The sequence below is a fragment of the Pseudomonas sp. FSL W7-0098 genome, assembly GCF_005930585.1.
GTDB classification, from domain to species: Bacteria; Pseudomonadota; Gammaproteobacteria; order Pseudomonadales; family Pseudomonadaceae; genus Aquipseudomonas; species Aquipseudomonas bubulae.
In genome coordinates, this window is the sequence record NZ_RXHW01000001.1 from 1 (window position 1) to 57,015 (window position 57,015).

Sequence of the window (57,015 nt, forward strand, 5' to 3'; positions counted from 1 at the left end):
CTGCGCAAGGTGGTTCGGCAGCGGTTGAAGCGGTTGCAGCGGTTCACGATGCAGGCACTTCGTCGTTTGTTGGCGAAGCGCTGGCCAAATCGGACCGCCCGGAACTGACCGCTGCCAAAATCGTCGTCTCGGGCGGGCGTGGCATGCAGAGCGGTGACAATTTCAAGTACCTGTATGCGCTGGCCGACAAGCTGGGCGCTGGTGTGGGTGCATCCCGTGCTGCAGTTGACGCGGGTTTTGTACCCAACGACATGCAGGTCGGCCAGACCGGCAAAATCGTTGCGCCACAGCTGTACATTGCGGTCGGTATTTCTGGCGCGATCCAGCATCTGGCCGGGATGAAAGATTCCAAGGTGATCGTTGCGATCAACAAGGACGAAGAAGCGCCGATCTTCCAGGTGGCCGATTACGGCCTGGTAGCGGACTTGTTCGAAGCTGTGCCTGAGCTGGAGCAGGCGATCTAACTTCTGTAGGGGGCGGGTTCGCCCGCTCCCGCAGGAATAAAGCCATCTGCTTGCAGCACAACTTTTGCCACAATCCGTTTTGTAGTTCTATAGATGCAAGTACAAGTTCGAGTGTAGATTCCCGACGGTAATATCCCATCCTTAATTACGTTGTATCGAGGGTAAGACTATGTCGGGTAACTTCTCCAGGAATGTAATGAATACTCTTGTGGTTGCGCTTAGTTTGGCGTTTACCGGTTCTGCACTGGCCGATACGGCAGTCAATGATCCGCTGTATATAACCGGCAACTATAAATGCACAGGGTTTGACAGTCATGACGGGGCCTTCAAGGGCGACCTGAGTGTCAAAGTGAATGAGAAATCCAGCAACTTCAGCCAGAACTTCGGCGCTTATACCTTCACGCTTGAAGTGGATCTTGGAGGCGACAAGGCCACTTATTCAGGCTACGCCGCCGCCCAGGGTCAGCAATTGGCAATGTATTTTGCCAATGACAGCCAGGAGGCCGCCACGGATCGAGGCATCGGGCTTGCGACCATTACCCGTGACCAGAACAGCAAGGGGCAATACACTACCACGCTGCACAAGTCATACTATGCGCCCGACTACAATGGCGGTGGCCATGGTACGGAAACATGCATTAAAACCCCGCAAGTTTGAAATTGAAAAAGCCCCGGAGATTATCCGGGGCTTTTTTGTACGGCCCGGGTTATCAGCTGTAGCTGTTAACTTTTACCAGGGCAGGCTCGGTTTGAGCCTTTTGCCAGGTCAGGGTCAGGGTTTGCAGCACGCGCGCCATATAGTCGCTATCGGCCGCAGCCTTCTTGCCCACGTAGCCTTGGCCACGGCGGTACATTTTGAGGTGGGCGCGCATTTGTGGACGTTCCTCCTCGAATCTGGTTTCTTCCTTGCACGACGTCACAGGATCGATACGTACATCACCGGCTTCGCTGATCCACAGGATATGGTCGTTCAGCGTGTCTTTCTGGGCGGCGAAGAGTCGAGCCAGCTCGTTAACAGTCGGTTGGTTATTCAGGTTCATGGCTAACTCCTTGACTACTCGTTGATCTGTCTAATTGATTCGCGCAACTGCACATGCAGCGCTACGTAGTGTCCATCCAAAGCAGATCTGTCTTGAGTTCGTCATATGTAGTAGTAAAACCCGGCACTACATACAGAGCGTAAAGCGAAGGAGAGCAGCGTGAACCAGGATGCCTGAGTGACATGACGCATCAGCCACAAGCTTCTTGAGGACGTTTCGCTAGCCCCTGTCGTCTTTGACGCGGACGATCAAGCCAGGTCAGCTTCATCAATTCTGCCTTGTGGGCAGTACCTATCCCGGAACAGCCCGACAGCTCGTCGAGCATGCTTGCAACAACCCTTTCCAGCGCTTCCGGTGGGGAAGACGTCTGCATAATGCTGGGGGAAAATCGAGCCGTCAATACTTATGTAGTGATTATTTTCATGCACTACATATGTGACTGGCGGGTCGATTTTCAGCATGCCGGTCATCCCCGATAAATGCCCCAACCGTAGCCGATACCCCCGTTATTTCGGCAGTTCAAGGTAGGCGAGCCCCACTCAGTTGCTGTTGCGCACCCGCCCCGGGTAATTCATCACAAATTGCACATGAGCCTTTACGCCCGTGGCCAGGGTGGCATCGTCGGCGGTGAAGTAGGGGCTGTGGTTGTTCGCGACCTTGCTCATGTCCTGCCCTTCAGGCGTAGCGCCCAAAAATACGAACAAGCCCGGGACTTTTTCGGCGTAGTAGGAGAAGTCTTCGCTGGGCGACAGGGACGCCGGCAGCAACTGCACCTTGCCTGGCGCAGCCAGTTCCAGTGCCGGGACCATCGCGGCGGTAAGCTGCGGGTCGTTGCTGGTGACCGGCGCATGATTGACCAGCAGCAGGCTGGCTTCGGTCTCGTAGGCACTGGCAATGCCTTGCACCAGGGGTGGCATTTTTTTCAGCAGGGTGTCGCGCACTGCCGCGCTGTTGCTGCGGATGGTGCCGGTCATTTCCACGCTTTCGGGAATGATATTGGCTGCAGAACCGGCATTGACGGTGCCAACACTGATCACGCCCATCCCCTGGGTCAGATCAGCCCGGCGGCTGACCAGGGTTTGCAGGCCGTTGATAATGCCTGCGCTGGCTACTACCGGGTCGACGCCGCTCCAGGGTGCCGAGCCATGGGTTTGCTGGCCTTTGACGATGATGCGAAAACCGTCGCTGCTATTGAGCACGGTACCGGCCTTGTAATACAGATGACCGGTGGGGTAACCCGCCATCACATGCACGCCGAATATGGCTTCGACCTTGGGGGAGTCCAGGGCGCCGTCGCGGATCATCGCCTGGGCACCCACCAGGGTTTCGGTTTCGAATTCGTCCAGGTCTGCCGCGCCTTCTTCAGCGGGCTGGAACAGGAATACCACGGTGCCGGCGACCTGATCGCGATGCTCGGCCAGCACTCTGGCTGCACCCAGCAGCATGGCGGTGTGGGTGTCATGGCCGCAGGCGTGCATCACCGGTACGGTCTTGCCCAGGCGCACTCCCGTGGCCGTGCTGGCCCAGGGCAGGCCGGTCATTTCCTTGACCGGCAGGGCGTCCATATCGGCGCGCAGGGCCATCACCGGGCCAGGCAGGCCACCCTTGAGCACGGCCACTACACCGGTCTTGCCCACTTGGGTGCGCACCTGCAAGCCCAGGCTTTTGAGTTGCTCGGCGACCAGGGCGGCGGTCTTGAATTCCTGATTGCCCATCTCCGGGTTCTGGTGGAGGGTGTGGCGCAGGGAGATTACCTGCTCATTGACCGTCGCGACGGCGGGGTCGACCCAGCTCAGGTCAGCCGCATGGCCGGTGCTGGTCAGCGTGCTCAACAGTGCGAGGTACAAAGGGGCATGGCGAAGGCGGGGCAGCATTGAAGGTCTCTTGTTTGTTGTTTTTAGGGCGCTCAGGGTAAGCCAGTTTTTCGCACAGGCGGCGCAACCGCCGGGCTAAAAGCGTTCGATTACCGCCCATTAGCCGAGTGTCCAATTGCCCTGCCATTGCCGTCGTGCTTACTCTGGCGCAGACAACACCCATAATAATGACAACACCGAGTACCTTGCCGATGGATAGCCGCCTGCTGAGTGAACGCAGTAGCGTGTTCCGACACGCCGACCCACATGCCGTGTCCGACTATGTAAACCAGCATGTTGGCCAGCACTGCATCGGCCTTTCCAGAACCACCCGGCCGCTGGCCAGCCTCAATCACCGTAAATTCGCCGAGCTTGATCTGTGCCGGATCAGTTATGGCGGCAGTGTGCGCGTGACCTCGCCCGCACTGGAAACCATCTTTCACTTGCAGGTGCTGCTCAGCGGCAATTGCCTGTGGCGCGGCCCGAACCGCGAGCAGCACCTGGTGCCGGGGGAGTTGCTGGTGATCAATCCGGATGATCCGGTCGATTTGACTTACTCTCAGGATTGCGAAAAGTTCATCCTCAAAATACCGGCCAAATTGCTCGAATCGGTGTGCGACGATCAGCGTTGGCGGCGGCCGTCAGGCGGTGTGCGCTTTATGCGCAATCACTACCGGCTCGATGAGCTGGAGGGCTTTATCGGTTTGCTGGGCATGGTGTGCCAGGAGTCCGAGGCCAGCGATCCGCTGCTGCGGGTGCAGGAGCACTACACGCAGATTGTCGGCAGCAAGCTGTTGACCCTGATGCAGACCAATATCAGCCGTGAAAACCTGGCATCAGCCAGTGCCGGGCTTGAGCGCATACTCGATTACATCGAACGCAATCTCAAACAGGAACTCAACGGTGAAGACCTGGCAGCACAGGCCTGTATCAGCCAGCGCTCGTTGTACAGCCTGTTTGAGCGCCAGTTGGGCGTGACGCCCTTGCAGTACATTCGCCAGCGCAAACTTGCGCGGATTCATGCCTGCCTGAACGACCCGAGCTGCACGGTACGCAGCCTCACAGAGCTGGCGCTCGATTACGGTTTTATGCACTTGGGCCGTTTTTCCGAAAGCTACCGTTTGCAGTACGGCGAGCTGCCTTCAAGCACCTTCAAGCGCCGGCACTGAGCAACGGCTTTTGTGGGAGCGGGCTTGCCCGCGATGGGATCGCTGCGGTGTCAGCGGAACACCGCGCTGCCTGGATCGCGAGCAAGCCCGCTCCCACTGAAATACCCGTCTTGCCTGCACTAACCGGATAACGATCCGCAGTAAACGGATAGTGCCCCGGACATCGACTCCCTAACCTGACCCGGCCTGGATAATAACAACGGAGGCCCTGGCCATGTCCCTGGGTATCGATTACTTGAATGCCATGCTGGAAGACGACAAAGACAAGGGTATCTACCGCTGCAAGCGTGAGATGTTCACCGACCCCGACCTCTTTGAACTCGAAATGACCCATATCTTCGAGGGCAACTGGATCTACCTCGCCCACGAGAGCCAGATCCCCAACGTCAACGACTTCCTGACCACCACCATGGGCCGCCAGCCGATTTTTATCGCGCGTAACAAGGCCGGTGAACTCAACGCCTTTCTCAACGCCTGCAGCCATCGCGGCGCCATGCTGTGCCGGCACAAAACCGGCAACCGCGCCAGCTATACCTGTCCGTTTCACGGCTGGACCTTCAACAACAGCGGCAAGCTGCTCAAGGTCAAGGATCCGGGTGCCGCCGGTTACCCCGAAGGCTTCAACTGCGAAGGCTCCCATGATTTGACCAAAGTGGCCCGCTTCGAGTCCTATCGCGGCTTTCTGTTTGGCAGCCTCAACCCCGATGTGAAATCCCTGGCCGAGCATCTGGGTGAATCCGCCAAGATCATCGACATGATCGTCGACCAGTCCGCCGATGGCCTGGAGGTGCTGCGCGGTGCCAGTTCCTATATCTACGAAGGCAACTGGAAACTGACCGCCGAAAACGGCGCCGATGGCTATCACGTCAGCTCCGTGCACTGGAACTACGCGGCCACGCAAAACCAGCGCACCCTGCGTGAAGCGGGTGAAGAAATCAAAACCATGAGCGCCGGCAGCTGGGCCAAGGGCGGCGGCGGTTTCTACTCCTTCGACCATGGCCATCTGCTGCTCTGGACTCGCTGGGCCAACCCCGAAGATCGTCCGGCCTACGAGCGCCGCGACGAACTGGCCCGTGATTTCGGCCAGGCCCGTGCCGACTGGATGATCGAGAACTCGCGCAACCTGTGCCTGTACCCCAATGTGTACCTGATGGACCAGTTCAGCTCGCAAATCCGCATTGCCCGGCCCATCTCCGTGAATCAGACCGAGATCACCATCTACTGCATCGCGCCCAAAGGCGAAAGCAGTGAGGCGCGCACCAAGCGCATCCGTCAGTACGAAGATTTCTTCAACGTCAGCGGCATGGCCACTCCGGACGATCTGGAAGAGTTCCGCTCCTGCCAGACCGGTTACGGTGCAGGTCGCGGCTGGAATGACATGTCCCGCGGGGCCGAACACTGGGTCGAAGGCGCCGATGCCGCCGCCGCAGAAATCGACCTCAAGCCGCTGTTGTCCGGGGTGCGTACCGAAGACGAAGGCCTGTTTGTGCTGCAACATAAATACTGGCAGCAAACCATGCTCAAGGCGGCTGGCGGCGAGCCCGCGCTGATCCCCGTGGAGGCTGTGCAATGAACAGCCTTTACCCCATTGTGCGGGATTTTCTGTACCGCGAAGCGCGTTACCTGGACGACGGCCAGTGGGATCAGTGGCTTGAGCTGTACGCCGCCGATGCCAGTTTCTGGATGCCGTGCTGGGATGACAACGACCGCCTTACCGAAGACCCGCAAAGCGAAATCTCGCTGATCTGGTACGGCAGCCGCGGTGGCCTGGAAGATCGCGTGTTCCGCATCAAGACCGAGCGCTCCAGCGCGACCGTGCCCGACACCCGCACTTCGCACAACCTGAGCAATATCGAGATCGTCGACCAGGCCGACGGCCTGTGCCAAGTGCGTTTTAACTGGCACACCCTCAGCTTTCGCTACAAGACCACCGACAGCTACTTCGGCACCAGCTTTTACACCCTCGACATGCGCGGCCCACAGCCGCTGATCAAGGCCAAGAAAGTCGTGCTCAAGAATGACTACGTGCGTCAGGTCATCGACATCTACCACATCTGATCAAGGCTGTGATGCGTGCCTGAGAGTGCCTGTGGGTGCCCGGGCCGGGCATTGCCTGCGAGGTACATTATGAGTTTTCAAATTGCCCTCAACTTCGAAGACGGAGTTACCCGTTTTATCGAGACCAATGGCCAGGAAACCGTCGCTGACGCCGCTTACCGCCAGGGCATCAATATCCCGCTGGACTGCCGCGACGGTGCCTGCGGTACCTGCAAGTGCTTTGCCGAAGCTGGCCGCTACGAGCTGGGCGAGGACTATATCGAAGACGCCCTCAGCGCAGAGGAGGCCGGGCAGGGCTATGTGCTGACCTGCCAGATGCGCGCCGCCAGCGACTGCGTATTGCGGGTGCCTGCTTCTTCGACCTTGTGCAAGACCCAACAGGCCAGTTTTGATGCCGTTATCAGCAATGTGCAGCAGTTGTCCGAGAGCACCATCGCTCTGTCGATAAAGGGCGAGTCCCTGGGCAGCCTGGCGTTTTTGCCGGGCCAGTATGTCAACCTGCAGGTACCCGGCAGCGGGCAGAGCCGGGCCTATTCCTTCAGCACCCTGCAAAAGGATGGCGAGGTCAGCTTCCTGATCCGTAATGTCCCGGGCGGGCTGATGAGCAGCTTTTTGACAGGCATCGCCAAGGCTGGCGACAGCATGACCCTGGCGGGCCCTTTGGGCAGCTTTTACCTGCGTCAGATCCAGCGGCCCTTGTTGTTGCTGGCAGGTGGTACCGGGCTGGCGCCGTTCACCGCCATGCTGGAAAAAATCGCCGAGCAGGGCAGTGCCCACCCGGTTCATCTGATCTACGGCGTGAGCAACGACTTCGATCTGGTGGAGCTGGATCGCCTGCATGCCCTGAGCGAGCGCATCGCCAATTTCAGCTTCAGCGCCTGCGTGGCCAACCCGCAGAGCCAGCACCCGCTCAAGGGCTATGTGACCCAGCATATCGAACCGGGCCACCTCAACCAGGGCGACGTCGATGTGTACCTGTGCGGCCCGCCGCCGATGGTGGAAGCGGTCAACCTGTATATCCGCGAGCAGGGCATTACCCCGGCCAATTTCTACTACGAGAAGTTTGCCGCTGCGGCCTGACACTTTGATTGGAGCTAGCCATGAACAACCGATTCCACAACAAGGTCGCGCTGGTTACCGGCGCCGCCCAGGGCATTGGCCGTCGCGTGTGCGAGCGTCTGCTGGGCGAGGGCGCGCAAGTGATTGCGGTGGACCGTTCCGAGCTGGTCTTTGAGCTGCAGGGCGAAGGCGTGCTGGCCCTGACTGCCGATCTGGAGCAATACACCGATTGTGTGCGGGTGATGGCTGCAGCGGTGAATACCTTTGGCCGCCTCGATGTGCTGGTCAACAACGTGGGCGGCACCATCTGGGCCAAACCGTTCGAGCATTACCGGGCCGAGGAAATCGAGGCCGAAGTTCGTCGCTCGCTGTTCCCCACTCTGTGGTGCTGCCATGCGGCGCTGCCCTACATGCTCGAACAGGGCAGCGGGGCGATTGTGAATGTTTCTTCAATCGCCACCCGCAGCGTCAACCGCGTTCCTTACGGCGCGGCCAAGGGCGGCGTGAATGCATTGACTGCCTGCCTGGCGTTCGAGAATGCCCAGCGCGGGATTCGCGTCAACGCCACTGCCCCCGGGGGCACTGAGGCACCACTGCGGCGGATTGCGCGCAATGAGAACGAGCAAAGCCCCGAGGAGCAAGTCTGGTACCGGCAAATCGTTGACCAGACCCTCGACAGCAGCCTGATGAAACGTTACGCCAGCCTCGATGAGCAGGTCGGCGCGATCCTGTTTCTGGCCAGCGACGAGGCCTCCTATATCACCGGCGTGACCCTGCCGGTGGGTGGCGGCGACCTCGGCTGACTTCTCTGATAAAAAAGGACAACTGCCATGAGCCAAATTCTGATTGAAAGCCTGACGACCCTGATCGTCGACCTGCCCACCATCCGCCCGCATACGCTGGCCATGCACACCATGCGCAAACAGACCCTGGTGATTGTGCGCCTGCGTTGCAGCGACGGTATCGAAGGTGTCGGTGAAGCCACTACCATCGGCGGCCTGGCCTACGGTTACGAAAGCCCGGAAAGCATCAAGGCCAATATCGATGCGCATCTGGCACCGATGCTGGTGGGCAAGCCCGCGGCCAATATCAACGCCGCCATGCACAGCCTGGACAAGATTGCCAAGGGTAATACCTTTGCCAAATCGGGTATCGAAAGCGCGTTGCTCGACGCCCAGGGCAAGCGCCTGGGGCTGGCGGTCAGCGAGTTGCTGGGCGGGCGCGTGCGCGACAGTCTGGAAGTGGCCTGGACCCTGGCCAGCGGTGACACTGCCCGTGACATTGCCGAAGCCGAGCAGATGCTCGACCTGCGACGCCACCGCATCTTCAAATTGAAGATCGGTGCCAACCCGCTGGAGCAGGACCTCAAACATGTGCTGGCGATCAAAAAGGCCCTGGGTGAGCGCGCCAGTGTGCGGGTTGACGTCAACCAGTATTGGGACGAGTCCCAGGCCATTCGTGGTTGCCAGGTGCTGGGTGACCACGGTATCGACCTGATCGAACAGCCGATTTCCCGGGCTAATCGTTCAGGGCAGGTGCGTCTGAATCTGCGCAGCCCGGCGCCGATCATGGCCGACGAATCCATCGAAAGTGTCGAGGACGCCTTCAGTCTGGCGGCGGACGGTGCGGCCAGTGTATTTGCCCTCAAGATCGCGAAAAACGGCGGGCCCCGTGCAGTGCTGCGCACTGCTCATATCGCCGAGGCCGCCGGTATCGCCCTGTATGGCGGCACCATGCTTGAAGGCTCGGTGGGCACCCTGGCCTCGGCCCATGTTTTCCTCACCCTCAAGCAACTGACCTGGGGCACCGAGCTGTTCGGGCCACTGCTGCTGACCGAAGACATCGTCACCGAGGCGCCGCAGTACCGTGATTTTGAGCTGCATATCCCGCGCACTCCAGGCCTGGGCCTGACGCTGGACGAAGAGCGCCTGGCCCGTTTTAGCCGCTGACACTCTGAAAAACCCCTGTGGCAGCGGGCTTGCTCGCGATGCAGACGACTCGGTGCATCCGCGCTGATGCTATCGCGAGCAAGCCCGCTCCCACAGCCACTTCCCCTATTTCTTCAAGGAGAGCCCCATGCTTTTCCACGTAAAAATGACCGTAAATCTGCCCCTGGACATGGACCCGACCAAGGCCGCAAAACTCAAAGCCGACGAAAAGCAACTGGCTCAACGGCTGCAGCAGGAAGGCACCTGGCGCCATCTGTGGCGCATCGCCGGGCACTACGCCAACTACAGCGTGTTCGACGTGGTCAGTGTCGAAGAACTGCATGACACCCTGCTGCAATTGCCGCTCTTTCCCTACATGGATATCGAGATTGAAGGGCTGTGCCGCCACCCGTCCTCGATCCACAGCGACGACCGCTAACGCTTTCTATCCCTTGCACAAGAACAAGATGAGGTGAGCCCCATGACCGTGAAAATTTCCCACACCGAAGTCATCCAGCGCTTCTTCAAGGAAGCCGCAGGTTTTTCCAGCGATAACGGCAACCCGCGCCTGAAAAGCATCATCCTGCGCATCTTGCAGGACAGCGCCAGAATCATCGAAGACCTGGACATCACTGAAGATGAATTCTGGAAGTCCGTGGACTATCTCAACCGCCTGGGCGGCCGCTCGGAAGCCGGGCTGCTGGTGGCCGGGCTGGGCATCGAGCATTTTATCGACCTGTTGCAGGACGCCAAGGACGAGCAGGCCGGTCAGACTGGCGGCACCCCGCGTACCATCGAAGGCCCGCTGTATGTGGCCGGTGCCCCGGTGTACGAAGGGTTGGCACGGATGGACGACGGCAGCGAGGAGGGTGTTGCCACCGTGATGTTCCTCGAAGGGCAGGTGTTCGATCTTTCGGGCCAACCGCTGGCCGGTGCCACGGTTGATCTATGGCACGCCAACACCAAGGGTACCTACTCGTTCTTTGACCAGAGCCAGTCCGAGTACAATCTGCGCCGACGTATCATCACCGATGCCCAGGGCCGCTACCGTGCCCGCAGCATCGTGCCCTCGGGCTATGGCTGCGACCCGCAGGGGCCGACCCAGGAATGCCTTGACCAACTGGGCCGTCACGGCCAGCGTCCGGCCCATGTGCACTTCTTTATCTCGGCTCCCGGTCACCGTCACCTGACCACCCAGATCAACCTGTCCGGGGACAAGTACCTGTGGGACGACTTTGCCTATGCCACCCGCGACGGCCTGGTGGGTGAAGTGCAGTTTCGCGACGACGGTGCCCGTGGTGTTGCCGGGCGTTATGCCGAGTTGAGGTTCGACTTCCAGTTGCAACAGGCCGTTGCGCCTGCTGCCGAACAGCGCAGCCATCGCCCGCGGGCCTTGCAGCAGGTTTGACAGCAGGCTGCAGCGAGGCCTGAGAACCCGTGCCGGTCTGCAAGTGTTTGCCCGGCAACAGTGGTCCGACAGACTGTTGGCAAACAGGCAGCTCTGGGAACCGTGCCACAGCGCTGCCCGCCGGCGCCACTGGCTCAAAGGGCTGCGGCATGGTCTGTGCAAAGCTCCTGGAAATACCCTTCAGGAACACTGTCATGCCTGCAGCCACCTCGCGCAAACCGCACTTTTTCCCTACACGCTTCTGGCAGGCCATGGCGCTGGCGGTGGTCAGCGTCGGGCTGGGCACACTGGCCCATGCCGACGACAACGATGTGCCTTCCCTGGCCGGCAAACGCATTGCCATCAGCATGACCGGCACCAGTCACTACTTTGATGTCAAAGCCTTCGACGCCCAGGTTGCCGAAGTCAGGCGCCTGGGCGGCACACCGATCACCCTGGATGCTGGGCGCAACGATAAAAACCTGGTGACCCAACTGCAAACCGTGGTCACCCAGAAACCCGATGCGGTGATCCAGACCCTGGGCACCCTGAGCGTGATCGATCCCTGGCTCAAGCGTATCAGCAAGGCCGGCATTCCTCTGTTTACGATTGATGCGCCGTCGCAATACAGCCTCAATAACACCACATCGGACAACGTCGCCACCGGCAAGCATCTGGCCGACCAGTTGGTAGCCGACAGTGGCGCCAAGGGCAATATTCTGGTGTTCAACGGCTTTTACGGGGTGCCGGTGTGTGCGATCCGCTATGACCAGCTCAAACTGGCGCTCAAGGATCATCCCGAGCTGAAAATCATTGATCCCGAACTGCGTGATGTGATCCCCAATACCGTGCAAGACGCCTACAGTCAGGTCAGTGCACTGCTCAACAAATACCCCAAGGGCAGCGTAACCGCGATCTGGTCTGCCTGGGATATTCCGCAATTGGGCGCGAGCAAGGCGTTGGTGGATGCCGGGCGTACGGAGATCAAGACCTATGGCGTCGATGGCACGCCCGAAGTGCTGGAGTTGCTCAAACGCAGCGACTCGCCGGTCGGTGCGGTGATAGCCCAGCAACCGGCTTTGATCGGCAAAACCGCTGTGCAAAACGTGGCGCGCTATCTGGCCGGGCAACATGACCTGCCCAGGGAAACCCAGGTGCCGACCCTGCTGACTACTGCTGCGAACCTTGAGCAGGTGCAAAAGCTGCGAGGCGATCAGTGACGTCTCCCGCCCTGCATTTGCAGGGCATCACCAAGTCTTTCGGGGCCACCCGGGCGCTGGATGGCGTTGATCTGCGCGTCGAGCAAGGCTCCATTCACGGGCTGGTCGGTGAAAACGGTGCCGGTAAATCAACCCTGATCAAAGTGCTGGCAGGTATCCATCGGGCCGACAGTGGCACCCTGGCAGTGGACGGGCAGTCTTTTGCGGCGTTGAGCCCGCGGCAGATTGAGGCGCTGGGCGTGCATTTCATTCACCAGGAGCGCTTGTTGCCCGCCAGTTTTACCGTAGGTGAAGCGCTGTTCTTCGGCCGCGAACTCAGGCGCGGGCCTTTTATCCGCCGGCGTGCCCAGGACCGCGAGGCCGCACGGTTGTTGCGTGAGTATTTCGACCTGGAGTTCCCCGCCGGGGCGCTGGTCAGCGAGCTGGACAGCGCCCGGCGACAGATTCTGCAAATTACCCGGGCCTTGCTGGCCAAGCCGAAAGTCCTGGTGTTCGACGAGCCCAGCGTGTCACTGGTCAAGCGCGAGGTTGACCAGTTGCTGGCCATTATCCGCCGTCTGCGCGATCAGGGTCTGACGATTGTGTACATCTCCCATTATCTGCAAGAAATCCAAAGCCTGTGCGACCGGGTCACCGTGTTGCGCAATGGTCGTGCCGTGGCGGTGGTGGATCCGCGCAGTACTTCGACGGCACAGATTGCCCGGTTGATGGTCAATCGCGAGGTCGGCGAGATGTACCCCAAGGCCGTGGTAACGCCGGGTGAGGTGGTGCTCGAACTGAAGGGGCTCAGTGCTGGTCTGGCGTATCGCGATATCCACTTGAGCCTGCGCAAAGGTGAAGTGTTGGGGCTGACCGGGCTGGTGGGTTCTGGTGCCAAGGAACTGCTCAAGACTTTGTTTGGCCTGGTGCAGCCCGAGCAGGGCAGCGTGCATTTGCAGGGACGCCTTACGCGCCTCAAGTCGCCCCGCGATGCGGTGCGCAAAGGTATCGCGCTGGTGCCCGAAGAGCGTCGCAGCCACGGGGTTGCACCACTGCTTTCGGTCATGGAAAACCTGACTCTGGCCGGCTTGTCGCGCTTTAGTCGCTGGGGGCTGTTGAGTTCTGCGGCACAGGTTCGGGAGAGCGATCGGCTGATTGCCGAGCTGGGGATCAAGACCGCCGGACATGACGCCAGGGTCTCGCAGTTGAGTGGCGGCAATCAGCAAAAAGTCGCGCTGGGTAAATGGCTAGGGAAGGGCTGTGCGGTGTATCTGCTCGACGAACCCAGTGTCGGTATCGATATCGGCGCCAAGGTCGAGATCTATCGCCTGATCGGCCGCTTGGCCAAGCAAGGTGCGGCGGTGCTGGTGCTGTCTTCTGATTTACCGGAGCTGATTGGCATTAGTGACCGGATTCTGGTCATGCACCGTGGTGCGCTGGCCGGTGAATTCGATGCCCGCGAGGTCGACAGCGATCGTTTGCTGGCCTGTGCCACGGGGGCGCGGGAATTAGCCACTGTGGCCCTTGAATGCGAGCAGGAGCCTGCACATGCCTTCGTCTGAAATCCTCGTCCAACCGCTGGCCCGACGGCTTGGCTTGCTGCTTCTGAGGCGCGGCTCACTGCTGGCGCTTTTGCTGATTCTGGCGGTGTTCGCCGTGAGTGCGCCAAACTTCCTCAGCCCGGGCAATATCGCCAACGTGTTTGCCCAGTCGGCGATCCTCGGCATTCTCGCCTTCGGCCTTACCTGTGTGGTGATTGGTGGTGGTTCCAATGTGGTTTCGGGTGGCCTTGACCTGTCGCTGGCGGCCAATCTGGGCCTCTGTGCAGCGGTCTACAGCAGCCTGAACAATGCGGGGCTGAACGCCGCGCAAGCAATTGGCCTGACCTTGCTCTGCGGGCTGGCGGTGGGTGCCCTGAACGGTTTTACCGTAGTGGTGCTGCGTCTGCCGCCGCTGCTCGCCACCCTGGCGAGCATGAACCTGATTGCCGGGCTGGAGCTGGTGCTGACCCAAAACAGCGTACTGCCCACCGACTCGGCCTTGCTCGACATCCTGGCCACTGGTGAATGGCTGCGGGTACCCGTACTGGCCTGGGTGTTGCTGGGGGTTGCCTTGCTGCTGGGCTTGTTGATTCAGCACAGCCCTTATGGCTTGCGCCTGTATGCGGTGGGCGAATACCCCCAGGCGGCGCGGGCGGCCGGGCTGGGCGTAGGCCGCTATGTGTTTTCCAGCTACCTGATTGCCGGGCTGTGTGCAGCGGTTGCAGCATTTTGTTCGGCGGCATTTTTCAGCGGCAGCACCACCGGTTCCGGGGACATGCTGCTGTCGGTTGTGGCCATTGCTTTTCTCGGTGTGGTGTTCTCCCGGCGGCTGGTGGCGAATATCCCCGGCACCTTGTTGGCAACGTTGCTGCTGGGTTTCTTGATTAACGGTTTCCAACTGCTGAACATCGCCAGCTTCTGGGTCAACGGTGTGCAGGGGGTGCTGATTCTATTGGTGGTGGCCATGTCCAGTGCCTTGCGCAAAGAGGAGGGTGGACAATGACTACGCTCGCTGCAACGCCGGTATCCGCGGTGCTTATATCCCGCCTGCTGCGCGGTATTCTGCCGCTCTTGATCGTTGTGATCGTGGTTTTTTTCGCTGTGGCTGCGCCGGGATTTTTGACCCTGGGCAATTTGAGCAGCCTGCTGCTGAACAACTTCGTGCTGTTGGCGATTGTCGCCATTGGCATGACCTGGGCTGTGGCGGCAGGGGGGATCGACCTGTCGGTGGGCACCGCGGTGGATTTCGCCAGCCTGGCCTTTGTCGTGCTGTTAAATGGCGGTCATGGCCTGCCCGTTGCCATCTCCGGCGCCCTGCTGGCCGGGGCGCTGGTGGGTGGTTTTAATGCGGGGCTGATCGCGGGTCTTGGCATCACGCCATTTCTGGCGACACTGGGCACCTTGTTTATCGGCACCAGTATTCAGCAGTTGCTGTCCGAGGGTGGGCAGCCGATCTATATCGCGCAGAACCTGTTGCCGGGGCTTAGCGCGATGTCATGGTTGGGTGTGCCCTTGCCTTTGTGGCTGGTGCTGGGTGTGGCGACGGTATACGGGGTGATTCTGGCCCGAGGGCGGTTGGGGCGAGAAATTCTCGCGGTTGGCACTCAGGTGCAACTGGCGCGATATTCGGGCCTGTCGATCCGCCAGATCAGCCTCAAGGTGTTTATTGCCAGCGCGCTGGCCTGTGCCGTGGCCGGGGTTGTGCTCAGTTCCACGGTCAATGCTTATGTACCGATGTCGGGCAATGCGTTTTTGATCAATGCCATCGGTGCAGTGTTTATGGGCACTACCTTGAGTCGCAACGGACGCGCCAACATCCCCGGCACGTTGCTGGGGGTGTTGTTTATCAATGTGATTGCCAATGGGTTGCTGTTGATCGGCTGGAATTTCTATTGGCAACAGGTGGCGACCGGGGCGCTGATTTTGCTGGTGCTGGCGTTCAGTTTTGGCAGTCGGCGATTGCAGGCGCAGCAGTAAGCCTGAAGGGGCTGGTTTGCCTGCGGTGGCAGCCCTGTGCTGGTGCGAATGCCCCGCGCTGTCTGCATCGCGAGGCCCGCGGCCACACCGCTGTCTAGCCTGCTTTGAGGCTATTGCCGATCTGCCAAACATACAGCGGCGCAGTACCGTTAACCGCCCAGTCCCCGACAATCCGCGCCTTGTAGATCCACGGGTTGTGGGAGGCCGCAGTGCGAGCATTGCGCCAATGGCGATCCAGCGCCTTGCTGACGCTGACCCCGGAGGCTCCCAGCGCATTGAACAGATCGCTGGTGGCCCGCAGAATCAATTCCGACACCACTACCTGGGCTTTGGAAGTCTCGATTTCGGCGTCGATATTGGCCAGGCGCTCGGCCTCAATATCCTCGGCCAGGCGTGCGACATAGGCCCTCTGCAGCGGTTCGGCCGAGCGTAGGGTCAGCGCCTCGGCTGCGTAGACCTGAGCCGATATCTGCCCGACCACTTGCAGGATTTGCGCATCGCCACTGGCGGTCTCGGCATTGCCGTGGCTGAACACCCGCTTGCGTTCACGCACTTCTTGCGCAATATCGCGCTCCACCGCACGACCAATACCCGCGAGTACGGCCAGCAGCACCAGTTGGTAAAAAGCGGTCTGGTATTTGAAACGTGTTTCGAAGGGGATTACGTGTTCGGCGCTCAGCGGCACGTCGACATACACCGAGGTGCCGCTGCCCGTGGTGCGCTGGCCAAAGCCGTCCCAGTCATCGCTCTGGGTGACGCCGGGGTGATGGGCATGCACCAGGGCAATCACATCGGCGCCGTTGTCCGAACGCTGGGCATAGACATCTATCCAGTCGGCAAAGAGGCTGCCGGTACTGTAGTACTTGGCGCCGTTGAGGAGGTACTTGTCGCCGTGGGGGGTGATCCTGGTGAGGATTTCCCCCAGTTTTACCGCGCCCACTTCAGTCCAGCCATTGCCCACCAGCTCGCCCGCCACAAAACGTGCGAACCATGCCCCGCGTTCCGGGCTTGGCGAAGCGTTGAGACGGTCTTCGACAAAGGCAAAATGGCCGCGCAGGGCTTGCGGGATATTGGAGTCGGCCTCGGCCAGCTCGATCAGCAACTGGAACAATTGGCCGATGGACGCTCCGGAGCCGCCGTATTCAACCGGCACCCGCACTGCGCCAAAACCTGCCTGCTTGAGCCAGCGGATAGGTTCATGGGGCAACTCGCGGGCCTGTTCGCGTTCAAGCGTGCCGGCGGCGATTTTGCGAAACAGCGGGCGAAAACGATTGGCCAGGGTCTCGTAGTCGGTGCCCACGGACAGAGGTGATGCGGTCATGGCAGTTCTCCTGAAATGGAAGGTTCCTGTCGTGGGGGGTTGCAGGGTTTGTGCCGCAGGCGACGAGCCCGCAAAACCGGGAGTCAGGCCTTGGCAACTGACTGCTGAGCAACAGTTAACAATCAGGTTGTACGCAAATCGCACAGCAATGAGCACCAAGAATCCTTGCGCGGGCAAGCAGGCTCGTACTCGCAAGGCAGGGGCCTGTCCGGCACGGCCTGTGCAATAGCGCTTTCAAAAGCCTTGCCGTGGAGTAATTGGATGTCCCGTGAAATCCGTCTCAATGCCTTCGATATGAACTGTGTCGGTCATCAATCCCCGGGCTTGTGGGCCCACCCCCGTGATCGCTCGTGGCAGTACAAGGACCTTGAATACTGGACAGACCTGGCCAGGATCCTTGAGCGTGGCAAGTTCGACGGACTGTTTATCGCCGATGTGCTGGGAATCTATGACGTGTATCGCGGCAATGGCGATGCGGCGATCCGCCAGGGCGTGCAGGTGCCGGTCAATGACCCGCTGCAACTGATCCCGCCGATGGCGCTGGTGACCGAGCACCTGGGGTTTGGCCTGACCGCCTCATTGTCGTTTGAGCATCCGTATCCGTTCGCTCGTCGGCTGTCGACCCTTGACCATCTGACCAAAGGCCGTGCAGGGTGGAATATTGTCACTTCGTATCTGGAAAGCGGCGCCAGGAACATCGGGCAGCAAGCGCTGACCGAGCACGATGCGCGCTATGACTATGCCCAGGAATATCTGGAAGTTTGCTACAAACTCTGGGAAGGCAGCTGGGAAGAGGGCGCCATCCTGCGCGACCGCGAGCGACGGGTGTTCAGCGACCCGGGCAAAATTCATGAAATCCACCACTACGGCAAACATTTCCAGGTGCCGGGCATTCACCTCTGTGAACCCTCGCCGCAGCGCACTCCGGTGCTCTATCAGGCAGGGGCGTCCGGCCGGGGCAAGCAGTTTGCCGCTGAACAGGCCGAGTGCGTGTTTGTCGCGGCGCCGTCCAAGGTGCTGTTGAAAAAAACCGTCGCCGATATCCGCCGCCGTGCGGCCGAAGCCGGGCGAGACCCTGCCAAAATCCTGATTTTCAATCTGCAGACAGTGATCCTCGGCGAGACCGATGCCCTGGCCAAGGCCAAGTTCGAAGAATACAAAAGCTACGTCAGCTACGAAGGCGCAATGGCCCTGATCAGCGGCTGGACCGGCATTGATTTCAGTCAGTTCAAGCCTGACGAGCCGCTCAAACATGTGCACACCAATGCCATTCAGTCGGCGGTCGAGACCTTTTCCACGGCGGACCCCAACACTGTCTGGACCCCCAATGCCCTGGCCGACTGGGTGGGCATCGGCGGCTTTGGCCCGCTGTTTGTCGGCAGCCCCGAAACCGTGGCTGACCTGCTCGAAGAATGGGTGGCCGAGACCGATGTGGACGGTTTCAACCTGGCTTACGCCATCACCCACGAGACCTTTATCGATGCCGTCGAGCTGTTGGTGCCGGAACTGCAAAAGCGCGGCGTGTACAAGAAGGACTACGCGCCGGGCACCCTGCGCGAGAAGCTGTTTGGCGAAGGTCCGCGTCTGGTACACGGGCATCCGGGGGCGGGCTACCGCAACCTGGGCGAACTCAATCGCAGCCGCGCAACAGAGCCTGCTTGAAACCAGGGGCTGGACACAGGCAGGGTCAGTGACTGACTCTGCGTTCAGCGCTCAATAAATCCAGGAACGAGTGAATGACCTCAAGTGATGTGCCAAGCGGACAGGCAACCCCTGCCATCCGCACGGCCGATATTCTGATTGTTGGCGGTGGCCTGAGCGGTACCTTGCTGGCCATGCAACTGCTGCGCTTGCCGGGTGCCCGGCATATCGTGGTGCTGGAACCCCGGGCCGAACTGGGCCGGGGCGAGGCCTACAGCGCCACCGAGCTGGGCCATACCCTTAACGGCAATGCCGCGCGCATGAGCGTCGAACCGGATGATGCCGACGACCTGACCCGCTGGCTGCAGGCTCATATCGCCGGGGGTGGCTGGCCCGAGTCCGGGGTGCAGCAGGTGCCGGTTGCCGAGCTGTTCCCGCCGCGAGGGCTGTTTGGTGTGTATGCCCGCCAGCGTCTGGCCGAAGCACAGGCCATCGGCGCAGCGCAGGGCTCAAGCCTGAGCCATGTGCGTGATGAAGTGATCGATCTGCAAACCCCGGGGCAGGGTGTTATCGCCACACTCAAGGACGGTAGCCAGTGGCAGGCCGGTGTTGCGGTCCTGGCCACCGGCATGTTCCCGGCGGCCCGCACGGCGCAGCGCCAGTCCAGTGGCCTCAACGCGGCAGCGCTGGACCCTTGGGATGTCCAGGCTTTGCGTGCGCTGCCGGTGGATGCCCGGGTACTGATTATCGGCTCGGGGCTGACCATGGTGGATGCCCTTGAGTCCCTGAACCAGGCGGGACACCGAGGGCCGATCGAGGTTTTTTCCCGGCATGGCCTGTTGCCCCATGTGCGACGCCAGCCGCCGGTATGGGAAGATTTTCTCAGCCTGGCCCCGGACCTTCGCAGTCCTTTGCAGCTGCTGCGTGAACTGCGCCGCCAATGTGCCCTGGCCCAGTCCCTCGGGATCGACTGGCAGGCACCGCTGGACACCGTGCGGGTGCATATCGCCAGGCTCTGGAGTCAGGCCGATGATACCCAGCGCCGTCAGTTTGTACGCCATGTGCGGCCCTGGTGGGAGAGCCATCATCACCGTTCGCCGCCTCAGGGTGATGCCTTGTTGCAGCGTCTGCTCGAGGAAGGGCGGCTGACCATCCATGCGGCGTCGCTGCAAGGGGTTGATAGCTCAGGGCCACGGATCCGGCTGCGTTATCGCGGGCAATCCGAAGCGGTATGGATTGAGGGTGATGGCCTGATCAACTCCACCGGCATCGAGTACGACTGGCGCCGGGTGGATAAACCCTTGCCACGCCAGCTGTTGCAGCGCGGGTTGATACGGCCCGGCAATCTGGGGCTGGGCATTGCCGCCGATGCGGGCGGGGCGGTTTTGAATGCGCAGGCCAAGCCCTCACAGCGGTTGTTTGCGATGGGCCCGCCATTGCGCGGGATGTGGTGGGAAAGTACCGCGGTAACCGATGTTGCCTTGCAGGCCAAGGCATTGGCTGAGCGATTGGCGTCGCTGTAATACCCCCCCCCGACCCTCTCCCGCAGTCAGGGGGTTGGGGGGGCTTTTGTTTGAAATGACTTAATTGCCCTCAAAGCGAGCCGCCCGTTTTTCGATAAACGCCTGCATGCCTTCTTTTTGATCCCTGGAGGCAAACAGCAGTGCATTGGCTTTGCGCTCCAGCGCCAGGCCCGTTTCCAGTGGCCCGTCAACCCCGGCCAAAATCACTTCTTTGATCTGTTCTGCTGCCAGCGGCGGCATGGCGGCGATCAGCTGCGCCATCTCCAGGGCATAGGCCTGGACCTCGGCATCGTCCACAACGTTGCTCACCAGCCCCGAAATCCAGGCCTCTTCAGCGGTAATCGGCTGCCCGGTCAGGGCCATGCGCATCGCCTTGGCCTTGCCGACCGCCCGCACCAGCCGTTGAGTGCCGCCGATACCCGGCATGATGCCGATGCGAATTTCCGGCTGGCAAAATTTGGCGCTGCGCCCGGCCACGATGATGTCCGCCAGCATCGCCAGTTCGCAGCCACCGCCATAGGCATAGCCGCACACCGCTGCAATCACCGGCTTGGGGCAATGCTGGATGGGTGCCCACAGCCGTTCGGTATGACGCTGGTAAATATCGATCGGGCCGACCCCGGCCATGCTGTTGATATCGCCACCGGCGGCAAACACGTTGTCGCCACCGGTCAACAGGATGCAGCGCACGTTCGGGTTCTCGGCCAGCTCGGTGAAGTGACGCGACAGCAGCGCTTGCAGCTCAAGGCTCAGGGCGTTGGTGGCCTGGGGGCGGTTAAGACGCAGCAGGGCCACGCCCGGGCTCGGGAATTCAAGTAGTACCGGCGCGGCAGATGGTTCTGTCATGGGGTTCCTCATTGACGGGGGCTGTCACCACAGCATGCGCTGGATTGTTGCGTTCACCCGGTCGTGATTCATCGTCCGTTCAGACGACGAGCAGCCCCCGGATTGCCCCTAGAGTGGCTCCATCAGTAGAAAAGGAGCATGTCATGGGTCAACTCTCAGGGCTGGATTACAGCGCCAAGGTGGTGCTGGTCACCGGCGGCACCAAAGGCATCGGCGCCGGAATCGCCCGCAGCTTTCTGCAAGCCGGGGCACGGGTGATCGTGTGTGGCAGGACAACCCCCGAGGTGTTGCCCCGGGCGGGGTCGGCACAGGCGGTATTCATGGCCTGCGATGTGCGCGACCCGGACTCGCTCCAGGCACTGTTCGAAGGCATTCGCGCCGATTTCGGCCGCCTCGATGTGCTCATCAACAATGCCGGCGGCAGCCCGCCGGCCGATGCGGCCAGCGTCTCGCCGCGTTTTCACGAAAGCATTATCCGTCTCAACCTGATCGCCCCGCTGAACGTTGCCCAGCAGGCCAATGCCCTGATGCAGCAACAGGACGAGGGTGGTTGCATCGTGTTTATCGGCAGTATCAGTGCCTTGCGCGCATCGCCGGGCACCGCCGCGTATGGCGCGGCGAAGGCCGGGGTGCTGGCCCTGGTGCAGTCGTTGGCCGTGGAGTGGGCACCCAAGGTGCGGGTAGTGGCGGTCAGTCCGGGGCTGGTACGCACCGAGCAGGCTCACCTGCATTTTGGCGACGAACAAGGCATCGCGGCGGTCAGCGCCGGGATCCCGGCCGGGCGCATGGCGCTGCCCGAAGACATCGGCAACGCCTGCCTGTTTATCGCATCACCCCTGGCCGGCTATGCCAGCGGCTGCAACCTGTTGTTGCACGGCGGCGGCGAACGCCCGGCTTTTTTGAGCGCTGCGCACTGACGACCTTCAGCGGCGACCACCCGGTTGCTGCACTTGATACGCAGGAGACGAACTTGGCTGATTCTCAATTGCTAACCGACGTGCGCGCCCTGGTGGGGCGTGAATATGGTCGCGTCTACGCCTGGGACGAAGTCAACGCCCCGATGATCCGCCAGTGGTGCGAGATCATGGGCGTCGACAACCCGCTTTACACCGACCCGGCCTTTGCCGCCAACAGCGCCCAGGACGGGCTGGTGGCGCCGCCTGCGATGTTGCAGGTGTGGTGCATGGAAGGTTTTCACATAAACAACTATGCGCCCGGCTCGACCACCGAAAACCCCTATGAAGTGCTCAAGCTGATTGAGTCCTACGGTTATCCGTCGGTGGTCGCGGTCAACTCCGAACTGACCTTCGAGCGCAACCTGCGTCCGGGTGAAAAGCTCTACTACACCACGCGGCTTGACTCGGTGGGCGACGAAAAAACCACCGGTCTGGGCACCGGCTTCTTTGTCACCCTGGTGATGGACTACTTCGTTGAACACAAAAGTGGCGACGAGGCCGTTGGCCAGTTGCTGTTTCGCGTATTCAAGTTTCGCCCGGCCAACAACCATGCGGTCGAGGCCGCTCCGGCCAAGGCCGAAGCGGCTGCGGTGGTCAAACGGCCGAAGCCGGGCATGAGCGATGACACGCGGTTTTTCTGGGAAGGCTGTGACGCCGGCAAGCTGCTGATCCAGCGCTGCACCCAGTGCCAGACCTTGCGACATCCGCCGGCGCCGGTGTGCATCGAATGCCACTCGTTTGATTGGGACAGTGTGCAGGCCAGCGGCCGCGCCAGGCTGTATTCGTTTGTGATCATGCATTACCCCGAAGTTGCCCCGTTCGACCATCCCAACCCGATCGGCCTGATCGAGCTGGAGGAGGGCGTGCGTCTGGTGGCGGGGCTTGCAGGCGCCAAGCGCGAGGACCTGCGTATTGGCCAGCCCTTGCAGCTTGAGTTCCAGACCTTCGATGGCGAGTTGACCTTGCCGCTATTCCGACCTGTGGTCGAGTAAGGGAGCCAGCATGGATTTCGACATTAGCGAAGACCAGGGCGCCATTGCCGAAATGGCCGGCAGCGTGTTTGCCGACTATTGCACCGATGACCGCCTGCGCCAGTTCGATACCAGTGAGCAGGCCTATATGCAGCCGCTGTGGGAACTGTGCGTGGAAACCGGCCTGCAAGCCCTGGCCATCCCTGAAGCACAGGGTGGCAGCGGCCTGGGCATGACCGAATTGATGCTGGTGTTACAGGCTCAGGGCCGTGCGTTGGGGCAGGTGCCGTTGTGGCGCCATCAACTGGCGGCTGCCACTGTCGCGCAGTTTGCCGATCCGTCATTGCAGGCGTGGGCTGAGGAGGCCGCCGCGGGCAGGGCATTGCTGACCCTGGATTTGAGCGGCCTGTTCAACGCCCATGGCATTCAATTGCACGGGGTAGAGACTGACGGTGGCTGGCGTGTCAAAGGCCGTGTTGGCGCTCTGGCGCTGGCCGAGCAATCGCAGGCGGCGTTGCTGCTGGTCAGTGTTGACGGGCAGCCGCGGTTGGCGCTGGTCGAGCTGGGCGACAAGGCGATCACTCTCGTGCCCGGGCGCATGACCCATGGTGAGGCCATTGCCGATGTACATATCGACGGGCTGCTGATCCGCGCCGAGTGCCTGCTCCCGCCAGCCGCGCTGGACTGGCTGGAGCCGCGCAGCATCGCCGCACTGGCGGCGCTGCAGCTGGGCGTCAGTGCCGAGCAGATCCGCCGCACCGTGGAATACGTCACCGAGCGGCGCCAGTTCGAACGCAGCATTGGCAGTTTTCAGGCGGTGCAAATGAGCATGGCCAACGCCCATATCGCCCTCGAAGCGCTGCGCAGCACCCTGTGGCAGTTGTGCTACCGCCTGGACGCCGGTTTGCCGGCGCCCAGCGAAGCACTGGCCACGGCCTGGCAGGCCTGTGAAGCGGGGCATCTGATTGGGCACAACGCCCAGCACGTACATGGCGGCATAGGTGTCGACCTGACCTACCCGATACACCGCTTCCTCTACTGGAGCCGCGCCCTGGGTTGTGCCCTGGGTGGATCGGCAGCATGCCTTGAACGCCTCGGCGACTGGCTGAGCCATAACGACAAGCTGGGATGGAAATATGACCTTGCAGAACACCAAGCGCTTTGACGACGTGCGCCCCGGCGAAACCCTGCCGGAACTGGCGATCCCGATCACCGTGGGCCTGATCGCCGGTGGTGCCATCGCCACCCGCGACTACTTCCCCGGCCACCATGATGTAGAGGCGGCGCGGGAGTTGGGCTCGCCACATATCTTCATGAATATCCTCACCACCAACGGCCTGGTGCAACGCTATATCGAAGACTGGGCCGGCCCCGAGGCGCGTTTTGCCTCGCTGAAGATCAAGCTTGGCGCGCCGAATTATCCCGGCGACAGCATGACCTTCAATGGCGCGGTCACCCGTCAGGATGCCACTACCCGCACGGTGGAAATCACCCTCAGCGGCAAAAATTCCATGGGTAACCACGTGACCGGTACGGTCGCGCTGGTTCTGCCCTGATCGCGGAGACAGTACTCATGACGCAATCGTCACTTTCCGGCAGCGCGGCCATTGTTGGCCTGGGCGCGACCGAATTTTCGAAAAACTCCGGGCGCACCGAACTGCGTCTGGCGCTGGAGGCCACTCTGGCTGCGTTGAAAGACGCCGGTATTGACCCTTCCGAGGTCGAGGGCTTCAGCTCGTACTCGGTGGATAAAGTGCCGGAATATGAAATCGCCCGGTTGCTGGGGTGCAAGGACGTCAAGTTCTTCTCCCAGGTACCCCACGGCGGCGGTGCTGCCTGCGGGCCGATCATGCACGCAGCCATGGCCGTGGCCACCGGTGTGGCCAAAGTGGTGGTGGTGTACCGTGCCATGAACGAGCGCTCATGGTATCGCTTCGGCAGCGGCAGCTACGGCTTTGCCTCGACCCCGACGTTCGAGAACGTCAACTACGGCTGGTATATGCCCCACGGTCTGCACACGCCGGCATCCTGGGTCGGGATGTTTGCCCAGCGCTACATGCATACCTACGGGGCCACCTCCGAAGACTTTGGCCGCGTAGCGGTAGCCGTACGGGATTTTGCCGCCACCAACCCCCAGGCGTTTTTCTACGGCAAGCCGATCACCCTGGAAGAACACCAGGCTTCGCGCTGGATCTGCGAGCCGCTGCACCTGCTCGATTGCTGCCAGGAATCCGACGGTGCCGTGGCGATGGTGATCACCTCGGCCGAACGTGCCAGGGACTTGCGCCAGAAGCCGGTGATGATCAAGGCCGGTTCCCAGGGCATTACCTCGGGCCAGCAGATCATGACCTCGTTCTACCGCGACGACATCACCGGACTGCCGGAAATGGGCGTTGTCGCCAAAGAGCTGTATCGCCAGTCGGGACTTGGCCCCGAGGCGCTGCAAACGGCGATAATTTATGACCACTTCACCCCGTTTGTACTGCCGCAACTGGAAGAATTCGGCCTGTGCGAACGCGGCGAGGCCAAGGAGTTTATTCGCGCCGGGCACCATGCCCGTGGCGGCAAATTCCCGATCAATACCCATGGTGGGCAACTGGGCGAGGCTTATATCCACGGCATGAACGGCGTGGCCGAAGCGGTGCGGCAGGTGCGCGGCAGCTCGGTCAACCAGGTCGACAATGTCGAGAACGTACTGGTGACGGCCGGCACCGGTGTGCCAACCAGCGGCCTGATTCTGGGAGCAGCCTGAATGTTCGTCGACCTGACGCCAGAACAACATGCCCTGCGTTTGAAGGTGCGGGACTACTTCCAGAACCTGATGACCCCGCAGTTGCGTGAGCAATTGCGCGGCAAAGAGGGCGGCCAGCTGTACCGCGACACCATCCGCCAGATGGGCCGTGACGGCTGGCTGGCGGTGGGTTGGCCCAAGGAACACGGCGGCCAGGGCTATGGCCCTACCGAGCAGTTTATTTTCTTTGAAGAGGCCAATATCGCCGGTGCGCCGTTGCCGTTCGTAACCATCAGCACCGTGGGGCCGGCGTTGATGGCCCACGGCACCGAGCAGCAAAAGGCGCGGTTTTTGCCGGGTATCGCGGCAGGGGAAATCATCTTCGCCATCGGCTACTCCGAGCCGGATGCAGGCAGCGATCTGGCTGCGCTGAAAACCACGGCGCGCCTCGAAGGCGACGCGTTCGTGGTCAACGGCAACAAGCTCTGGACCTCGGGTGCGGAGTCGGCTGACTACATCTGGCTGGCGGCGCGCACCGACGCCGAGCGGCCGCGGCACAAAGGCGTGTCGATCCTGATTCTCGACACCCGCGCGCCAGGTTTTGCCAGCACAGTGATCCCGACCACCAGCATCCCGACGGCGGCCACCTACTACGACAACGTGCGGGTGCCCACCGACATGCTGGTGGGCGAGTTGAATGGCGGCTGGAAACTCATCACGGCACAACTTAACCACGAGCGTCTGGGCCTGGGCGCCTGGTCGGACAAGGTCGTGGGGCTGTTTGGCCGGGTCTTGAAGTGGGCCAATGCAGCCGATGAACGAGGCGTGCGTGCCACCGACAAGGCCTGGGTGCGTGCGGGACTGGCGCAGTGCTACGCGCGGCTGGAAGCCATGCGCCTGATCAACCTGCGCATTGCCGCCGACCTCGAGCGCGACCGCATGGACGTGGCGCTGGCGTCGACCACCAAGGTCTACGGCTCGGAGTCGGGGATCGAGATATTGCGAGTCCTGAGCAACATGGTCGGTGCCGCGGGCTTGATACGCAGCGGTTCACCGGCGGCGCTGCTGCACGGCGAACTGGAGTACGAAGTGCGTGCTTCAGTGACCCTGACCTTTGGCGGTGGCACCAATGAAATCCAGCGCGAGCTGATCGCCCAGTTCGGTTTGGGCATGCCGCGTACCCAGCGTTAAACATTGCCGAAAACCTGTAGCCGCTGGCGAGGTACGAGGCTGCGACAAGGGGCGCAGGCCCTGCAGATCACCGGGGCTGCTGCTCATCCCGTCGCAGCCTCGTACCTCGCCAGCGGCTACAAGAACCGAAAGGTGAAACAACATGAACGCGATTGACCAGTTCAGAGAACAGACCCGCAGCTGGCTTGAGGCCAATTGCCCGCCATCGCAACGCAAGGCCATCCCTGAAGGCGAAATGGTGTGGGGGGCCCGCAAGATGGAGTTCCCCAGTGAAGATGCGCAATTGTGGTTCGAGCGCATGCGCGACAAAGGCTGGTTCTGCCCCGAGTGGCCCGTTGAATACGGTGGCGCCGGGCTGAGTGCGGAGTACAACGCCGTGCTCGAAAGCGAGCTGCGCCGCCTCAAATGCCGCCCGCCGCAAATCAACCTGGGCATCTGGATGCTGGGCCCGGTGCTGCTGGAGTTCGGTACCGAAGAGCAGAAAAAACAGCTGCTGGCACCCATGACCCGTGGAGAGGTGCGCTGGTGCCAGGGCTTCTCCGAGCCCAATGCCGGTTCTGATCTGGCCAGCCTGAAAACATCGGCCCGGGATGCCGGCGATCACTTTGTGGTCGATGGCAGCAAAATCTGGACCTCCTACGGCGACAAGTCGGACTGGATGTACGCTCTGGTGCGCACCGATGCCAAGGCCAGCAAGCACACGGGCATCAGCCTGATCGTACTGGACATGAAGAGCCCCGGAGTCAGCGTTGCGCCGATTGATTTGATCAGCGGCAAGTCGGCGTTCTGTCAGGTGTTTTTCGACGCCGTCAAAGTTCCGAAAAGCCAGTTGATCGGCCCGCTGCACGGTGGCTGGAACCTGGCCAAGCGTCTGTTGCAACACGAACGCAAGGCCATGTCCAAGTTCGGCGAGTTCAGCTTGCCGACCCATTTTCATTTGTTGCCCCTGGTCAAACAGTACTTGCCCGAGGCCACCGGCCAGAGCGAGTCGGCACTGGTTGCACGAGCGGTGGCCACGGCCATGAACGAGCACAGCTACAACCTGACCGTGCAGCGCATGGGCGAAGCCGCCCGCGTCGGGCAGGACGTCAGCGGGCTGATGTCGATCATGAAGCTGGTGCACACCGAACAGGAGCGCGACAAGTTCGAAGTGCTGCTCGATGTCATGGGCTATCAGGGACTGGGCTGGGACCCGGATGCTTTCAGCCCCCAGCAACAGGCAATCACCCGCGGCTGGTTGAACAGCTTCGCCCTGACCATCTCTGGCGGCTCGTCGGAAGTGCAGCTCAACGTTATTGCCAAGCGGGTCCTTGGCCTGCCTGACGTGAAGTAAGGAAACTCACCATGAACCTGCTTTACAACGAAGATCAACGACTGCTGGCCGACAGCGCCGGCGAGTTTCTCGCCGCGCGCAGCCCGGTGTCCCGTCAGCGCGCCTTGCGGGATGAAGCGCAGGTGGACGGCTTTGACCCGCTACTGTGGCAAGACGCGGTGGCGTTGGGCTGGAGTGCAATTCCTTTCCCGGAAAACCTCGGCGGGCTGGATTTTGGCTGCATGGGCCTGGGGCCGATTTTTGAAGCCATCGGTTGTAATCTCAGTGCCACGCCGTTGCTTTCGAGTGTGGTGCTCAGCGGATCGCTGCTGCACCTGCAAGGCAATGCACAGCAGCAGGACCGCTGGCTGTCGGCGACCATCAGCGGGGGGCAGCGGGTGGCGCTGGCGCTGGACGAACAGCCACGGCACAACCCGGCGAAAGTGGCGTTGCAAGCTGTGGCCAATGGCGACGGCTACAGCCTGAGCGGAGATAAATATTTCGTTATCGACGGGGTGGGGGCCGACGCTTATCTGGTGGCGGCACGCACCGGCACGGCAGGCATCAGTCTGTTCCTGCTGCCGGCAGATGCCCCGGGCCTGACCGTCATCCCGTTGCCGCTGATTGACTCGCGCAACCATGCGCGCTTGCAGCTGGATCAGGTACAGGTCGGGGCTGATGCCTTGCTGGGTGCCGCCGGGTCTGCCATGCCGGCCTTGAATATCGCCCTGGATCGCGGCCGCGTGTGTCTGGCTGCCGAGATGCTGGGCATGTCTGAAAAGCTGTTTGAACTGACCCTCGACTACCTCAAGACCCGAGTGCAGTTTGATGTGGCGATAGGCACCTTCCAGTCCCTGCAACATCGCGCGGCGCAGTTGTATGTGGATCTGGCGCTGGCACGCAGCGCCGTGATGGCCGGTCTGGCGGCGCTGGACGACAGCAGCCTGAGCGAGGCCGAGCGTCAGCGCCTGGCCAGCCTGGCCAAGTGGAAGGCCGGGCAGACGGCGATCAAGGTGGCCAACGAGGCGGTGCAGATGCACGGCGGCATCGGTGTCACCGACGAGCTGGATGTGGGCCTGTTTCTCAAGCGTATCCGGGTGGCCCAGGCAACCCTTGGCGATGCCGATTATCACTGCGAGCGCTATGGAGCCCTGGAGCTGGCGCACGCTTGAGCCTGTAGCGGGCAGTTCGAGTCAGGAGAATAACAAGATGAAACTTGAACAATGGCAGAGCGCCTGGCAGCAACTGATTGGTGCCGGCTCGCCTTTTGAAGTACAGACACCCGCCGATGGCGGGCCGAAATTTTTTCGTCATACCGCCGCCAGCGTCTGGGCCGCGATTGATAGCGGGCGCATCCACGGTGACCGTGAATTTCTGGTGTGGGAGCAGCAGCGCCTGACATTCAGCCAGTTTTTCGATCAGGTGGATCGCCTGGCGGGGCAACTGGTCGAGACCTTTGGCTTGCGCAAGGGTGATCGCGTGGCCATTGCCATGCGCAATCAGCCCGCCTGGCTGGTGGCGTTTGCCGCCATCCAGCGTTGCGGTGCGGTGTGTGTACCGCTCAACAGCTGGGGCCTGCGTGACGAACTGTTCCACGGTCTGCAGGACAGCGGCGCATCCCTGTTGCTGTGCGACGAGCCACGCTTGCAGTTGCTCGCCAATGACCTGCGCCAGCAGGGGCTGGCGACCGTGGTGGCGGGGCTGCGCGCAGGCGTGCCGCTGGAGGAGCATTGCCATCGGCTGGAGGACCTGCTGGCAGCCCCGGCGCTGAGCGTGCCGGTACAGTCGGTCAGTGCCAGTGATCCGGCGATGATCCTCTACACCTCGGGCACCACCAGCCTGGCCAAGGGCGTGTTGTCGACCCATGGCGCAGTCTGCCAGGCGCTGGTCGCCCTGGAGTTTCAGGGGGCATTCTGTGCGGTCAGTTCGCCGGAACGCATCAGTGTGGTAATCAATAGCGGCTATGCTCCCGCCACCCTGATGGCGGTGCCGCTGTTCCATGTCAGTGGCCTGCATGCCCAGTTTCTGCTGGCCTTGCGCAGTGGGCGGCGCTTGCTGCTGATGTACAAGTGGGACGTGGAAAAAGCCCTCGACCTGATCCGTGACGAACAATGCACCCAGTTCAACGGTGCGCCGGTGATGATGCAGCAACTGCTGGCTTCGCCACGTTTTGGCAGCTCCGACACTGCGAGCCTATTCGGGCTGGGCCTGGGCGGTGCGGCACCCTCCAGCAGCCTGCTGGACAACCTGACCCGGCGCAAGCCCGAAGCAATCGGTGGCAGCGGCTATGGCCTGACCGAAAGTAATGGCATCTGTGCGGCCCATGGTGGCGACCAGTTCGTCTACAAACCGGCATCGGCCGGGTGGCCTTTGCCGATTGTCGATGTGCGTATCGGTGACAGCCCGGATCGCCCCGTGCCGGCCGGGGTCAGCGGGCTGATCTGGATGCGCTCGCCAACCCTGATGAGCGAATACTGGAACCTGCCCGAAGCCAGTGCGCGGACCCTGTGCGATGGCTGGCTCGACACCGGCGATATCGGCTTGCTGGATGACGAAGGCTTCCTCTACATCACGGATCGCGCCAAGGATCTGATCAATCGCGGCGGCGAGAAAATAGCTGCTGCCGAAGTTGAGTCCTGTGCCTGTGAAATGCCCGGGGTGATTGAAGCGGCAGCATTTGCCGTACCTGATGATGTGCTGGGTGAAGTGGTGTTTCTGGTGGTGCGGGGCGAGCCGGATGCAACCCCAGGCAGCGAAGCCGTGCGCAGTTTTATCGCCCAGCGCCTGGCCAGCTACAAGGTGCCGGCGCAGATCCATGTGCAGCACACACCCTTTGCCCGCAATGCCTCGGGCAAGACGCTAAAAAGTGTGCTCAAGGAACTGCTGGTAACGGCCTGAGTAGTCTCTGTGGACGATGTGCTCGCCGCTGATTGGCGAAGAATGGATGCACACCCCCAGCAAGCCTTATTCGCGTAGGAGGCAATACATGAAAATAACAAGAACAGGCGTAATGCTCGCAGCCGCCATGGCCGTCAACGTGGTCGCCATCGGCACGGCATCTGCTCAGGTATCGCCCGCAGAAGCGGCCAAACTGGGCAAGGAGCTGACCTGTGTAGGGGCAGAGCAGGCGGGTAACGCCGCGGGCACCATCCCTGCGTATACCGGCAAGTACCTGGGCGAAGTGCCGGGTTGGAACCATGTGAAGTTTTCCGGCGACCAGCCGGTTGACCCCTACGCTGCGGAGAAGCCGATTCTGGTGATTACCGCGCAGAACATGGCCCAGTACGAAGACAAACTGACCGAAGGCCAGAAGGCGCTGCTCAAGCGTTATCCGACCACCTACAAGATGAACATCTACACCGGTCACCGTGACTACCGCTACCCGGATTACGTGTGCCAGCGGGTCATGAACAACGCCTTGAACGCCAAGCTGGTCAATGATGGCATGGGCTTTGAAGGGCTGGGACAAGTGCCGTTCCCGATTCCTAAAAACGGCATGGAAGCGCTGTGGAACCACCAGCTGCCGGCCCGTGCCTGGACCGAAGAAAAAACCAGTGACCTGGCCTCCGTGCTGCCCAACGGCAGCATTGGCTGGGGCCGTGCCTATGCCCGCAACCTGGCCATGGCCAACTCGCCTACGGTAGAACCCAGGACTGAAAACAAGCTCCAGGCCATGAGCAACAACATGACCCTCAAGCCGACCCGTGACAACGGCACGCTGAGCATCTCCCACGAACCCTACAACTTCGCCACCGACCCGCGCCAGGCCTGGAGCTACAGCCCTTCGACCCGTCGTGTGCGACTGTTGCCAGGCTACGGCTACGACCAGCCGATGATCGGTACCAATGGCACCATGACTGTGGACGAAGACCGTTTGTATAACGGCTCGCCGGAGCGCTACAACTGGAAGCTGCTGGGCAAGCGCGAAATCTACATCCCGGCCAACGCCTACAAGCCCAACGCAGGTACGGTGAAATACGCTGACATGCTGACGCCCAATCACCCCAATCCGGACTTGATGCGTTATGAGCTGCGCCGGGTGTGGGTGGTTGAAGCCGACCTCAAGGAAGGCTACCGCCACGTATACGGCAAGCGTGTACTGTTCCTCGACGAAGACACCTGGAACTCGGTGCTGGCGGACAACTACGACGCGCGTGGCCAGTTGTGGAAACACGCCATGATCAACTACTACTACCACCCGGACATGAGTGGCTGGCAGGCCGGTTCACAGTTCTTCATGGACTTGAACTCGGGGCAGTACACCGGCTACGGCATGACCAACGAAGCCAAGAAAGGCCCGATCCTCAACGAAGGCAAGTTCACCCCTGACCAGTACACCGCTGATGCGGCGCGGGCGATGGGGAGGTAAACAGCAGGGTTGCAGGTAAAAGCCCCGTCGGTGTAACGCCTGCGGGGCTTTTTCATGGGCTCAGGTCAGTGAGGCAAACGTCATTCCGGTGGCATGGACGACCTGACGCATGGTGCGCAGTGTCGGGTTGCCCTTGGGCGAAAGGGCGCGGTACAGGCTTTCGCGGGAAAGCCCGGCCTTTTCGGCTATTTGTGCCATGCCGCCCCGTGCTTCGACAACATGGCGCAACGCGGTCAGAAAGCTGGCCTGGCCACCTTCTTCATCGAGCTCATCAATGGCGATACGCAGGTATTCAATGGCAAATTCGGGATCCTGGCGGATCATCTCGATAACGGATTCGTCGTGATTCTTGGTTTTGTTCATGGCTTCCTCTTCTGATACTCGTTCCAGCAGCGCACGGCTTTTTCGATATCGGCCTGTTGCTGGCGCTTGTCGCCACCCAGCAGCAGCAACACCAGTTTTTTGCCGTCCCGAGCGTAATACAGCCGATAGCCTGGTCCGTGATCTATACGCAATTCCCATACGCCCTGGCACAGAGCTTTGCAATCACCAAAAGCGCCCGCTGAAAGCCGGTTGACCCGCACGGTGATGCGTGCCTTGGCCGTGCGATCCTTTAAGTGGTCCAGCCACTGCTGGTAAGGGTCGTTACCTGTTTCGCTGAGGTAGTGTCTTATCTCTAGCATTTGAAATGTAGCTTTGAAGCTACCCTTTGGTCAATTATTTTTAACCGCCAAGCACGGCTGTTCGTCAGTGCAGACCCACATTCAATGTGATTGAAGGTGGCCGTGGCAAAGCTAGGGCTGCGGTGTAGCGAGGGCAATTAGGATGGATCGCAAGGTTGTGCAGGTTTTATTACATAGGCGCAATTGCGGCGCAGCGGCAGACCCCGGTAATGCAACACGTCATTGCCGGGGGAGGGGGAGGGTTGTGTCGAAGGGGAGTGATTAATTATGTCTGCGACCAGACGGCCAGTTCGTAGCCATCCAGGTCGGTGAAGTGGAAGCGGCTGCCGCCGGGAAACTTGAATTCAGGTCGGCTGATGCGACCTCCGGCAGCGCTGATGGCTTGCTGAGCCTGGGCCAGGTCGTCGGCGTACAGAATGATCAGCGGGCCACCGGGGCGTACAGGTTCGCCAGTGGTGAAGCCGCCGCTCAGGCGCCCATCGCTGAATTCGCAGTAAGTGGGGCCAAAGTCGGTGAAGGTCCAGCCGAATACGGCGCCATAAAAGGCTTTGCTGCGCGCGATGTCATGGACGTTGAATTCGATGTTGTCGATCCTGTTTTGGCGGTTGTCAGTGGTCACGGGCATCTCCTTATGAGGCTCAAATATAGATAAGTGACTGGCTGAATGCCATGCGGTTCTCATCAGCGCAAGAAGCTCGTAGCCATTGGCCAAAGCAGTCACCCAGCTTGAGTGTTTTGACCATTGTTGCAGAGCCTTCGCAGGGCGATTATCAGCAGGATTTTTCACGGTTCCCATCCTAAAAATAAAGACCGAGGGATTCTGCTGATGCGCGACTATCTGAGTTCGATGACTGATTTTGACTACCAACGCACGGTAGCCGGTGCGCTGGATGGCCATCTGGCAGCGATCAATGCCTGTGTCGAGTGCTGCGACCGTCATGCCTTGCCGGGCCGCATTGCGTTGTTCTGGGAGGGGCGCGATGCCAGCAGCGCGACTTATACCTTCACTCAGTTGCAGGAGCAGGCCGCGCGCTTTGCCAATTTTCTCCTCGCCCAGGGTGTCAAGCAGGGCGACAAGGTGGCAGGTTTGCTGCCACGCAATGTCGAGTTGTTGATCGTCGCATTCGCCGCCTGGCGCATTGGTGCCATCTACCAGCCCCTGTTCACTGCATTCGGGCCAATGGCCATTGAACACCGGCTTAACAGCTCGGGGGCCGTGCTGGTGGTCACCGATGCGGTCAACCGCGTCAAGTTGGACGAGGTCAATGACTGTCCGGCCATTGTCACGGTGGCGGGAGCCAAGGGGCAGGGCCTGGTACGTGGCGACTTCAGTTTCTGGGCAGAGCTGGACAACTACCCGGCTACCTGCGAGCCGGTGATGCTGAGCGGCGAAGATCCGTTTCTGCTGATGTTTACCTCGGGCACTACCGGCCCGGCCAAGCCGCTGCTGGTACCGCTCAAGGCCATCGTTGCATTCCAGAGCTACACCCGTGATGCAGTGGGGCTGCGCCCCGAGGATTCGTTCTGGAACCTGGCAGATCCGGGCTGGGCCTATGGCATTTATTTCGGCATCACCGGGCCACTGTCGATGGGCCACCCGATCACCCTGTACGACGGCCCGTTCACGGTCGAAAGTACCTGCCGGGTCATCAGGAAATACGGTATTACCAACCTGACCGGTTCGCCCACCGCCTATCGCCTGTTGATTGCGGCCGGTGACGCCTTCGCCAGCAAGATCAAGGGCCAGTTGCGCGTGGTCAGCAGTGCCGGGGAGCCGCTCAACCCCGAAGTCATCCGCTGGTTTGCCGATGAACTCAACGTCACCATCCACGACCACTATGGCCAGACCGAAGTCGGCATGGTGCTGTGCAACCATCACGGGCTCGATCATCCGGTGCATATGGGCGCCGCCGGTTTTGCCTCGCCGGGCCACCGCATCGTGGTGCTCGATGACAATCATCAGGAGCTGCCCGTTGGCCAGCCGGGGATTCTGGCGGTTGATCGCAGCCAGTCGCCGATGTGCTGGTTTGGTGGCTACGAAGGCTTCAAGACCAAGGCTTTTGTCGGCAACTATTACCTGAGTGGCGATACCGTGGAGCTGAACCCGGACGGCAGCATCAGTTTTGTCGGGCGCAGCGACGACGTGATTACCACGTCCGGTTACCGCGTCGGGCCTTTTGATGTGGAAAGCGCCCTGATCGAACACCCGGCGGTGGTAGAGGCCGCCGTGGTGGGCAAGCCGGACCGTGAACGCACCGAGCTGGTCAAAGCCTTTGTGGTGTTGAACCCTCAGTATCTGGGGGATGCACAACTGGCTGAAACCCTGCGCCTGCACGTGCGTCAACGGCTGGCTGCCCACGCTTACCCCCGTGAAATCGAATTTGTCAGCGAATTGCCGAAGACACCCAGCGGCAAGTTGCAGCGCTTTATTTTGCGCAATCAGGAAATCGCCAAGGCTGAGCTGGCCGCAAGCGCCAGCGTCTAACTTTCAGGAATCATCATGCAAATCGAAAACAAGGTTTTTATCGTCACCGGTGGTGCATCGGGGCTGGGTGCCGCCACGGCGCACATGCTGGTCAAGGCAGGTGCCAAAGTGATGCTGGTGGACCTGAACGCCGAAGCAGTGGCCGCCCAGGCCCTGGCGTTGGGCGAGCAGGCGCGCAGCGCTGTGGCGGACATCAGCCAGGCAGATGCCGCCCAGGCGGCCGTGGCCGCTACAGTGGCCGCCTTTGGCGCGGTCAACGGGCTGGTCAACTGTGCCGGCATTGTGCGCGGTGAAAAGATCCTCGGTAAAAACGGCCCCCATGGGCTGGACACATTCAGCCAGGTGATCAACGTCAACCTGATTGGCAGCTTCAACATGTTGCGTCTGGCTGCAGCGGCGATTGCCGAAACCACTGCCGATGCCGAGGGCGAGCGCGGGGTGATCATCAACACGGCTTCGGTCGCGGCATTCGACGGTCAGATCGGTCAGGCAGCTTATGCCGCATCCAAGGGCGCGATTGCCAGTCTGACCTTGCCTGCAGCCCGTGAACTGGCACGCTTCGGCATTCGGGTAATGACCATCGCCCCGGGTATTTTTGAAACCCCGATGATGGCTGGCATGACGCCTGAAGTGCGTGCATCGCTGGCCGCCGGTGTGCCATTTCCACCACGCTTGGGCAAGCCTGACGAGTACGCCTCGCTGGTGCGTCAGATTATTGAAAACAGCATGCTCAATGGTGAGGTGATCCGACTCGACGGTGCCTTGCGCATGGCCGCGAAATAAGAGGTGAGATATGACAATCAGCAATGATCCGGTTGTAATCGTAAGTGCTGCGCGTACGCCCATGGGCGGCTTTCAGGGGGACTTCAAGGGCCTGACCGCGCCGCAACTGGGCGCTGCGGCGATCCGTGCAGCGGTTGAACGCGCGGGTGTTGCTGCCGATGGTGTGCAAGAAGTGTTGTTTGGCTGTGTGCTGTCGGCAGGCATCGGCCAGGCACCTGCCCGTCAGGCCGCCCTGGGGGCCGGGCTGGACAAGGGTACCCGTTGCACCACACTGAACAAGATGTGCGGCTCGGGCATGGAAGCGGCCATTCTTGGGCACGACAGGCTGCTGGCCGGCAGTGCCGATGTGGTGGTGGCAGGGGGCATGGAGAGCATGTCCAATGCGCCATACCTGCTTGATCGCGCCCGCAGCGGTTACCGCATGGGCCATGGCCGGGTGCTGGATCACATGTTCCTCGACGGCCTGGAAGACGCCTATGACCGTGGCCGCCTGATGGGGACTTTTGCCGAAGACTGCGCCCATAATTACGGTTTTACCCGTGAAGCTCAGGATGCATTTGCCGTGGCCTCCCTGACCCGTGCGCAGCAGGCCATCAAGGACGGCAGTTTTAGCAGCGAGATCGTCCCGGTGCAGGTGACCGTGGGTAAAGAGCAGCGCCTGATCAGTGATGACGAGCAGCCGCCCAAGGCCAATCTGGCAAAAATTCCAACCCTGAAACCGGCGTTTCGCGAGGGCGGTACGGTGACGGCGGCCAACTCCAGCTCGATTTCCGACGGTGCGGCGGCGCTGGTACTGATGCGTCGCAGCGAAGCGCAAAGACGTGGCCTCAAGCCGTTGGCGGTTATCCACGGCCACGCCGCCTTTGCCGATGAGCCGGGGTTGTTTCCGACTGCACCGGTGGGGGCAATCAAGCGCCTGATGAGCAGCACTGGCTGGGATCTGAATCAGGTCGATCTGTTTGAAATCAACGAAGCCTTCGCTGTGGTCAGCCTGGTAACCATGACTGAGCTGGATATCCCCCACAGCAAGGTCAATATCTACGGCGGCGCCTGTGCGCTGGGGCATCCGATTGGGGCTTCGGGTGCGCGAATATTGGTGACTTTGCTCTCGGCATTGCGCCAGCAAAAGGCTACACGCGGTGTTGCCGCCATCTGCATCGGCGGCGGTGAAGCCACGGCCATTGCCGTGGAATGTCTGTATTAAGGATTTTGTATGCTGCCTACACCCGAACAATTACAAATACGCGAAGCAGCCCGAGAGTTTGCCCAGGAACGCCTCAAACCCTTTGCCGCCGAGTGGGACAAGCAGCATCGGTTTCCTCGTGAGGCAATTGCCGAGATGGCTCAATTGGGATTTTTCGGCATGCTGGTGCCCGAGGAGTGGGGCGGTTGTGACACGGGTTATCAGGCCTATGCCATGGCCCTTGAAGAAGTCGCCGCCGGTGACGGCTCGTGCTCCACGATCATGAGCGTGCATAACTCGGTGGGTTGCGTGCCGATTCTCAAATACGGCAGCGAGGCGCAAAAACAGCAATTTCTGATCCCCCTGGCCAGCGGTGAAATGCTCGGCGCGTTTGCCCTCACCGAGCCGCAGGCCGGCTCCGATGCCAGTGACCTGAAAACCCGAGCCCGCCGCGAAGGCGATCATTACATTCTCAATGGCTGCAAGCAGTTCATTACCTCAGGGCAAAACGCCGGAGTGGTGATCGTGTTTGCGGTGACGGATCCGGCGGCGGGCAAGCGTGGCATTACCGCATTTATCGTACCCACGGATACTCCGGGTTACAGCGTGGCCCGGGTTGAAGACAAACTGGGGCAGCATGCATCGGACACCTGCCAGATTCTGTTTACTGACCTGAAGATACCGGTGGCCAACCGCCTGGGCGAAGAGGGGCAAGGCTACAAGATTGCCCTGGGCAACCTGGAAGGCGGGCGCATCGGTATTGCCGCACAAGCCGTAGGCATGGCCCGTGCAGCCTTTGAAGCGGCCCGCGACTATGCCCGCGAACGCGTGACCTTTGGCCAGCCCCTGGTGGAGCATCAGGCGGTGGCGTTTCGCCTGGCCGATATGTCGACGGAAATCGCCGTCGCCCGGCAGATGGTCCATTACGCTGCGGCACTGCGTGACAGTGGGCAATCGGCGCTGGTCGAGGCCTCGCAAGCCAAGCTGTTTGCATCGGAAATGGCCGAGCGCGTGTGCTCCAAGGCGTTGCAAACCCTGGGCGGTTATGGCTATTTGAGCGACTTCCCGCTGGAACGGATCTACCGCGATGTGCGGGTGTGCCAGATCTATGAAGGCACCAGTGATATTCAGCGCATGGTCATTTCGCGCAATCTTTGAATCGAGGACATTAGCGATGAGCTACGAAACCATTCTGTTGGACATCCATGGGCAAGTGGGCCTGATTACCCTGAACCGCCCCCAGGCGCTGAATGCTCTGAATGCGCAATTGATCCGTGAAGTAAACCACGCGCTGGACAGCCTGGAAGCCGATAACGGGATTGGCTGTATCGTTATCACCGGCTCGAAGAAATCCTTTGCTGCCGGTGCGGACATCAAGGAGATGGCCGACCTGAGCTACCCGCAAATTTATCTTGATGACCTGTTTTCCGACAGCGACCGTGTGGCGGCCAGGCGCAAGCCGATTATTGCTGCAGTCGCGGGTTTTGCCCTGGGTGGCGGTTGTGAACTGGCAATGATGTGTGACTTTATTCTGGCCGGGGACAACGCCAAATTCGGCCAGCCTGAAATCAACCTGGGGGTGTTGCCGGGCATGGGCGGCACACAGCGCCTTACCCGTGCGGTGGGCAAGGCCAAGGCCATGGAAATGTGCCTGAGCGGGCGTTTGATAGGCGCAGAAGAGGCGGAACGTTCGGGGTTGGTGGCCCGTGTGGTGCCGGTGGATGAATTGCTCGACGAAGCGCTGAAGGTAGCGGCCACCATTGCCAAAAAATCCCTGCCGGTGCTGATGCAGACCAAGGAATGCGTCAACCGTGCCTTTGAGGTGAACCTGGCTGAAGGTGTGCGTTTCGAGCGTCGGGTATTCCACGCCTTGTTCGCCACACAGGACCAGAAGGAAGGGATGGCGGCGTTTGTTGAAAAACGCGAGGCGCAGTTCAAGAACCAATAACTGCACATGCCTCTATGTGGGAGCGGGCTTGCTCGCGATAGCCTCAACTCGGTGTGTGAGAAGCACCGAGCCGCCTGCATCGCGAGCAAGCCCGCTCCCACTGGTTGTGAATCAGTTTCTAAAGCAGATAATTCTTCAGCTCCCGCGCAATCACCATGCGCTGAATCTCGCTCGACCCTTCATAAATCTGGGTAATCCGCGCATCGCGGTAGTAGCGCTCCACCGGATAGTCTTCAAGGTAGCCATAGCCACCGTGGATCTGGATGGCTTTGGAGCACACATACTCGGCCATTTCCGAAGCAAACAGTTTGGCTTGCGAAGCTTCTGACAGACAGGGCTTGCCCGCGCTGCGCAGGCGCGCCGCATGCAGGATCAGCAGGCGTGCCGCATTGATGCGGGTCTGCATGTCGGCGAGCATATTGGCCACGCTCTGGTGCTCAATGATCGCCTTGTCAAATTGCACCCGGTCACGGGCGTAACCCAGTGCTGCCTCGAAGGCCGCACGGGCGATGCCCAATGCCTGGGCGCCAATGCCGATTCGCCCGCCTTCCAGGTTGGCCAGGGCAATGGCCAGCCCCTTGCCGCGCTCGCCGAGCATATTGGCTTCAGGCACGCTGCAGCTGTTGAGGGTTACCGCGCAGGTGTCCGAGGCGCGGATGCCCATTTTGTGTTCGGTGCGGTCGACAATAAAACCGGGGGTGGCGGTGGGTACCAAAAACGCCGAAATGCCTTTTTTGCCCAGATCAGGGTCGGTTACCGCAAAGACAATGGCCAGTTTGGCGCGCTTGCCATTGCTGACAAACTGCTTGGCACCGGTAATCACCCATTGACCGTCACGCAACTCGGCGCGGGTGCGCAGGTTATGGGCTTCGGAGCCGGCCTGGGGTTCGGTCAGACAGAAGCAGGCGATGGTCTGGCCGCTGGCCAGCTCCGCCAGCCAGGTCTGTTTTTGTGCCTCGCTGCCGTATTTCAGTATCGGCCCGCAGCCCACCGAATTGTGGATGCTCATCAGGGCGCCGGTAGCGGCATCGCCCGCTGAGATTTCCTCCACGGCCAGGGCGTAGGCGACGTAATCGACATAAGTGCCACCCCATTCCTCCGGCACCACCATGCCCAGCAACCCCAGTTCGCCAAGCTTGGCCACCAGCGCGTCGTCGATCCAGCCGGCTTTTTCCCAGGCCTGGGCATGGGGAGCGATTTCACGCCGGGCAAAGTCGCGAGCCATGTCGCGGATCATCACTTGTTCTTCGCTCAGTTCGATGTCTTGCATGGCTCAGGCTCCCTTGGCGTTGAATGCGGTGAAGAAACTGGCGACATGGGCTGGATCCAGTGCATCCAGGCTGGGCGGGTTCCACTGCGGTTTCTTGTCCTTGTCGATAATCAATGCACGCACGCCTTCCATCAGGTCGCCGCGATCAAACCACTGGCGATCCAGGTGCAGTTCCAGGGCGAAGCATTGCTCAAGGGGCAGCGCTCGGCCACGGCGCAGCATTTCTAGGGTCACGGCCATCGCCAGCGGCGAGCGGGTTTGCAACAGGTCGGCGGTTTCATTGGCCCAGTCGCGGGTTTCCGGGGCTATGACAGCGCGCAGATGGGCGATAATCCGTGGCATGTCGACCTGGGCGAAAACGCTGTCAATCAGCGGGCGCAACCTGGCCAGCGGTGGGTCGGGCAATACGGTTACCGCGAATCGGGCTACCAGCGCGGTCAGGTCATCGATAGGGGATTTTTGCCAGTTGAGGCTGTCGAGGCCCTTGTCCAGTTCAGGCAGTGCGGTGCTTTCCAGATAGCCGTCAGCAAGCCCGCAGTACAAGGCATCGGCAGCGCGGATTTGGACCCCGCTGACGCCCAGGTAAGTGCCCAACTGACCTGGCGTTCGGGTCAGGAAGTAGCTACCGCCAACGTCAGGAAAATAACCGATGCCCACTTCCGGCATCGCCAATTTGCTGCGCTCGGTAACCAGGCGCAGATCCGCGCCTTGCACCAGGCCCATGCCGCCGCCGAGAACGAAGCCGTCCATCAAGGCCACAACGGGTTTGGGGTAGCGGTGCAGGGTCAGGTCGAGGGCATATTCCTCTTCAAAGAACAGGGTATGCAGGGTGTCGTTGTTTTGATAGCTGTCGTACAGCGAGCGTATATCTCCGCCCGCGCAGAAGGCTTTTTCGCCCGCGCCACGCAGTACCACGGCCTTGACTTGCGGGTCTTCGACCCAGGCATCGAGTTGCTGCTGGAGGCTGCGGACCATTTCAAGATTGATGGCATTGAGTCCGCCTGGGCGGTTCAAGGTCAGGTGGCCAATATGGTTGCGGACCTCGGCCAGAACGGTGCTTTGCAGCTGCGCGATATCCGGTGTCGGTGAGGAGGAAACCTGAGCAGTCATCACTAACTCCCTGCTTTATATTATTTTTAAGGGGGTTCACGGGTGAACGATAACCGATGCTAACAGTGCAAATTTGCCCATTACAACCCTGATAAGTGCAGGGTTGCTGTGCATTTTTGCATATTGGGCGTGCAGCAATGCGCGATCTTATTGCGCCAGCCAGCCACCATCGACATTCCATGCCGCGCCCCGTACCTGACTGCCAGCCTCACTGCATAAAAACAGCACCAGCTCGCCCAGTTGCGGCGGGGTGACGAATTCCAGCGAAGGTTGTTTTTCGGCCAACAGGTCGTGCTGCGCCTGATAGGGGTCAATGCCCTGGCTGATGCGCTGATCAATCTGTTTTTGCACCAGCGGCGTCAGCACCCAGCCCGGGCAAATGGCGTTGCAGGTGATATTGCTGGTGGCGGTTTCCAGGCCCACCACTTTGCTCAGGCCGATTACCCCGTGCTTGGCGGCGACATAGGCGGCCTTGCCGACCGAGCCCACCAGGCCATGAACCGAGGCAATATTGACGATGCGCCCCCAGCCGCGCTTGCGCATGCCGGGCAGGGTGAGGCGGGTGCTGTGGAACACGCTGGACAGGTTAATGGCGATGATCGAATCCCAGCGCTCTACCGGGAACTCTTCGACGCTGGCTACATGCTGAATGCCTGCATTGTTGACCAGGATGTCGATGCCGCCGAATTCGCGTTCGGCATAATCGATCATGTCGGCGATCTGCGCCGGGTCGCTGACATCTGCGGGGTGGTGACCTACCCTGACGCCGAACTGTTCGACTTCGGCAATCACTTTGGCCGGATCGCCAAAACCGTTGAGGATCAGGTTGGCTCCGGCCTTGGCCAGGCTCAATGCGATACCCAGGCCGATGCCGCTGGTGGAGCCGGTAACCAATGCAGTTTTACCTGTAAGGCTCATGATCAATTCCTCGGATGCGTCACGACGGATTCGTGAATGAGGAAACGTAGCACGGGGATTTGCCGTTGCCCAAACGAAACGACCCGCCAAAAGGCGGGCCGTCTTCACGCAGCGCGCAGAGGATCAGTCCTGGCGGCTGGTGACTTCCAGCAGGTGGTAGCCAAACTGGGTTTTAACCGGGCCTTGCACCACGTTGATTGGCGCGCTGAACACGACAGTGTCGAATTCTTTAACCATTTGGCCCGGGCCGAAAGAGCCCAGATCGCCGCCCTGACGGCTGGATGGGCAAGAAGAATTGGCCTTGGCAACTTCGGCGAAATCAGCGCCGCCTTCGATTTGGGCTTTCAGTTCGTTGCACTTGTCTTCGGTGGCAACCAGGATATGACGGGCAGTGGCTTTGGCCATGAGGGTGTACTCCTTTCAAGAAAGTGCCGAGCCTACCGGATTCAGTAGGGTTTTTCTCGGCAAAAAGTGCGCTTAGCTATATTTCGTTGCGGGTTTGCCGGTGGGCTTATGCTCCCGCTGCCTTTAGTCGTCTGGCGTGATCGAGGTAATGGGCGACAGGGTCAATGCGTGTGCGGTTCATTCTGGCCAGGTGATTGATGGTGTCCAAGTGGTCCATTGCATAGTCCGAGCCGATCACATGGCCCAGATGCGAGCTGAAACGTCCGACCAGCCCGTCGTTCTGTTTGCTCTCGCGGGTAAAGAAACTGCCAAAGATGCGGCAGGCATTGTGTAGAGGGTCGAGCAGATTTAGCGACTCCGACAACCGTGAGCCCTTGATGATGCCGCTCCATGAGTAATAAAGAACGTCATTGACCTGCTCGGGGCCCATGCCGCCCCATGTGGCGGGCAGGCCCTGGGGGTATTTCAGGTTGAAGGCGGCAACGCCTTCGGTGGTCAGCGCGTTGAGGGCTTCAAGGGCGTGTTGCGGTAATTGCCGGTGGCCGGTGATCGCGGACAGGAAACTGGAAAACGAGGTGGTCAGGGCGGCGGCGACGGTTTCGGGGAGCGATCCGGGCACGAAGGCCTGGCGCAAGCGGTCCGCTGCTTCGGAGCCATGATTCGGTCCGCTGACGGAGGTGACGGAGGCGATCAGAAGGGGGGCCACGGCTGCCGCATAGCGGGCTGTCAGGGCACCCTGGCTGTGGCCGATCAGGTTGACCCGTGTTGCCCCGGTGCGCGAGCAAACCCCGCGTATGTATTCAAGCAGCTGCTCGCCCCGGGTCTCGTTGTTGTTGGCGGCCGAGATGATCGGTACGAAAACCCGGGCGCCCGATCCGCCGAGCGCTTGCTTGATGCCTTTGAAGTAGTTGAATGGGCCTATGCGGCCGAAACCGAAGAGGCCGTGTACCAGTAATATCGGATACTTGGTATTGGCTGAGTCGTCCATGGGCTATTTTCCAGGTGTTTTTGAATCATAAAAACACCTTAGTCGATACCGGCTTCGCGCAACCGTAGGCATTGTCCCGGGTTGCGCTGTGGTTAGCCGAACGCGTCTGTCAGGCGATGGCCTTGGCGGTGTGGCGCTGTGTTTGCAACTGATGTGCGGCGTTACGCAGCAGTTGCTCGGTCGCGTCCCAGCCCAGGCAGCCATCGGTCACCGAGACCCCGTAGCGCATGTTTGCACCCAGGGACTGGCAGCCTTCGAACAGATGGCTTTCGAGCATCATGCCGATCAGCGAGTGATCGCCGGCAAGACGTTGTTCAAGCACATCATTGAAGACTTGCGGCTGGCGCAGCGGGTCTTTGCCACTGTTGGCGTGGCTGCAATCGACCATCATGCGGGCCGGGATGGCGGACTTCTCAAGCCCTGCACGAGCCTTGGCGACGTTGGCGCGGTCGTAGTTGGGACCGCTGTGGCCGCCGCGCAACACCAGATGGGTGTCGGGATTGCCACGGGTCTCGACGATTGCCGGGTGGCCCTGGCTGTCGATGCCGAAGTGACGATGACTGTGGGCGGCGGAACGCATGGCGTCGCAGGCAATGGCCACGCCGCCGTCGGTGCCGTTCTTGAAGCCCACCGGCAAATCAAGCCCGCTGGCCATTTCGCGGTGGATTTGCGATTCCGTGGTGCGGGCGCCAATAGCTACCCAGCCCAGCAAGTCGTCGAAGTAGCCGGCGGCGATGGGTTGCAATAGCTCGGTGGCGACCGGCAGGCCCATGCGCAGCATCTCCAGCATCAATTCGCGCGAAAGGGTCAGGCCGTGGGCCATGTCATCGCTGCCGTCCAGGTGCGGGTCGTAGGCCAGGCCTTTCCAGCCCACGGTGGTGCGCGGTTTTTCAATGTAAGCACGCATTACCAGCAGCATGTCGTCGCGCACATCATGGGCGAGGGCAGCCAGGTTGCTGGCGTATTCCAGGGCGGCGACGGGATCGTGGATGGAGCAGGGGCCGACCACCACCAGTAAACGGGAGTCTTCACCGTCAAGGATGGCGCGAATGGCCTGGCGCTGGCTGCTGATCTGGACGCGCAGGGCATCGCTGAGGGGCAGTTGCTGTTTGAGTTGTGCTGCCGTGGGCAGGCGACGGGTCGTCACGGGGGCAGATACAGCGTGTACGGTTGGCAGGGCGGATACGGATGCGTTCATGGTTCGGGCTTCCTGGGCAGGCGGCGGGTTGTCCCGCGCGCTCAGCCCTAGTGGGGTGTTCGACAATTGGCCAGACTGGCTGTAAGTACGTGCGTGCCACCAATGTGGGTCCGTTCGGAGGCGGCAGGCTGTCCCGAACGGCGGCTGATAAATCGCCATGCAGTGCAAAGGTCGAAACGGTAATAAGTGGCGTAGTTCATGGGGTAAATCCTCAATTCAAGAAAATGTCAGGGGCCAAAAAAACAAAACCCCCGGTCGGGAAGCCGACCGGGGGTGAGAATTCTCTGTCAGGCGACCCCTAAGTAGTGGGCGCCGTGTGGGTATCAGGCGCGCCAGTGGCTAAACCAATACCCAAAATAAAATCGTGCTGTGGAGTGCATGTTGTTCGCGCACACAGCAGCAGCCAGACGCGATTGGCGTATGGTCATACAGATGGCGGTGGTGGCGTGATGCAACATGGGTGGTCTCCGATTGATGGTTTGCAGCTTACGCGAGGCGAACGGGCAGATTCAATAAGAAAATACTATCTGGAACTCCCACGATCACTATTGGCCTGCACGTGTGCAATGCCGGGGCAGGGCGCAGAGCCCTGTAATCGGGCCTCTGAGCCAGTATAAACACTAAATCGGGCCTGCCGCCCGATTAGGCGCATACTCAAGCTAACTCATCATCCTTAGCTTCTGTCAGATGCGTGCCCTGGGACGGAATGATCCCGTCCTTCATGCCCAGAAGAACCGCCACCTTGTGGGCTTCACCACGTTTCCCCTTTTTGCGCCCGGCGAGCACTTGATAAGTGGTAGCCGGGTCTATGCCATGTTCCCGAGCGAACTCTTGAACGGACTTTCCCTGGTGTTCCAGCCATGCCTTGGCTTGTGCAGCGGTACGAATTCCGGTCATAGTTCAAAACCGTTCAAAGTTGTTTAATATTTATCGATTATACCATCCTTGTGGGTGTTTAAAATGGGATCCTACATCCAAATGAGTGGAATTGGTTTGCGCTTGCGGCAGGAGCGAGAGCGGCTAGGTTTGTCGCAAAAAACTTTTGGCGAAATCGGTGGTGTCGAGGCTAATGCCCAGGGCAAATATGAAAATGGTGACCGCGCACCCAAGGCAGATTACTTGTCGCGCGTTGCTGCCCGGGGTGTTGACGTGCTTTACGTGTTGACCGGCAGTCCAACCCCGACCCTGCTCGATAATTTGAGTCATCTTGAAGAGAAGGTGCTGATCAGTTACAGGGTGCTGCACAAGGAGGATCAGGACGCCATTCGCCGCCTCACCACTACCCTGGCAGAGTTATCGGCACCTCAAGCGGCAAAGGAACGCCGTGATCCTAAGGAGGTAGATCCCGTCAAGGAATGAATGTTTAAAAGGATTTAATGCTTTGGCAGGGATAGTTGACGCAAGTCGATAGGTTGGTGCTTTAGTTTTTGCTAAGGTGTCGGCAATCAACCAAGACCAATTTGCGAGGTGTCGACTTGATTCGGGTTCTAGTGGTCGATGACCACGATCTTGTGCGTACAGGGATCACACGAATGCTGGCCGATATCGAAGGTCTGCAGGTGGTCGGTCAGGCCGAGTCCGGCGAAGAGTCGTTGCTCAAGGCTCGTGAATTGAAGCCGGATGTGGTTCTGATGGATGTCAAAATGCCTGGCATTGGTGGTCTTGAGGCTACTCGCAAGATGATGCGCAGCCACCCGGATATCAAGGTTGTCGCTGTGACCGTGTGTGAAGAAGACCCTTTTCCTACGCGCTTGCTGCAAGCAGGCGCGGCGGGTTACATGACCAAAGGTGCCGGTCTGGCTGAAATGGTTCAGGCAATTCGCCAGGTGTTCGCAGGCCAGCGCTATATCAGTCCGCAAGTGGCACAACAGCTGGCGCTCAAATCTTTTCAGCCTGCCAGCGACTCTCCCTTCGATGCCTTGTCCGAGCGCGAAATCCAGATCACCCTGATGATTGTTGGCTGTCAGAAGGTTCAGGTTATTTCTGACAAGCTTTGTTTGTCGCCCAAGACGGTAAACACATATCGCTACCGTATTTACGAGAAGCTCTCGGTCAAGAGCGATGTTGAGCTGGCCTTGCTGGCCGTTCGTCACGGCATGGTTGATGCTGGTTAGAGATGACAGACGTGTTTGATGCAAGTGCATTTCTTTCGACCTGTAGTGGTCGACCCGGCGTGTATCGCATGTTCGACAGTGATGCGCGGCTTCTCTATGTGGGCAAGGCCAAGCACCTGAAAAAACGCCTGGCCAGCTATTTTCGCAAAACCGGCCTGGCGCCCAAGACGGCTGCACTGGTTGCGCGTATCGCGCAAATTGAAACCACTATCACCGCCAACGAAACCGAAGCGCTGTTGCTTGAGCAGACGCTTATCAAAGAGTGGCGTCCGCCGTACAACATCCTGTTGCGCGACGACAAGTCCTACCCCTATGTGTTTTTGTCGGATGGTCAATACCCGCGGCTGAGTATTCACCGCGGTGCCAAAAAACTGAAAGGCAAGTATTTCGGGCCTTACCCCAGCGCCGGCGCCATCCGTGAAAGTCTGAGTATCCTGCAGAAGACTTTTCTGGTGCGTCAGTGCGACGACAGCTACTTCAAAAACAGAACGCGACCTTGCTTGCAGTACCAGATCAAGCGTTGCAAGGCGCCTTGCGTCGGCCTTGTTGACCCGCAGGAATATGCCGAGGACGTACGCCATTCGATCATGTTCCTTGAAGGGCGTAGCAGTGCCCTGACCGATGAGTTGAACGCAGCCATGGAACAGGCTGCCAGCACGCTGGACTTCGAGCGTGCCGCTGAGGTGCGTGACCAGATTTCCTTGCTGCGCCGGGTTCAGGACCAGCAAAGCATGGAGGGCGGTAACGGCGACGTGGACGTGATTGCCGCTTTCGTCAACCCGGGCGGCGCCTGTGTGCACCTGATCAACGTGCGCGGCGGGCGTGTGCTGGGCAGCAAGAATTTTTTCCCTCAGGTAGGTATTGAGGAAGATGTCGCCGAAGTCATGGCGGCCTTTCTTGGCCAGTACTACATCAGCAGTCCCGAGCGCGACCTGCCCAGCGAGTTGATCGTCAACGTGGAGCATGAGAGCTTCGGCGCGATTATCGATGCAATCGCCGAGCTGCGTGGCCGAGAGCTGGCGATCAGCTATCGTGTGCGCGGCACCCGGGCGCGCTGGCAGCAGTTGGCGGTCACCAATGCCGAGCAAGCGCTGATGGCCCGCCTGACCAATCGCCTGCATGTGGCGGCGCGTTTTGAAGCCTTGGCCCAGGTATTGAAACTCGACGAGATTCCGCAGCGCCTGGAGTGCTATGACATCAGCCACTCCAGCGGCGAGGCCACTGTGGCGTCCTGCGTGGTGTTTGGCCCCGAGGGGCCGATCAAGTCCGACTACCGGCGCTTTAACATTGAAGGTGTCACGCCAGGCGACGACTATGCCGCCATGCACCAGGCACTGATGCGGCGCTTCAGTCGACTCAAGGAGGGAGAGGGCAAACTGCCGGATATTCTTCTGGTCGACGGTGGCAAGGGGCAGATGTCGATGGCCCGTGATGTGCTGAATGAGTTGGCAGTACCCGACCTGATTTTGCTTGGCGTGGCCAAAGGTACGACGCGCAAGGCCGGTTTTGAAACGCTTTACCTGAATGATGCGGCCCATGAATTCACCCTCAAGGGTGACTCGCCGGCCTTGCATCTGATCCAGCAAATCCGTGACGAGGCCCACCGCTTTGCAATTACCGGGCACCGGGCGCGACGCGGAAAAACCCGTCGAACCTCAACGCTGGAAGGCATTGCAGGGGTAGGGCCGACCCGCCGCCGAGATTTATTGAAACATTTTGGTGGCTTACAGGAGCTATCTCGTGCAAGCATCGAGGAGATCGCCAAAGCACCCGGGATCAGTAAAAAGCTCGCTGAGTTGATTTATGCAAACCTGCACAGCGAGTAGAATGCCACCTCACCTCGTAGCCAGTTGTGCCGATGAATATCCCTAATTTGATCACCGTACTACGCGTTCTACTTATTCCTTTCTTCATTTTGTTGTTTTACCTGCCTTACAGCTGGAGTTATGCAGCCGCCAGCTCAGTCTTCGCCTTTGCGGCGGCGACCGACTGGCTTGACGGCTACCTGGCCCGCCGGCTGGAGCAGAGCACGCCTTTTGGTGCCTTTCTGGATCCGGTGGCCGACAAGTTGATGGTGGCTGTGGCTTTGGTGTTGCTGGTGCAAGAGCATCACAACGTGTGGCTGACCTTGCCGGCGGCGGTGATTATTGGCCGTGAGATCGTCATCTCCGCGTTGCGCGAGTGGATGGCGGAGCTGGGGGCACGGGCCCAGGTTGCGGTCTCGAACATGGGCAAATGGAAAACCGCAGCACAAATGCTCGCTCTGGTCATACTGCTGGCCAATCCGTCGGACTTCAGCTTCTGGGTATTGGTAGGGTACGGGTTGCTGTTGGTAGCTGCCGGCTTGACCCTGTGGTCGATGCTCCAGTATTTGCGGGCTGCCTGGCCGCATCTGAAGACCACCTCGGTAAAATAAATAAAACTTTTTAAAACAAAGGCTTGACGCGTTATTAGATTTCTATAGAATGCGTATCACCAAGCGGGAATAGCTCAGTTGGTAGAGCACGACCTTGCCAAGGTCGGGGTCGCGAGTTCGAGTCTCGTTTCCCGCTCCAAACATGGCCCAGTGAATTCAATCGGATTCGCAAGGGCAGAACAAAGGACCTTCGGGTCCTTTTTTCGTTTCTGGCGTTTTATTCGGGGATGCTGAATCGCTCTTCTGAAGCCGCGGGCTGAAAATGATGTGCGCCCGACACAGCGTATTGATCTATTAAATGCCCAACCGTTTGCTATTCCCTGGCCTGTTTGATTGAGACGTTGAATATGGGTTTATTTAAAGTTCGCAGCTCTTTCAAGAAAAGCGCACTTGCCCCGCCAGCGATCCACTTCACTCAAGTCCGGCGCCATCAGCTCCCGGACAGCAGATTGCGATTTCATGTTTAGTGCATCATGTTTAATGATCTTTAGCGCTTTAATATGTTAGCGAAATCAATCAGTTGATCAGCTCTGCCCATCAGCGGGTATTCGCCCGCTGAATAACGGCGCGCTCTTGTTGTATTGTCCTACAAGGCAATTGATTTCTATATAACAGGCTCTGGCAACGGATCAGGAATATTGGTAGTTTGCGCCCCGTTGATCACTGGACCTCTAATAATGAAAAAACTATTCTTCAAGACCACCCTCGGTCTTGCCGTTGCACTTGCGTCGTCTCAGCTACTTGCCAGCGGTCTTGCAATCAATGAACAAAGTATCAGCGGTATGGGCACCGGTTTCGCCGGTCGATCGTCCTCCGCGGATGATGCCAGTACCGTTTACGGCAACCCTGCCGGCATGGCGCGCCTGAAACAGGAGCAGGTGAGTGCAGGTGCTGCCTTGCTCGTGGCGAAAACCGATATCAGCCATACCCGCAGTACCTTTGGCGGCAAGGAAGACGGCGATATGGTGCCGTTGACTGCGGTGCCAATGGGTTATTACGTCAAGCCGATTGATGAACACTGGGCTTTCGGTGTCGGTTTCTATGTGCCGTTTGGTTTGATTACGGACTATGGCAGTGGTTTCGCCGGCCGCCACTTCGCCAATAAAAGCAAGATTCAAGTCATGACGTTCCAGCCTACGGTCAGCTATGCCTTCAATGACAAGGTGTCGATCGGGTTTGGTCCGACCATCAACCGCATTGACGGTGAACTGACTTCACAAGTGCCAAATGCCCTTACCCCGGGCAGTAACGACGGCAAGGTGAAGATCAGCGGCGATGACACGGCCATCGGTTTCAACGCCGGTATCCTGGTACAGGCCACTGACAGCACCCGTGTGGGCCTGACGTATCACTCCAAGGTCAGTTACAACCTCAAGGGCACTACCAAGGTCACTGGCGGTACCTTCAGCCTGCTGGGCCTCAGCGGCCAGAGCTACGATGCCAAGCTGGACCTGGACACGCCGGAGTCCGTGGACTTCTCGGTCACTCACCAGCTCAATGATGACTGGACTCTGTATGCGGGGAGCACCTGGACCCGCTGGAGCCGCCTCAAGGACATTACCGCTCAGAACAGTGATGTCAGCCCGCGTCTTGGCGGCTCGTTGAGCACCATTACCGAGGAGCAGAACTGGCACGACACCTGGGCCCACGCCATTGGCGTCGCGTATCAGTTGAATCCGCAATGGGTGTTGCGCACGGGCTTGTCAGTCGATGAGTCGCCGACCAACAACAGCAACCGTTCGCCGCGTATCCCCACCGGTGACCGTACCGCCATCAGCTTCGGCGCTGGCTGGACGCCGGTGAGTAACATGACGATCGACCTGGCGTACTCCTACCTGTGGGAAGACAGTACCAAGGTCAACGACAGTTCGGCTTCCAAGGGCGCGTACAGCTCTACCTACAAAAACAGCGCGAGCGGTTTTGGTACTTCGATCACCTATCGTTTCTGATCTGCGGGTTTACGCAATATCACTGCAGTGATCTGAAGCAGAGTAGGGCCAGATATGTTTCGCATTTATTGCGGCGCATATCTGGCTCAAACCCTAGGGCGTGCTACGACAGATCAAATTTATGGCAGTGACAGTCAGCTGCTCTGAAGAGACGTTTCGCTATTGATATCGGAAGCGTCCTAACTCTTTTCATTCAAACATATCCAATACTTACCCTACCCGGAGACGCGCCAAGGCTTTTGCCTGCGAATTGTCTCGTTGAAAAGACTTTGCCTCACTCATCAAGTTTGGCGAATCACGGATGGAGTGAGCATGTTTGGATGTTATCTCGGGATGAGGTCATTATTTCCGGTTGTACCGGGCAGCCTGGCCAAGCTGGGTTTGTTATCCCCAGAAACCGACAGGGATGATCGGCATTCAGCCTTCTTGGCCCGCCAGTCTTCAGCAGCACTGCATGCCCGGGAATCTTTCCTGGGCATGCCTAAACGTGGCCTGGCCTTTATTTTGGCCAATGCGCTGTTCTGGCAACCACTGCTGGTGCAGGCCGAAGGCATCGTTGTCAGCGGGCCAGGCACCAGCCTGGGAGCGGCGGGTAATGGCGTTCCGATCGTCAATATTGCTGCACCCAATGGCAGCGGTCTGTCGCATAACCAGTTCAATGACTACAACGTCGGTGCCAATGGCCTGATCCTCAACAACGGCATTGACCGTACCCAGTCGACCCAACTGGGCGGCATCATCCTAGGCAACCCGAACCTGCAGGGCAACGCCGCCCATATCATCCTCAACGAAGTCAACGGCGGCAGTCCCAGCCAGTTGCGCGGTTATACCGAAGTGGCGGGGCAGTCGGCCAAGGTGATCGTGGCCAACCCCTACGGTATTACCTGTAATGGCTGCGGTTTTATCAATACTCCCAGTGTCACGCTTAGCACGGGCAAACCCCTGTTTGATAATGGTCGTCTGGATCGTTATCAGGTTGATGGCGGTACGGTGACCATTGACGGTCAGGGTTTGAACGCCAGTAATATCGATCGCTTCGACATCATCACCCGCTCGGCGAAGATCAACGCCCAGATCAATGCGCGTCACTTGACGGTGATTGCCGGTCGCAACGACGTCAATGCCCGGACCCTGCACGCCACTGCGCGCGCGGATGACGGCAGCGCCAAGCCGCAGTTGGCAATTGACTCCAGCGCCTTGGGCGGAATGTATGCGGGCGCCATCAGGCTGGTGGGTACCGAGGCCGGTGTCGGGGTCAAGCTGGACGGCACGCTGGCGGCCAGTGGCGGGGATATACAGCTCGATGCCAATGGGCATTTGCGTATGGCTCAAGTCACGGCCAGCAGTGCGATCACAGGCAAGGCTGGAAGTCTCGATGCCCAAGAGGCGATCTATGCTGGCAGCACACTGGATATGCAGGCTCAAGGCGACCTGAGCAGCCGTAAAAACCTTATCGCACGTGACAGCATCAAGCTCTCCAGCGGCGCGCAGTTGACCAATCGCGGCATTATCGAGGCCGGGGTCAATGCCGACCATTCCCGCAACAGTCATGGCGATGTGTACATCGACGCAAAAACGCTTGCGAACACAAACGCCAGCATCATTGCCAGTCGTCACCTGACAGCTAGCGCCCAAATCCTGAGCAATCAGGGTGGCACGCTGAGCGCCAAACAGGCCGCCAGCATCCGTGCAGACACTCTGGATAACCAGAACAAAGGGCGGATTCTGAGTAGCACCAGTCTCGACCTCAAAACTGATCGGTTACTTAACAGCCAAGGTCTGGTTTCAGCCAGCAGCATCGACGCCCGGATCGGCAGCCTGGACAACCGCACTGGCATGCTCAGCAGTCAGGGTGAGATGCGCCTGGCCGTTGATGGCACATTGCATAACTACAGTGGCGTAGTGATAGCCGACGGCAACGCAAGCGTAACTGCAACCCGCCTCGATAACAGCAGCGGCCAGATTTCCGGCAAGCAGAACCTCAAGGTTCAAGTGCAGGATCTAAACAACCAGCAAGGTCAACTGATCGGCCAAGGTGCCGTCCAACTGAGCAGTAATATCCTGGACAACCGTCATAAAGGCCTGGTCGGCGGCGCTCAAGGGCTGACGCTTGATGTGGCCGATATCGATAACCGTGAAGGCGAAGTGTCGAGCCAGGCTGGTTTGTCGTTGACGGGTTTTCGCCTGGACAACACGGGCGGTAGGCTTACCAGCGAAAAACACAGCCGTCTTGAGCTTAGTGCCGGCGTGGCAAACACCTTGGGCCTGATCAGCAGTGAAGGCGGGTTAAGCCTCTCTGCGACTGAGTTGTCCAACCACCTGGGCAGCATTTCCAGCGCAGGCCAACTTGCTATCAGCAGTGGTGGGTTGAACAACGAAAAGGGTTCGCTGCAGGGCAAGGCCATCACGCTCGACTTGGGTACTGCCACAGGCGATCTCAACAATATGGGCGGCCTGATCACCACAGCAGGCCCTTTGACCCTCAAGCACCTGCGTGACCTGAACAACCGTGGCGGCGAGATTTCCACTACGCAAACCCTTAGCCTGAGTGTCCGCAACCTTGATAATACGGGCGGCAAGCTGATCAGCAACAACCTGTTGGTCATCAATGGTGACAACCTGCTCAATCAGGGCGGGCTGATCTCCGGCTGGCAGGGCTTGAATGCCACCGGTACAACGCTCGACAATCGCAACAGCGGCAAACTGTCCAGTCTTTACGGCAACCTTGATGCCCATCTCAGCTCCAGCCTTCTCAATAGCGGTACAGGTATTCTGGTCAGCCAAAAAAACCTGACCGTCACAGCGGCCAACCTGGACAACAGCGGTCAGGGCAATATAACCAGTGCTGGCGCCCAAACCCTTGATATCAGTGGTTGGCTGAACAACGCCGAGGGCGGGGTGATTGACAGTGGTGCGGCTCTGTATCTGAGTGCACGTGATCTCGACAACAGTGCTGGCAGTATCAAAGGTGCCGCCGCCACAACCCTCGACCTGCCTGGCACCTTGACCAACACCCGCGGCAAGCTGTCCAGCGGTGGCCCGCTATTGATCCAGCGGGCGGCGCAGATCGACAACCAGGGCGGTGAGCTGGTCAGCAGAAGCGTGCTGAGCCTGATGACCGCTGGCCTGGACAACCGCAATCGCGGCACAGTCGCGGCAGATGGCAAGTTGGACATTAGCGTCAGTGGCCTGGTGCAAAACAGCAATGACGGCCTGATCTACAGCCAGGACGGCGAGCTCAAACTTACCGCTAGCCGCCTGGACAACGCCAAGGGCAAGGTGCAAGGCAAGACCGGCTTAGAACTGGACATTACTGAAAATATCGACAATCAGGGTGGCAAACTGATTGCCCAAAACGGTGATTTGGCGATCAAGGCCGCCAACCTGGATAACCGTGGTGGTGAGCTTGGCAGCCTCAAGCAAGCCCTCAATGCTCGCGTAGTCGGTGTACTGCGCAACGGTGTGGCAGGGATCATCCAGGGCCAGCGTCTGAATCTGATCGCGGGCAGTATCGATAACGTCGGCGGGAAAATCTCAGCGCAAGTGGACGATGCCCTCGTGACCACCGACGCTTTTGACAATCGCGGCGGCAATCTCTACGTCAAGCGTCTGCTGACAATAACCGGCAACGCCTTCGACAACAGCGGCGAAACAGGTGGGAGGGGCAACGGGCAGTACGGCTGTGGGTGTTGTTGCGAACGTATCATCCAGTGAGATTTTTAAAAAAATCGGTGATTTCGCTACCGCGCAAAGAGATAAATCTACGGACAGTGCAGTAAAGGCAGCCTGGGATGAAGGCGGTGCAGCTCGTGTCTTGCTGCATGCGTTGGCGGGTGCGGCAATAGGTTTGTCCAGCGGCAATGCGCAGGCGGGTGCTCTGGGAGCTGGAGCCTCTGCGGCGTTGATGCCATCGGTGGGTCAGGCGCTGAAAGACAGTGGGCTGTCTCGTCAGGAACAAGATGCTATAGCTGCATTGATTGCGACAGGCGTTGGAGCCTCTGCGGGGGCTGGAAGTGGGCCCGGCGAGGCTGTGGTGGCAGGTGGGGCAGGGTTTGGTGTGGAAGCCTTCAATAGGCAGCTGCATAAGCAACAAGAAATTCCGGTTCTGGAGAAAAAGGCCGAAGAGCTTTACAAAACCCTGGGAGCGCCAAGATCCAGTGCCCTTTGGCTGGATTTGTTGATGATTGCTGCGGGTGGCGCCCTGGATGCTGCTGATGAAGCCCGTTTGAGCGGTTTGGTTGCGCAGTCCACAGGCAATGATCCGCAGTCCCGAAATTTTATCGATGACCTGAATATTGCCAAAGGGATTATTGGGCAACTGGCGGCACAGAAAATCCCTCTGAAGTGGGGCGATGGAAGCCAAATTGTTGCCAATGGCGAGAAAGCCTTCGCGTTCAGAGCAACCGAAAAACAGTTCAATGACTCAACGCTGTTCAATGCGTCAGTCTTGCATGGTCAAGGCGTGGTGTATGAGCAATGGCGGCAATACGGCCAGGAGCAAACCAGCGCGCATTCGAAAGAAATGGGTGCGTTGTCCAGTACTGAGTCAGGTATAAAATCGGCTACCCAGCGTTTGTCAGATTTGGCAGGCAAAGGGATTACAACCATAGCGCCCGAGCTTGATGCTGCTATGCTGTTGATGCCGGCAGGTAAGGGCGCCAAGGTTGTTGTTGAGGCGGTTCTTGCCAAATTGGCGGCTGGTAAGGCTGCTGCGGGTGTTGGTGCAAAAGCAAATGTGGGGTCAATTAGTCATATCTCTGGAGTGAATCTTCCTAAAAGTCAGTCTAAGATGATTGCTAATTTTGAAACAGCAGGGTACCCAACAAAACAAGTAGTTTCTCCGACCAGCGGAAATGTGGTCGGAACTCAATACATCTTGCCTGATGGTTCGCGAGTTCGGGTGATGCAGGCGGATGGTCGGAGTCCTCGGCGCGCGTCATTCGAGAACGCTAATGGCGGACCTGTTGACCCTACTACTGGAAATCCGCCGCAGCCCCCGCAAGGTTTATCGAAGGCTGAGCGGAAGCAG

The 57,015-nt window shown here is 59.8% G+C and carries 52 protein-coding genes and 1 tRNA gene (1 of these 53 only partly in view); 39 read left to right on the plus strand and 14 right to left on the minus strand.

The annotated features are described in order from the left end of the window. Together FHL07_RS00005 and FHL07_RS00010 are read left to right on the plus strand one after the other, a co-directional pair. The coding region (locus tag FHL07_RS00005; protein ID WP_202979095.1) for an electron transfer flavoprotein subunit alpha/FixB family protein at window positions 1-464 on the plus strand (464 nt) is incomplete at its 5' end. 196 nt (window positions 465-660) lie between these two features. Further along, entirely contained in the window at window positions 661-1,122 is a 462-nt protein-coding gene (locus tag FHL07_RS00010; protein ID WP_095021165.1) for a hypothetical protein, read from the plus strand. A gap of 52 nt (window positions 1,123-1,174) precedes the next feature. Here the strand turns inward: FHL07_RS00010 and FHL07_RS00015 are convergent, their stop codons facing one another. Further along, on the minus strand, window positions 1,175-1,504 hold the full coding sequence (locus FHL07_RS00015) for a hypothetical protein (RefSeq protein ID WP_094999986.1): 330 nt from the start codon (window positions 1,502-1,504) through the stop codon (window positions 1,175-1,177). Between the two features lie 539 nt (window positions 1,505-2,043). Continuing rightward, entirely contained in the window at window positions 2,044-3,378 is a 1,335-nt protein-coding gene (locus tag FHL07_RS00020; protein ID WP_095018428.1) for an amidohydrolase, read from the minus strand. Between the two features lie 191 nt (window positions 3,379-3,569). Between FHL07_RS00020 and FHL07_RS00025 the strand changes: the two genes are divergently transcribed. From FHL07_RS00025 to FHL07_RS00080, 12 genes are all read left to right on the plus strand, one after another. After that, window positions 3,570-4,526, plus strand: a complete 957-nt coding sequence (locus FHL07_RS00025; protein ID WP_095023288.1) for an AraC family transcriptional regulator — start codon at window positions 3,570-3,572, stop codon at window positions 4,524-4,526. A 214-nt stretch (window positions 4,527-4,740) separates the two neighbouring features. Further along, a complete protein-coding gene (benA, locus tag FHL07_RS00030; protein ID WP_094999989.1) occupies window positions 4,741-6,099 on the plus strand; it encodes a benzoate 1,2-dioxygenase large subunit in 1,359 nt (452 codons plus the stop codon). Beyond that, window positions 6,096-6,584 (plus strand): benzoate 1,2-dioxygenase small subunit, encoded by a 489-nt coding sequence (gene benB / locus FHL07_RS00035; protein WP_094999990.1) that lies wholly within the window; start codon window positions 6,096-6,098, stop codon window positions 6,582-6,584. Before benA ends, benB begins: the two co-directional genes overlap by 4 nt. Before the next feature lie 69 nt (window positions 6,585-6,653). Next, the gene (benC, locus tag FHL07_RS00040) at window positions 6,654-7,664 is read left to right on the plus strand and encodes a benzoate 1,2-dioxygenase electron transfer component BenC (protein ID WP_095021162.1); all 1,011 of its coding nucleotides are present in this window, start codon (window positions 6,654-6,656) and stop codon (window positions 7,662-7,664) included. A 20-nt stretch (window positions 7,665-7,684) separates the two neighbouring features. Next, window positions 7,685-8,446, plus strand: a complete 762-nt coding sequence (locus FHL07_RS00045; RefSeq protein WP_138737899.1) for a 1,6-dihydroxycyclohexa-2,4-diene-1-carboxylate dehydrogenase — start codon at window positions 7,685-7,687, stop codon at window positions 8,444-8,446. A 27-nt stretch (window positions 8,447-8,473) separates the two neighbouring features. Further along, window positions 8,474-9,592, plus strand: a complete 1,119-nt coding sequence (locus FHL07_RS00050) for a muconate cycloisomerase family protein (protein ID WP_095018431.1) — start codon at window positions 8,474-8,476, stop codon at window positions 9,590-9,592. Window positions 9,593-9,719: 127 nt separating this feature from the next. After that, window positions 9,720-10,010 carry a muconolactone Delta-isomerase gene (catC, locus tag FHL07_RS00055; protein ID WP_095018432.1) on the plus strand — a complete coding sequence of 97 codons (291 nt, stop codon included), beginning with the start codon at window positions 9,720-9,722 and terminating at the stop codon, window positions 10,008-10,010. A gap of 42 nt (window positions 10,011-10,052) precedes the next feature. After that, on the plus strand, window positions 10,053-10,979 hold the full coding sequence (gene catA, locus FHL07_RS00060; protein ID WP_095018433.1) for a catechol 1,2-dioxygenase: 927 nt from the start codon (window positions 10,053-10,055) through the stop codon (window positions 10,977-10,979). Window positions 10,980-11,230: 251 nt separating this feature from the next. After that, a complete protein-coding gene (locus FHL07_RS00065) occupies window positions 11,231-12,178 on the plus strand; it encodes a sugar ABC transporter substrate-binding protein (protein ID WP_238705493.1) in 948 nt (315 codons plus the stop codon). Then, window positions 12,175-13,719, plus strand: a complete 1,545-nt coding sequence (locus FHL07_RS00070; RefSeq protein WP_138737900.1) for a sugar ABC transporter ATP-binding protein — start codon at window positions 12,175-12,177, stop codon at window positions 13,717-13,719. The genes FHL07_RS00065 and FHL07_RS00070 overlap by 4 nt, the downstream gene beginning before the upstream one ends. Continuing rightward, a complete protein-coding gene (locus tag FHL07_RS00075) occupies window positions 13,706-14,701 on the plus strand; it encodes an ABC transporter permease (RefSeq protein WP_094999998.1) in 996 nt (331 codons plus the stop codon). Before FHL07_RS00070 ends, FHL07_RS00075 begins: the two co-directional genes overlap by 14 nt. Beyond that, complete coding sequence (locus tag FHL07_RS00080; RefSeq protein WP_095032378.1) at window positions 14,698-15,675, plus strand: ABC transporter permease; 978 nt, start codon at window positions 14,698-14,700, stop codon at window positions 15,673-15,675. The genes FHL07_RS00075 and FHL07_RS00080 overlap by 4 nt, the downstream gene beginning before the upstream one ends. Window positions 15,676-15,769: 94 nt before the next feature. Here the strand turns inward: FHL07_RS00080 and FHL07_RS00085 are convergent, their stop codons facing one another. Further along, on the minus strand, window positions 15,770-16,996 hold the full coding sequence (locus FHL07_RS00085; protein WP_095000000.1) for an acyl-CoA dehydrogenase family protein: 1,227 nt from the start codon (window positions 16,994-16,996) through the stop codon (window positions 15,770-15,772). Window positions 16,997-17,257: 261 nt separating this feature from the next. Here FHL07_RS00085 and FHL07_RS00090 point away from each other — a divergent pair, with 261 nt between their 5' ends. Next, a complete protein-coding gene (locus tag FHL07_RS00090; protein ID WP_138737901.1) occupies window positions 17,258-18,658 on the plus strand; it encodes an LLM class flavin-dependent oxidoreductase in 1,401 nt (466 codons plus the stop codon). 74 nt (window positions 18,659-18,732) lie between these two features. Further along, window positions 18,733-20,160, plus strand: a complete 1,428-nt coding sequence (locus FHL07_RS00095) for an FAD/NAD(P)-binding protein (RefSeq protein WP_138737902.1) — start codon at window positions 18,733-18,735, stop codon at window positions 20,158-20,160. Between the two features lie 60 nt (window positions 20,161-20,220). On the opposite strand, the gene FHL07_RS00100 is transcribed toward FHL07_RS00095, so the two are convergent. Next, window positions 20,221-21,006: an enoyl-CoA hydratase gene (locus FHL07_RS00100; protein ID WP_178084357.1), complete on the minus strand. Its 786-nt coding sequence runs from the start codon at window positions 21,004-21,006 to the stop codon at window positions 20,221-20,223. Between the two features lie 143 nt (window positions 21,007-21,149). On the opposite strand from FHL07_RS00100, the gene FHL07_RS00105 reads away from it, so the two are divergent. From FHL07_RS00105 to FHL07_RS00150, 10 genes are all read left to right on the plus strand, one after another. Next, window positions 21,150-21,923 carry an SDR family oxidoreductase gene (locus tag FHL07_RS00105; RefSeq protein ID WP_095000004.1) on the plus strand — a complete coding sequence of 258 codons (774 nt, stop codon included), beginning with the start codon at window positions 21,150-21,152 and terminating at the stop codon, window positions 21,921-21,923. Between the two features lie 53 nt (window positions 21,924-21,976). After that, a complete protein-coding gene (locus FHL07_RS00110) occupies window positions 21,977-22,954 on the plus strand; it encodes a bifunctional MaoC family dehydratase N-terminal/OB-fold nucleic acid binding domain-containing protein (protein WP_138737904.1) in 978 nt (325 codons plus the stop codon). Window positions 22,955-22,964: 10 nt separating this feature from the next. Next, on the plus strand, window positions 22,965-24,098 hold the full coding sequence (locus FHL07_RS00115) for an acyl-CoA dehydrogenase family protein (protein WP_138737905.1): 1,134 nt from the start codon (window positions 22,965-22,967) through the stop codon (window positions 24,096-24,098). Then, window positions 24,070-24,489: a MaoC family dehydratase gene (locus FHL07_RS00120; RefSeq protein ID WP_095018444.1), complete on the plus strand. Its 420-nt coding sequence runs from the start codon at window positions 24,070-24,072 to the stop codon at window positions 24,487-24,489. Before FHL07_RS00115 ends, FHL07_RS00120 begins: the two co-directional genes overlap by 29 nt. A gap of 17 nt (window positions 24,490-24,506) precedes the next feature. Next, window positions 24,507-25,685, plus strand: coding sequence for a lipid-transfer protein (locus tag FHL07_RS00125; protein WP_095000008.1), 1,179 nt, complete (start codon window positions 24,507-24,509; stop codon window positions 25,683-25,685). Next, window positions 25,686-26,855, plus strand: coding sequence for an acyl-CoA dehydrogenase family protein (locus FHL07_RS00130; protein WP_095018445.1), 1,170 nt, complete (start codon window positions 25,686-25,688; stop codon window positions 26,853-26,855). It begins immediately after the preceding gene. Between the two features lie 142 nt (window positions 26,856-26,997). Next, window positions 26,998-28,188 (plus strand): acyl-CoA dehydrogenase family protein, encoded by a 1,191-nt coding sequence (locus tag FHL07_RS00135; RefSeq protein WP_138737906.1) that lies wholly within the window; start codon window positions 26,998-27,000, stop codon window positions 28,186-28,188. 11 nt (window positions 28,189-28,199) lie between these two features. Continuing rightward, window positions 28,200-29,339 (plus strand): acyl-CoA dehydrogenase family protein, encoded by a 1,140-nt coding sequence (locus FHL07_RS00140; RefSeq protein ID WP_095000011.1) that lies wholly within the window; start codon window positions 28,200-28,202, stop codon window positions 29,337-29,339. A 37-nt stretch (window positions 29,340-29,376) separates the two neighbouring features. Next, complete coding sequence (locus FHL07_RS00145; RefSeq protein WP_130871347.1) at window positions 29,377-31,065, plus strand: class I adenylate-forming enzyme family protein; 1,689 nt, start codon at window positions 29,377-29,379, stop codon at window positions 31,063-31,065. A gap of 88 nt (window positions 31,066-31,153) precedes the next feature. Then, window positions 31,154-32,536: a DUF1329 domain-containing protein gene (locus tag FHL07_RS00150; RefSeq protein ID WP_232527576.1), complete on the plus strand. Its 1,383-nt coding sequence runs from the start codon at window positions 31,154-31,156 to the stop codon at window positions 32,534-32,536. A gap of 60 nt (window positions 32,537-32,596) precedes the next feature. On the opposite strand, the gene FHL07_RS00155 is transcribed toward FHL07_RS00150, so the two are convergent. The 3 genes from FHL07_RS00155 to FHL07_RS00165 form a co-directional block, all read right to left on the minus strand. Then, window positions 32,597-32,899, minus strand: a complete 303-nt coding sequence (locus tag FHL07_RS00155) for an addiction module antidote protein (RefSeq protein ID WP_095000014.1) — start codon at window positions 32,897-32,899, stop codon at window positions 32,597-32,599. Further along, on the minus strand, window positions 32,896-33,219 hold the full coding sequence (locus FHL07_RS00160; protein ID WP_095023299.1) for a type II toxin-antitoxin system RelE/ParE family toxin: 324 nt from the start codon (window positions 33,217-33,219) through the stop codon (window positions 32,896-32,898). The genes FHL07_RS00155 and FHL07_RS00160 overlap by 4 nt, the downstream gene beginning before the upstream one ends. Before the next feature lie 265 nt (window positions 33,220-33,484). Then, on the minus strand, window positions 33,485-33,838 hold the full coding sequence (locus FHL07_RS00165; protein WP_238705486.1) for a VOC family protein: 354 nt from the start codon (window positions 33,836-33,838) through the stop codon (window positions 33,485-33,487). Window positions 33,839-34,045: 207 nt separating this feature from the next. Between FHL07_RS00165 and FHL07_RS00170 the strand changes: the two genes are divergently transcribed. The 5 genes from FHL07_RS00170 to FHL07_RS00190 are packed head-to-tail and all read left to right on the plus strand — an operon-like array spanning window position 34,046 to window position 39,618. After that, entirely contained in the window at window positions 34,046-35,704 is a 1,659-nt protein-coding gene (locus FHL07_RS00170; RefSeq protein WP_138737908.1) for an AMP-binding protein, read from the plus strand. A 15-nt stretch (window positions 35,705-35,719) separates the two neighbouring features. After that, window positions 35,720-36,487 carry an SDR family NAD(P)-dependent oxidoreductase gene (locus FHL07_RS00175; protein ID WP_095000018.1) on the plus strand — a complete coding sequence of 256 codons (768 nt, stop codon included), beginning with the start codon at window positions 35,720-35,722 and terminating at the stop codon, window positions 36,485-36,487. A 10-nt stretch (window positions 36,488-36,497) separates the two neighbouring features. Then, entirely contained in the window at window positions 36,498-37,691 is a 1,194-nt protein-coding gene (locus FHL07_RS00180; protein ID WP_138737909.1) for an acetyl-CoA C-acyltransferase, read from the plus strand. Window positions 37,692-37,700: 9 nt separating this feature from the next. Beyond that, a complete protein-coding gene (locus tag FHL07_RS00185) occupies window positions 37,701-38,828 on the plus strand; it encodes an acyl-CoA dehydrogenase (protein WP_095021148.1) in 1,128 nt (375 codons plus the stop codon). A gap of 16 nt (window positions 38,829-38,844) precedes the next feature. Then, complete coding sequence (locus FHL07_RS00190) at window positions 38,845-39,618, plus strand: enoyl-CoA hydratase (protein ID WP_095026169.1); 774 nt, start codon at window positions 38,845-38,847, stop codon at window positions 39,616-39,618. Window positions 39,619-39,736: 118 nt separating this feature from the next. On the opposite strand, the gene FHL07_RS00195 is transcribed toward FHL07_RS00190, so the two are convergent. From FHL07_RS00195 to FHL07_RS00225, 7 genes are all read right to left on the minus strand, one after another. Next, window positions 39,737-40,888 (minus strand): acyl-CoA dehydrogenase family protein, encoded by a 1,152-nt coding sequence (locus tag FHL07_RS00195; protein WP_095000022.1) that lies wholly within the window; start codon window positions 40,886-40,888, stop codon window positions 39,737-39,739. 3 nt (window positions 40,889-40,891) lie between these two features. After that, window positions 40,892-41,998, minus strand: coding sequence for an enoyl-CoA hydratase/isomerase family protein (locus tag FHL07_RS00200; protein WP_095000023.1), 1,107 nt, complete (start codon window positions 41,996-41,998; stop codon window positions 40,892-40,894). A 147-nt stretch (window positions 41,999-42,145) separates the two neighbouring features. Beyond that, window positions 42,146-42,916 carry a 3-hydroxybutyrate dehydrogenase gene (locus FHL07_RS00205; RefSeq protein WP_186348372.1) on the minus strand — a complete coding sequence of 257 codons (771 nt, stop codon included), beginning with the start codon at window positions 42,914-42,916 and terminating at the stop codon, window positions 42,146-42,148. Between the two features lie 123 nt (window positions 42,917-43,039). Beyond that, window positions 43,040-43,321, minus strand: a complete 282-nt coding sequence (locus FHL07_RS00210) for a peptidylprolyl isomerase (RefSeq protein ID WP_016781241.1) — start codon at window positions 43,319-43,321, stop codon at window positions 43,040-43,042. A gap of 106 nt (window positions 43,322-43,427) precedes the next feature. Beyond that, window positions 43,428-44,309 carry an esterase/lipase family protein gene (locus FHL07_RS00215; protein WP_095000024.1) on the minus strand — a complete coding sequence of 294 codons (882 nt, stop codon included), beginning with the start codon at window positions 44,307-44,309 and terminating at the stop codon, window positions 43,428-43,430. A 109-nt stretch (window positions 44,310-44,418) separates the two neighbouring features. Then, a complete protein-coding gene (locus FHL07_RS00220; protein ID WP_095000025.1) occupies window positions 44,419-45,507 on the minus strand; it encodes a 3-deoxy-7-phosphoheptulonate synthase in 1,089 nt (362 codons plus the stop codon). A 654-nt stretch (window positions 45,508-46,161) separates the two neighbouring features. Then, window positions 46,162-46,404, minus strand: coding sequence for a DNA-binding protein (locus tag FHL07_RS00225; RefSeq protein WP_095018455.1), 243 nt, complete (start codon window positions 46,402-46,404; stop codon window positions 46,162-46,164). An 81-nt stretch (window positions 46,405-46,485) separates the two neighbouring features. On the opposite strand from FHL07_RS00225, the gene FHL07_RS00230 reads away from it, so the two are divergent. From FHL07_RS00230 to FHL07_RS00265, 8 genes are all read left to right on the plus strand, one after another. Next, window positions 46,486-46,866: a helix-turn-helix domain-containing protein gene (locus FHL07_RS00230; protein WP_095000026.1), complete on the plus strand. Its 381-nt coding sequence runs from the start codon at window positions 46,486-46,488 to the stop codon at window positions 46,864-46,866. 116 nt (window positions 46,867-46,982) lie between these two features. Next, entirely contained in the window at window positions 46,983-47,621 is a 639-nt protein-coding gene (gene gacA, locus FHL07_RS00235) for a response regulator transcription factor GacA (RefSeq protein ID WP_095000027.1), read from the plus strand. Between the two features lie 2 nt (window positions 47,622-47,623). Beyond that, complete coding sequence (gene uvrC, locus FHL07_RS00240; RefSeq protein WP_095000028.1) at window positions 47,624-49,447, plus strand: excinuclease ABC subunit UvrC; 1,824 nt, start codon at window positions 47,624-47,626, stop codon at window positions 49,445-49,447. Between the two features lie 32 nt (window positions 49,448-49,479). Further along, window positions 49,480-50,037: a CDP-diacylglycerol--glycerol-3-phosphate 3-phosphatidyltransferase gene (gene pgsA / locus FHL07_RS00245; RefSeq protein ID WP_016781234.1), complete on the plus strand. Its 558-nt coding sequence runs from the start codon at window positions 49,480-49,482 to the stop codon at window positions 50,035-50,037. A 63-nt stretch (window positions 50,038-50,100) separates the two neighbouring features. Then, window positions 50,101-50,176, plus strand: a tRNA-Gly gene (locus FHL07_RS00250). Window positions 50,177-50,714: 538 nt separating this feature from the next. Further along, window positions 50,715-51,986 (plus strand): OmpP1/FadL family transporter, encoded by a 1,272-nt coding sequence (locus FHL07_RS00255; protein ID WP_138737910.1) that lies wholly within the window; start codon window positions 50,715-50,717, stop codon window positions 51,984-51,986. Window positions 51,987-52,319: 333 nt separating this feature from the next. Beyond that, window positions 52,320-55,700, plus strand: a complete 3,381-nt coding sequence (locus FHL07_RS00260; RefSeq protein ID WP_138737911.1) for a two-partner secretion domain-containing protein — start codon at window positions 52,320-52,322, stop codon at window positions 55,698-55,700. Then, window positions 55,669-57,015 carry the 5' portion of a hypothetical protein gene (locus FHL07_RS00265; RefSeq protein WP_138737912.1) on the plus strand. 39 nt of this gene lie beyond the right edge of the window, so the window shows 1,347 of its 1,386 coding nt (coding positions 1-1,347); its start codon is at window positions 55,669-55,671; the stop codon falls past the right edge of the window. The genes FHL07_RS00260 and FHL07_RS00265 overlap by 32 nt, the downstream gene beginning before the upstream one ends.

What these genes read in the sequence shown, in the direction of transcription:
- FHL07_RS00010 (WP_095021165.1), top strand. Translation starts at nt 661, where the DNA reads ATGAATACTCTTGTGGTTGCGCTTAGTTTGGCGTTTACCGGTTCTGCA.
- FHL07_RS00015 (WP_094999986.1), bottom strand. Translation starts at nt 1,504, where the DNA reads ATGAACCTGAATAACCAACCGACTGTTAACGAGCTGGCTCGACTCTTC.
- FHL07_RS00020 (WP_095018428.1), bottom strand. Translation starts at nt 3,378, where the DNA reads ATGCTGCCCCGCCTTCGCCATGCCCCTTTGTACCTCGCACTGTTGAGC.
- FHL07_RS00025 (WP_095023288.1), top strand. Translation starts at nt 3,570, where the DNA reads ATGGATAGCCGCCTGCTGAGTGAACGCAGTAGCGTGTTCCGACACGCC.
- benA (WP_094999989.1), top strand. Translation starts at nt 4,741, where the DNA reads ATGTCCCTGGGTATCGATTACTTGAATGCCATGCTGGAAGACGACAAA.
- benB (WP_094999990.1), top strand. Translation starts at nt 6,096, where the DNA reads ATGAACAGCCTTTACCCCATTGTGCGGGATTTTCTGTACCGCGAAGCG.
- benC (WP_095021162.1), top strand. Translation starts at nt 6,654, where the DNA reads ATGAGTTTTCAAATTGCCCTCAACTTCGAAGACGGAGTTACCCGTTTT.
- FHL07_RS00045 (WP_138737899.1), top strand. Translation starts at nt 7,685, where the DNA reads ATGAACAACCGATTCCACAACAAGGTCGCGCTGGTTACCGGCGCCGCC.
- FHL07_RS00050 (WP_095018431.1), top strand. Translation starts at nt 8,474, where the DNA reads ATGAGCCAAATTCTGATTGAAAGCCTGACGACCCTGATCGTCGACCTG.
- catC (WP_095018432.1), top strand. Translation starts at nt 9,720, where the DNA reads ATGCTTTTCCACGTAAAAATGACCGTAAATCTGCCCCTGGACATGGAC.
- catA (WP_095018433.1), top strand. Translation starts at nt 10,053, where the DNA reads ATGACCGTGAAAATTTCCCACACCGAAGTCATCCAGCGCTTCTTCAAG.
- FHL07_RS00065 (WP_238705493.1), top strand. Translation starts at nt 11,231, where the DNA reads ATGGCGCTGGCGGTGGTCAGCGTCGGGCTGGGCACACTGGCCCATGCC.
- FHL07_RS00075 (WP_094999998.1), top strand. Translation starts at nt 13,706, where the DNA reads ATGCCTTCGTCTGAAATCCTCGTCCAACCGCTGGCCCGACGGCTTGGC.
- FHL07_RS00080 (WP_095032378.1), top strand. Translation starts at nt 14,698, where the DNA reads ATGACTACGCTCGCTGCAACGCCGGTATCCGCGGTGCTTATATCCCGC.
- FHL07_RS00085 (WP_095000000.1), bottom strand. Translation starts at nt 16,996, where the DNA reads ATGACCGCATCACCTCTGTCCGTGGGCACCGACTACGAGACCCTGGCC.
- FHL07_RS00090 (WP_138737901.1), top strand. Translation starts at nt 17,258, where the DNA reads ATGTCCCGTGAAATCCGTCTCAATGCCTTCGATATGAACTGTGTCGGT.
- FHL07_RS00095 (WP_138737902.1), top strand. Translation starts at nt 18,733, where the DNA reads ATGACCTCAAGTGATGTGCCAAGCGGACAGGCAACCCCTGCCATCCGC.
- FHL07_RS00100 (WP_178084357.1), bottom strand. Translation starts at nt 21,006, where the DNA reads ATGACAGAACCATCTGCCGCGCCGGTACTACTTGAATTCCCGAGCCCG.
- FHL07_RS00105 (WP_095000004.1), top strand. Translation starts at nt 21,150, where the DNA reads ATGGGTCAACTCTCAGGGCTGGATTACAGCGCCAAGGTGGTGCTGGTC.
- FHL07_RS00115 (WP_138737905.1), top strand. Translation starts at nt 22,965, where the DNA reads ATGGATTTCGACATTAGCGAAGACCAGGGCGCCATTGCCGAAATGGCC.
- FHL07_RS00120 (WP_095018444.1), top strand. Translation starts at nt 24,070, where the DNA reads ATGACCTTGCAGAACACCAAGCGCTTTGACGACGTGCGCCCCGGCGAA.
- FHL07_RS00125 (WP_095000008.1), top strand. Translation starts at nt 24,507, where the DNA reads ATGACGCAATCGTCACTTTCCGGCAGCGCGGCCATTGTTGGCCTGGGC.
- FHL07_RS00130 (WP_095018445.1), top strand. Translation starts at nt 25,686, where the DNA reads ATGTTCGTCGACCTGACGCCAGAACAACATGCCCTGCGTTTGAAGGTG.
- FHL07_RS00135 (WP_138737906.1), top strand. Translation starts at nt 26,998, where the DNA reads ATGAACGCGATTGACCAGTTCAGAGAACAGACCCGCAGCTGGCTTGAG.
- FHL07_RS00140 (WP_095000011.1), top strand. Translation starts at nt 28,200, where the DNA reads ATGAACCTGCTTTACAACGAAGATCAACGACTGCTGGCCGACAGCGCC.
- FHL07_RS00145 (WP_130871347.1), top strand. Translation starts at nt 29,377, where the DNA reads ATGAAACTTGAACAATGGCAGAGCGCCTGGCAGCAACTGATTGGTGCC.
- FHL07_RS00150 (WP_232527576.1), top strand. Translation starts at nt 31,154, where the DNA reads ATGAAAATAACAAGAACAGGCGTAATGCTCGCAGCCGCCATGGCCGTC.
- FHL07_RS00155 (WP_095000014.1), bottom strand. Translation starts at nt 32,899, where the DNA reads ATGAACAAAACCAAGAATCACGACGAATCCGTTATCGAGATGATCCGC.
- FHL07_RS00160 (WP_095023299.1), bottom strand. Translation starts at nt 33,219, where the DNA reads ATGCTAGAGATAAGACACTACCTCAGCGAAACAGGTAACGACCCTTAC.
- FHL07_RS00170 (WP_138737908.1), top strand. Translation starts at nt 34,046, where the DNA reads ATGCGCGACTATCTGAGTTCGATGACTGATTTTGACTACCAACGCACG.
- FHL07_RS00175 (WP_095000018.1), top strand. Translation starts at nt 35,720, where the DNA reads ATGCAAATCGAAAACAAGGTTTTTATCGTCACCGGTGGTGCATCGGGG.
- FHL07_RS00180 (WP_138737909.1), top strand. Translation starts at nt 36,498, where the DNA reads ATGACAATCAGCAATGATCCGGTTGTAATCGTAAGTGCTGCGCGTACG.
- FHL07_RS00185 (WP_095021148.1), top strand. Translation starts at nt 37,701, where the DNA reads ATGCTGCCTACACCCGAACAATTACAAATACGCGAAGCAGCCCGAGAG.
- FHL07_RS00190 (WP_095026169.1), top strand. Translation starts at nt 38,845, where the DNA reads ATGAGCTACGAAACCATTCTGTTGGACATCCATGGGCAAGTGGGCCTG.
- FHL07_RS00195 (WP_095000022.1), bottom strand. Translation starts at nt 40,888, where the DNA reads ATGCAAGACATCGAACTGAGCGAAGAACAAGTGATGATCCGCGACATG.
- FHL07_RS00200 (WP_095000023.1), bottom strand. Translation starts at nt 41,998, where the DNA reads ATGACTGCTCAGGTTTCCTCCTCACCGACACCGGATATCGCGCAGCTG.
- FHL07_RS00205 (WP_186348372.1), bottom strand. Translation starts at nt 42,916, where the DNA reads ATGAGCCTTACAGGTAAAACTGCATTGGTTACCGGCTCCACCAGCGGC.
- FHL07_RS00210 (WP_016781241.1), bottom strand. Translation starts at nt 43,321, where the DNA reads ATGGCCAAAGCCACTGCCCGTCATATCCTGGTTGCCACCGAAGACAAG.
- FHL07_RS00215 (WP_095000024.1), bottom strand. Translation starts at nt 44,309, where the DNA reads ATGGACGACTCAGCCAATACCAAGTATCCGATATTACTGGTACACGGC.
- FHL07_RS00220 (WP_095000025.1), bottom strand. Translation starts at nt 45,507, where the DNA reads ATGAACGCATCCGTATCCGCCCTGCCAACCGTACACGCTGTATCTGCC.
- FHL07_RS00225 (WP_095018455.1), bottom strand. Translation starts at nt 46,404, where the DNA reads ATGACCGGAATTCGTACCGCTGCACAAGCCAAGGCATGGCTGGAACAC.
- FHL07_RS00230 (WP_095000026.1), top strand. Translation starts at nt 46,486, where the DNA reads ATGAGTGGAATTGGTTTGCGCTTGCGGCAGGAGCGAGAGCGGCTAGGT.
- uvrC (WP_095000028.1), top strand. Translation starts at nt 47,624, where the DNA reads ATGACAGACGTGTTTGATGCAAGTGCATTTCTTTCGACCTGTAGTGGT.
- pgsA (WP_016781234.1), top strand. Translation starts at nt 49,480, where the DNA reads ATGAATATCCCTAATTTGATCACCGTACTACGCGTTCTACTTATTCCT.
- FHL07_RS00255 (WP_138737910.1), top strand. Translation starts at nt 50,715, where the DNA reads ATGAAAAAACTATTCTTCAAGACCACCCTCGGTCTTGCCGTTGCACTT.
- FHL07_RS00260 (WP_138737911.1), top strand. Translation starts at nt 52,320, where the DNA reads ATGAGGTCATTATTTCCGGTTGTACCGGGCAGCCTGGCCAAGCTGGGT.